This is a genomic window from Pseudomonas sp. RAC1 (genome assembly GCF_030658255.1).
GTDB classification, from domain to species: domain Bacteria; phylum Pseudomonadota; class Gammaproteobacteria; order Pseudomonadales; family Pseudomonadaceae; genus Aquipseudomonas; species Aquipseudomonas boreofloridensis.
In genome coordinates this window covers 114,383-172,053 of the sequence record NZ_JAUTXS020000034.1, presented here as the reverse complement: position 1 = coordinate 172,053, position 57,671 = coordinate 114,383, and the positions used below count along the sequence as shown (strand labels likewise).

The following is a 57,671-nucleotide window of genomic DNA, read 5'->3' as shown; positions in this document are numbered from 1 at the left end:
ACCGTTGCGGGTGAAAAAACCCATCATTTCTCAATGACTTGTCGATTCAAGCAAGGTCCGCGCAGGCGTGCAGCACCCTCATACCGCGATGCCCTGCTCCGCCAGGAAGGCCACGAAGGCGTCCTCGTCCAGCACCTTGACTCCCAGCTCGCTGGCCTTGGCCAGCTTCGAACCGGCGCCGGGGCCGGCGACAACGCAATGGGTCTTGCCGGACACCGACCCGGCCACCTTGGCGCCGAGGCTCTCCAGCTTCTCCTTGGCGATGTCGCGGCTCATGCGCTCCAGCGTGCCGGTGAGTACCCAGGTCTGGCCGGCCAGGGGCAGGCCGTCGGCGGTCTTCTTCTCGCTGTGCCAGTGCATGCCGAAGTCCTTGAGCTGTGCCTCGATGGCGCGGGCGAGCTGCTGGTTGGCCTCGACCTTGAAGAACTCACGCACGGCCTCGGCCTGCTTGGTAGTGAGCGCCTGGCGCAGGTCGATACCGTCGGCGGCGATGATCTTGTCGAGGGTGCCGAGCTTGTCCACCAGCTTCTCGGCGCCGGTCGGGCCGACCGAGGGGATGTCGAGCTTGGCGATCATGCCGGCCAGCGTGGTACTGGCGGCGAACTCGGCCGCCAGCTCGCCCTGGTCCTGCAACTGCATGCCGCTGGCGAGCAACTGCTCGATGACGTCACGGTTGTGCGCGTCCTCGAAGAAGTTGTGGATCTCGTGGGCGACCTCCAGACCGATGTCCGGCAAGTAAGTCAGCACCTGCGGCAACGCCACCTTCACCCGCTCCAGGCTGCCCAGCGAGCGGGCCAGCACCTTGGCGGTTTCCTCGCCCACATCGGGAATGCCCAGCGCGAAGATGAAACGCGCGAGGGTCGGGCGCTTGCTCGCCTCGATGGCCTCGACCAGCTTGCGGCTGGACACTTCGGCGAAGCCTTCGAGCTCGACGACTTGCTCGGGCTTGAGCGCGTACAGGTCAGCCGGCGAGCGAATCAGGCCCTCATCGACCAATTGTTCGACGCTTTTCTCGCCAAGACCGTCGATGTCCATCGCCCGGCGCGACACGTAGTGAATGATCGCCTGCTTGAGCTGGGCGCCACAGGCCAGCCGCCCGACACAGCGGTACACCGCGCCCTCGCTGGTGGTTTCGCGGCCTTTGCTGCGCTTGACCAACTGCGTGCGCTCCACCTGCGAACCGCACACCGGGCAGGCGCTGGGCACCTCCACCGCACGGGCGTCGTCGGGACGGCGGTCGAGCACCACTTGCATGACCTGGGGGATCACGTCGCCGGCGCGGCGGATGATCACGGTGTCGCCGATGCGCAGGCCCAGGCGGGCGATCTCATCCATGTTGTGCAGGGTCGCGTTGGACACGGTAACGCCTGCGACCTTGACGGGTTTAAGACGTGCGACCGGCGTCACCGCGCCGGTACGACCGACCTGGAACTCGACGTCCAGCACCTCGGTGAGCTCTTCCATGGCGGGGAACTTGTGGGCGATGGCCCAACGCGGTTCGCGGGCGCGAAAGCCCAGCTCCTGCTGGGCAGCCAGGCTGTTGACCTTGAACACCACGCCATCGATCTCGTAAGCCAGGCTGTTACGTCGTGCGCCGATGTCCTGGTAATAGGCCAGGCACTGCTCGATGCCTTCGGCATGCTTGAGCTCGGGACTGATGGGCAGCCCCCAGACCTTGAGCTGTTCGAGCGTGGCGATGTGGCTGTCAGCGACGCGGGCCGAGGTCTGTCCCACGCCATAGCAGCAGAATTCCAGCGGCCGACTGGCGGTGATCTTCGAGTCGAGCTGGCGCAGGCTGCCGGCCGCGGCGTTGCGCGGATTGGCGAAGGTCTTGCCACCGACCTCGGCCTGAGCGGCGTTCAGGCGCTCGAAACCGGCCTTGCTCATGTACACCTCACCTCGGACTTCCAGCACCTCAGGCCAGCCCTTGCCGTGCAGTTTGAGCGGCACATTGCGGATGGTGCGCACATTGGTGCTGATGTCTTCACCGGTGGTGCCGTCGCCACGGGTGGCGCCCTGTACCAACTGGCCGTTGCGGTACAAAAGGCTCACCGCCAGGCCATCGAGCTTGGGCTCGCAGCTGTAATCGACAGCCTCACGCTGGTCGAGGCCCTCGACCACACGCCGACCGAACTCGCGCAGGTCGGTTTCCTCGAAGGCGTTACCCAGGCTGAGCATAGGGATCTCGTGGCGGACCTGGCTGAACGCAGCCAACGCCGCGCCGCCGACCCGTTGGGTGGGCGAGTCCGGCGTGACCAGGTGCGGGTGCTCGGCCTCCAGGGCCTTGAGCTCGTTGAACAGCCGGTCGTATTCGGCGTCAGGCACGCTGGGCTCGTCGAGCACGTAATAACGGTAGTTATGCTGGTCGAGCTCGGCGCGCAGTGCGTGGATTCGGTTTTCGGCGTTCATGGGTCAGGTCTCTGGAAAAGCAAAAGAGCAGCCTGGGTCATGTAGGGGTCAGGGAGACGTGGTGTCTCCCGAACCGACCCGCAATCCCCATGGGCTGCTCTTGAGTCTGGGTGTTTCAGCGTTTCTGGGTCAGCGCGCGGCGCTCGAACTCGACGATGCGCTGACGGTAGTGCTCGATGGTCTGCGCCGTCAGCACGCTGCGTTGATCGTCCTTGAGCTCGCCGTCCAGTTCGTGGGCCAGCTTGCGTGCGGCAGCGACCATCACGTCGAACGCCTGCTTCGGATGGCGTGGGCCTGGCAGACCGAGGAAGAAGCTCACCGCACGGGTGCTGAAATGGTCGATGTCGTCCAGATCGAAAATGCCCGGCTTGACCGCGTTGGCCATGGAGAACAGCACTTCGCCGTGACCGGCCATGCTTTCGTGGCGGTGGAAGATGTCCATTTCGCCGAAGCGCAAGCCGCTTTCGAGGATGTTCTGCAGCAACGCAGGGCCTTTGAAACCGCCTTCGTCACGGGAAATGACGCTGATCACCAGAACTTCCTCGACCGGTGGCAGCTCCTTGGCCGCATTGTTGCTGGTGGCGAATCCGCTGTTACGACTGGTATCGGCGCTGTAGTCGTCGCCCTCGTCGGCGAACAGGTCGGGTTCGCGCGGCTCGGCGGAGAGCTTCAGGTCGGCGGCAGGCGCGTCGCTGGCGGCACGCTTGCCACGCTTGGCGGCCTTGGCCGGCTTGGCTTCACGTTCGCGATCACGGGACGGCGCGCTCATCGACGGCAGGTCGGTCTCGTCCAGTTCAGGTTCTTTGTGCGTATCCAGGACGCGCGCAGGGCCCAGCACCTCGGCGCTGCCCTCGTCGTCCGCGACGTTGGAATAGCTGCGATCCAGACGGAACTTCAACTTGCCCTTGCCGCCGCGCATGCGGCGCCAGCCGTCGAAAAGAATACCGGCGATGACAATGATGCCGATGAGGATCAGCCACTCGCGCAGACCGATTTCCATGTAATCCCGTGCCTCTATAGAAATATGCTTGAAAACAAAGGCTTGAAAGCCCTTTAACACGTGGCGCCAACTCTATGTTCTGACAGGCGTTTTACCCACGCGCAAAACGAGTGACGTTAAGCTAGCACGACCACCGGCAACTTTACACCGTCTGTCGCACCTGTAAGGCGCATTTCCCTACGAATACCGGCCAATCTTCGCGCATTACGCGTCAACCATGGCCATTGCCTCCTCCACATCAACTGCAACAAGACGTGAACAACCAGGCTCATGCATGGTGACCCCCATCAGTTGATCGGCCATCTCCATGGCGATCTTGTTATGCGTAATGTAGATGAACTGCACCGTCTCGCTCATTTCCTTGACCAAGCGGGCGTAGCGTCCCACGTTGGCATCGTCCAACGGCGCATCGACTTCGTCGAGCATGCAGAACGGTGCCGGATTGAGCTTGAAGATGGCAAACACCAGCGCCAAGGCGGTCAGTGCTTTCTCGCCGCCGGACAGCAAATGGATGGTGCTGTTCTTCTTGCCCGGGGGACGCGCCATGATCGTCACCCCTGTATCGAGTAAATCTTCGCCCGTCAGTTCCAGATAAGCGCTGCCACCACCGAAAACTTTTGGAAAAAGTGCCTGTAATCCATCGTTTATCTGATCAAAGGTCTCTTTGAAGCGGCTGCGGGTTTCCTTGTCGATCTTGCGAATCACCGTCTCCAGCGTGTCCAGCGCCTCGACCAGGTCGGCGTTCTGCGCGTCGAGGTAACGCTTGCGCTCGGACTGCTGCTCGTATTCTTCGATGGCCGCCAGGTTGATCGCGCCCAGGCGCTGGATACGGGCCTCGGTCTGCTCCAGTTCTTGTTCGGTGCCCTGCTCGCTGGCCTCGGCCTCCAAGGTGGCGAGCACCCCGTTCAGGTCGTAGCCGTCGGCGAGCAACTGTTCCTGCAAGGTCTTGCGGCGCACGTCCAGGCCTTGCGACTCCAGACGCGACTGTTCCAGTTGCCCGCGCAGCAACTGCGCCTGCTGCTCGGCCTGGGTTCGACGCTTCTCGACCTCGCGCAGTTCCCGGTCGGCTTCGTCCATGTGCAGGCGGGCCTGACGCATTTCTTCATCGACGCTCATGCGCCGCTCGAGTAACTCTTCCAGTTTCAGGCGCAGCTCTTCCAGCGGTGCCTCGCCCTCCTCCAGGTTCAGGCTCAATTGCTCCTGACGCTCATGCAGGCGCGCCGCCTGCTGCTCCAGACGCTCAAGGGCCTGGCGGGTGGAGTCGTGCTGGGCGCGCAGCGAGCCCAGGCGCACCGCCAACTGATGGGCATGGTCCTTGTGCTGCCGGGCTTCCTGGCGCACGCGATCGAGACCTTCGCGCAAGGTGTCGCGCCGGGCCAGCAACTGCTCGCGCTGTTCGGTGTCCTGGGCCATGAGGTCCAGTGCGTCCTGCAGCACCAGCCGCGCCTCACCCAACTGTTCGAGCTCCAGCGCACGCTGCTCCTGAAGTTCGGCCAGTTCTTCCTGCAGACGACGGCGGCGCAGCTCCAACTGCTCGGCGCGTGCCCGGCCCGCCGAGAGGCGCGCCTTGGCCTCGCCGAGCGCACGGCTTTCATCCTGGCTGCGACGGCGCAATTGCTCGCGCTGCTCTTCCTGGCTGCGCTGGCGCTCGCGCAGCGCTTGCAGTTGCGCCTCCAACTCAGCGAGCGCGTCCTGCAACGCCTGCTGTTCCTGACCGAGCCGCTCGATTTCCTGACCGCGGGCCAGCACTCCGCCGGCGGCATCGCCGCCTCGACTGACCCGCAGAAAATGCCGACCCACCCAGTAGCCATCGCGGCTGATCAGGCTCTGGCCGTCACCGAGGGTCGCGCGAAGCGCCAGGGCCTGCTCGAGCGTTTCGACCGGGGTGATCTGGCCGAGCCAGGGCGTGAGGTCGCTGCGGCCCTCGACCTTGTCCAGCAAGCTCCCGGGCACAGCCTGCGCACGACCGCCCTGACCCGCAACCAGCAAGCGCAGGTCACCCTGCTCCAAGGCAGCAAAATCCAGCTCGGCCAAATCGTCCACCAACACCGCCTGCAAATCGGCGCCCAGGACGGTTTCCACCGCCAGCTCCCAGCCCGGCTGCACCCGCAGACCTTCGGCCAACCGCGGCCGCTCGCCCAGCCCCTGGCGCTGCAACCACTCGCCCGCCCCAGCGCCTGGCTCCAGCGCCGCTTGCTGCAAGGCCTCCAGCGACGCCAGCCGACCGCCCAGGCGCTGCAACTCGCCCTGGCGTTGCTGCTGATCCTGGCTCAGGTGCTGCAAGGTTTCGCGCTGCGCCTCCAGGCTTTCGACCACCTGCAGCTCCTGCGCTTGCAGCTCCTCGAGCAGTCGCTCGCCGTCAGCCACCTGCTCGGCCACTTCGAGCAACGCGGCATCCTGTGGATCGGCGCCGAGCTGTTCGCCCTCTTCGCTGAGTTTGCGCTGACGTTCGGCCAGCCGCTCAAGGCTGCCTTCCAACTGTTGCAGCTTGGACTGCTGCACCTCGGCCTGGCGCCGAGGCTCGGCGGAACGGGTGTTGAAATCGTCCCACTGGGCCTGCCAGCCGTGCATGCCGAGCTCGGCTTCCTCGAGCGTGGCCGCCGATTCCTCGGCCGCCGCCAGGGTCATCTCCTGCTCGGGTTCGAGCATGGCCAACTCTTCGCCGAGGGTAGCCAGCAAGGTGCGGTCGTGGCCCAGGTGCGACTCGGTTTCCAGGCGCGTACGCTCGGCTTCCTTGAGATCATCCTGCAACTGGCGCAGGCGCTGCTGACCATGCTGAATGCTCTGCTCGACGCGGGCGATATCGCCGGCCACCGAGTAGAAACGCCCCTGCACCTGGTTGAAGCGCTCGGAGAGTTCATGGTGACCGTCGCGCAGGCGCTCGATGCTGGCATCGGCGTTGCGCTGCTCGGCCACCAGCGCCTCGAAAGCCACTTCCTGGTCGCCGATGAGGCTTTCGCGCTGGCGCACGCGTTCATCCAGCGCCCGCCAGCGCAAGGCCGACAGACGCGCCTTGAGCTGGCGTTCCTGGGCTTTGTATTCACGGTACTTCTCGGCCGCCTGGGCCTGGCGGTGCAGGCGTTCGAGCTGCCGTTCGAGCTCTTCGCGCAAGTCGGTCAGGCGCGCCAGGTTTTCCTGGGTACGGCGGATGCGGTTCTCGGTTTCGCGGCGACGCTCCTTGTACTTGGAGATGCCCGCCGCCTCTTCGATGAAGTTGCGCAGTTCCTCGGGCTTGGCCTCGATCAGCTTGGAAATCATGCCCTGCTCGATGATCGAGTAGCTGCGCGGACCCAGACCGGTGCCGAGGAAGATGTCGGTGATGTCGCGGCGTCGGCACTTGGTGCCGTTGAGGTAGTAGGTGTTCTGCGCGTCGCGGGTGACCTTGCGGCGAATGGAAATCTCGGCGTAGGCGGCGTACTCGCCCACCAGGGTGCTGTCGCTGTTGTCGAACACCAACTCGATGCTGGCCTGGCTGACCGGCTTGCGGCCGGAAGATCCATTGAAGATGACGTCGGTCATCGATTCGCCGCGCAGATTCTTCGCCGAGCTCTCGCCCATCACCCAGCGCACCGCATCGATGATGTTGGACTTGCCGCAGCCGTTAGGCCCGACCACCGCCGCCATGTTGCTGGGGAAGTTGACGGTGGTGGGGTCGACGAAGGACTTGAAGCCGGCCAGGCGGATGCACTTCAGGCGCATCGGTCAGGCCCGCGCCAGCGCAGCCAGCACCAGCTCGCAGCTGCGCTGGCAGTAGGCGACCAGTACCTCGCGGATGCGCGGCATGTCACGCAGCAGCACCGCGTCGAGCAGGCGGGCGAACAGTTCGAGGTAGTCGTCCATGTTGGCCTGGCGCTGGTCCAGGGCCAGGTAGTAGGCGCGGCTCATGGCCGGCTGCAGGTTTTCCACGGTTTCCTGCAGGTAGGGGTTGGCGGCGAAGGGGTAGGCCGCGCGCATCACCGCGAAACTGTCGGCGACGAACGACTCGATGTCCTGGGCCACGCGGGCCTGGTGCAGGCGCTGCTGGATCTCCAGGAACGGCAGCAGGTCGCTCTCGCTGCGCCACTGCTGGGCCACGGCGTAGCCGAGCAGGATGTACAGCTCGCCCATCAGCGCGCACAGGCTGCGCACGCTGCGCTCGTCCAGTTCGGTGACGTGGGCGCCGCGTCGCGGCAGGATCGCCACCAGATGGCGACGTTCGAGAATCAGCAGGGCCTCGCGCACCGAGCCGCGGCTGACGTTCAGCGCCTGGGTAACCTTCTGCTCCTGGATGCGCTCACCGGGTGCGAGCTCGCCACGGATGATCCGCTCGGCCAGGTAGTGAGCGATCTGCTCGCAGAGGCTGTCAGGCGCCTTGAACGTCATGATGTTCCTTGGAAGTCGAAAACAGTGCACAAGGGCGCGATTGTAGCGCACTCATTGGGCAACCGCGCAGCGCCACACACGGCTTTGTGCGACCTCGCGGTCACCCGGCCGAGCCGGCGCGATCTATGCTTGTCAGAAGGTCAGCGTTGGGTGGCTGGACACAGGCGCGGGTAAAATCCTGACCTTTGGGTCAGAAAATTATTGACCCCGAGGTCAGCGCTTGCTTAGAGTCCGCCCAACAACAATAAAACGCTACGAGGCATTCCTCCGTGATCCAGTTTCTCGTTAACCAGGCGCTGCACAGCGAGCACGCGCTGGACCCGAACATGACGGTGCTGCAGTACCTGCGCGAGCACCTGGGCAAGACCGGCACCAAGGAAGGCTGCGCCAGTGGCGACTGTGGCGCCTGCACCGTGGTGGTCGGTGAATTGACCCAGGACGCACACGGCGCCGACACCCTGCGCTACCGCAGCCTCAATTCATGCCTGACCTTCGTCTCGGCGCTGCACGGCAAGCAGTTGATCAGCGTCGAAGCGCTCAAGCACCAGGGCCAGTTGCACAGCGTGCAGCGGGCCATGGCCGAGTGTCACGGCTCGCAATGCGGCTTCTGCACCCCTGGTTTCGTCATGTCGCTGTTCGCCTTGCAGAAGAACAGCAGCAGTGCCGACCCGCACCAGGCCCATGAAGCCCTGGCCGGCAACCTGTGCCGCTGCACCGGCTACCGGCCGATTCTCGAGGCCGCCGAGCGCAGTTGCACCCAGCCCTGCCCCGATCAGTTCGACGCTGGGCAGGCGCAGACCATCGCCCTTCTGAAGACTATCGCCCCGCAACAGACCGGTGAGCTCAACAGCGGCGACAAACGTTGCCTGGTGCCACTGACCGTCGCCGACCTGGCCGAGCTCTACGGCTCGCACCCCGAGGCGCGCCTGCTGGCCGGCGGCACCGACTTGGCGCTGGAAGTCACGCAGATGCACAAGACCCTGCCGGTGATGATCCATGTCGGTCACGTGGCCGAGCTCAAGCGCATCGACCTCACCGCCACGCATTTGGAAATCGGCGCCGCCGTCACCCTCACCGACTGCTACGCCGCGCTGGCGAGCGAGTACCCGGACTTCGGCGCCCTGCTGCAGCGCTTCGCCTCGCTGCAGATCCGCAACCAGGGCACCCTGGGCGGCAACATCGGCAACGCCTCGCCCATCGGCGACTCGCCCCCGCTGCTGATCGCCCTGAATGCAGAGATCGTGCTGCGCCAGGGCGAGCGCCAGCGCACTCTGGCGCTGGAAGACTACTTCATCGACTACCGCATCACCGCCCGCCAGGACAGCGAGTTCATCGAGACGATTCGAGTGCCGCGCGCCAGCGCCGACTGGACCTTCCGTGCCTACAAGGTTTCCAAGCGCCTGGACGACGATATCTCGGCGGTGTGCGCGGCCTTCAACCTGAGCCTGGACGACGGCGCCGTGGCCGGCGCCCGTATCGCCTTCGGCGGCATGGCAGCGATCCCCAAGCGCGCCCGCGCCTGCGAGGCCGCCTTGCTGGGCAAGCCGTGGAATTCGGCCACGCTAGAGCGCGCCTGCCAGGCGCTGGCCGAGGACTTCAGCCCACTGAGCGACTTTCGCGCGAGCCAGGCCTATCGCCTGCTGACCGCGCAGAACCTGCTGCGCAAGTACTTCATCGAACAGCAATCGCCGTCCTTCGCGACCCGGGTGACCGACCATGTCTAACCATCACACCGTCAAGAGCCAGGCCGAGATGGCCGAACTGTTCAGCCAGGACTTGAGCACCGGCGTCGGTCGCAGCGTGCGCCACGAAAGCGCCGACAAGCACGTGTCCGGCGAGGCCGTGTACATCGACGACCGCCTGGAGTTCCCCAACCAGTTGCACGTCTATGCACGTACGGCAGACCGCGCCCACGCGCGCATCCTGCGCATCGATACCACGCCGTGCTACCAGTTCGAAGGCGTGCGCATCGTCATCACCCACGAGGACATTCCCGGCCTCAAGGACATCGGCCCGATAATGCCCGGCGACCCCTTGCTGGCCATCGACAAGGTCGAATACTACGGCCAACCGGTGCTGGCCGTGGCCGCCCGCGACCTGGCCACCGCGCGCCGCGCCGCGCAGGCGGCGATCGTCGAATACGAAGACTTGGAGCCAGTGCTGGACGTGGTCCAGGCCCTGCGCCAGAAGCACTTCGTGCTCGACAGCCACACCCATCAGCGCGGCGATTCGAGCGCCGCCCTGGCCAGCGCCCCGCACCGCCTGCAAGGCACCCTGCACATCGGCGGCCAGGAGCATTTCTACCTGGAGACGCAGGTGTCGTCGGTCATGCCCACCGAGGACGGCGGCATGCTGGTGTACTGCTCGACGCAGAACCCCACCGAAGTGCAGAAGCTGGTGGCCGAGGTACTGGACGTGTCGATGAACAAGGTGGTGCTGGACATGCGCCGCATGGGCGGCGGTTTCGGCGGCAAGGAGACCCAGGCCGCGAGCCCCGCGTGCCTGTGCGCGGTGATCGCGCGCCTGACCGGGCAACCGACCAAGATGCGCCTGCCACGGGTCGAGGACATGACCATGACCGGCAAGCGTCATCCGTTCTATGTCGAGTACGACGTCGGCTTCGACGACAGCGGCCGCCTGCACGGCATTGCCATGGACCTGGCCGGCAACTGCGGCTATTCCCCCGACCTGTCCGGCTCGATCGTCGACCGCGCCATGTTCCACGCCGACAACGCCTATTACCTGGGCGATGCCACGGTCAACGGCCACCGCTGCAAGACCCACACCGCCTCCAACACGGCCTACCGCGGCTTCGGCGGCCCCCAGGGCATGGTCGCCATCGAACAGGTGATGGACCACATTGCCCGGCACCTGGGCCTCGATCCGCTGGCGGTGCGCAAGGCCAACTACTACGGCAAGCAGACACGCAACGTCACCCACTACTACCAGACCGTCGAGCACAACCTGCTCGAGGAAATGACTGCCGAGCTGGAAGTCAGCAGCCAGTACGCCGAACGCCGCGAAGCCATCCGCCAGTTCAATGCCGCCAACCCCGTCCTGAAGAAGGGCCTGGCCCTGACGCCGGTGAAGTTCGGCATCTCCTTCACCGCCACCTTCCTCAACCAGGCCGGTGCGCTGATCCACCTCTACACCGACGGCAGCATTCACCTGAACCACGGCGGCACCGAGATGGGCCAGGGCCTGAACACCAAGGTCGCCCAGGTGGTGGCGCAGGTGTTCCAGGTCGACATCGAGCGCATCCAGATCACCGCCACCAACACCGACAAAGTGCCCAACACTTCGCCCACCGCTGCCTCCAGCGGCGCCGACCTGAACGGCAAGGCCGCCCAGAACGCCGCCGAGATTCTCAAGCGGCGCCTGACCGAGTTCGCCGCCCGGCACTATCAGGTCAGCGAAGAAGACGTCGAATTCCGCAACGGCCACGTCCGCGTGCGCGAACAACTGCTGAGCTTCGAACAGCTGGTGCAACAGGCTTACTTCGGCCAGGTCTCGCTGTCGAGCACCGGCTTCTACCGCACGCCGAAGATCTACTACGACCGCAGCCAGGCCCGCGGTCGGCCGTTCTACTACTACGCCTTCGGTGCCGCCTGCGTGGAAGTGCTCATCGACACCCTCACCGGCGAGTACAAGATGCTGCGCGCCGACATCCTGCATGACGTCGGCGACTCGCTGAACCCGGCCATCGACATCGGCCAGGTCGAGGGCGGGTTCATCCAGGGCGTGGGCTGGCTGACCACCGAAGAGCTGGTGTGGAACGCCAAGGGCAAGCTGGTGACCAACGGCCCGGCCAGCTACAAGATCCCGGCGGTGGCCGACATGCCGCCGGACCTGCGGGTGAAGCTGGTGGAGAACCGCAAGAACCCCGAGGACACGGTGTTCCATTCCAAGGCCGTCGGCGAGCCGCCGTTCATGCTCGGCATCGCCGCCTGGTGCGCGCTCAAGGACGCCGTGGCGAGCCTGGCCGACTATCGCGTGCAGCCGCAGATCGACGCGCCCGCCACACCCGAACGCGTACTCTGGGGCTGCGAACAGATGCGCCAGGCGCGCATGCAGCCACTCGCCACCCAGCCCGTGGCGGAAACCGTCGCCCCCTGACGACACCGGCCTCACCGAGGATTCAGCACATGCATGAATGGATCACTGCCCTCGCCGATCATCAGGCCCGTGGCGAACCCTGTGTACTGGTGACCATCATCGAGGAGCGCGGCTCGACGCCGCGCAACGCCGGCTCGAAGATGGTGGTCAGCGCCAGCCAGCTGTTCGACACCATCGGCGGCGGACACCTGGAGTTCAAGGCCCTGCACATTGCCCGGCAGATGCTCGCCGAGCAGCGCAGCACACCGCATCTGGAGCGCTTCAGCCTGGGCGCCAGCCTGGGCCAGTGCTGTGGCGGCGTGACGGTGCTGCTGTTCGAACCCATGGCCCCCGTGCAGGCGCAGATCGCCGTGTTCGGCGCGGGCCATGTCGGACGGGCTCTGGTACCCTTGCTCGCCGCGCTGCCTTGCCGGGTGCGCTGGATCGACTCGCGCCCGGACGAGTTCCCGCCGTCGATACCCCACGGGGTGACCCAGGTGCTCAGCGAAGAGCCGGTCGACGAAGTGGCCGAGCTGCCAGTGGGCAGCTACTGCATCGTCATGACCCACAACCATCAGCTGGACCTGGAACTGACCGCCGCCATTCTCGCGCGCAACGACTTCACCTGGTTCGGCCTGATCGGCTCGAAAACCAAACGGGTCAAGTTCGAACACCGCCTGCGCGAGCGCGGCTACGACGACGCGGTGGTGGCACGCATGCGTTGCCCCATGGGGCTGGCGCAGGTCAAAGGCAAGCTGCCCATCGAGATCGCCGTGTCCATCGCCGGCGAGATCATCGCCACCTACAACGCCTGTTTCGGCCAGCACGACGCTGGTGCCAATGCAGGCCCCATTGCCCAGTTGCTGCCGCCCTCCCGGCGCAGCCACGCCATTTGAAGAGCGTTTCATGACTGCCACTCGCAAAGCCTACCGAGCCGCCATCCTGCACAGCATCGCCGACCCCGCCGAGGTCGGCCTGCAGGCCTCCCACGAGTATTTCGAAGACGGTCTGCTGGTGATCGACCAGGGCCGTATCAGCGCCGTGGGCCACGCCGCCGACCTGCTGCCGACCCTCGATGCCGACATCGACGTGGTGCACCACCAGGACGCGCTGATCACGCCGGGCTTCATCGACACCCACATCCATTTCCCGCAGACCGGCATGATCGGCTCCTACGGCGAACAGCTGCTGGACTGGCTCAACACCTACACCTTCCCCTGCGAACGGCAATTCGCCGACAAGGCCCATGCCGATGAGGTGGCCAAGCGGTTTCTCGCCGAACTGCTGCGCAACGGCACCACCACCGCCCTGGTGTTCGGCAGTGTGCACCCCGAATCGGTCAATGCGCTGTTCGAGCACGCCGAGCGCCTGGACCTGCGCCTGATCGCCGGCAAGGTGATGATGGACCGCAACGCCCCCGACTACCTCACCGACAGCGCCGAATCCAGCTACACCGACAGCAAGGCGCTGATCCAGCGCTGGCACGGCAAGGGCCGCCTGCACTACGCCGTGACCCCACGTTTCGCCCCCACCAGCACCCCCGAGCAACTGGCCATGGCCGGTCGCTTGCTCAAGGAGCATCCCGGCGTCTATCTGCACACTCACCTGTCGGAGAACCTCAAGGAAATCGAGTGGGTCAAGGCGCTGTTCCCCGAGCGCAGCGGCTACCTGGATGTCTACGATCACTTCGAGCTGCTCGGCGAGCGCTCGGTCTTCGCCCACGGCGTGCACCTGTGCGACGAGGAATGCCAGCGCCTGGCCGACACGGGCTCGGCCGTGGCCTTCTGCCCCACCTCGAACCTGTTCCTGGGCAGCGGCCTGTTCAACCTGCCCCAGGCCGAGCGCTTCAAGGTCAACGTGGGCCTGGGCACGGACGTCGGCGCCGGCACCAGCTTCTCGCTGCTCAACACCCTGAACGAGGCTTACAAAGTGATGCAGTTGCAGGACGTGCGCCTGCACCCGTTCAAGTCGCTGTACCTGGCGACCCTGGGCGGCGCCCGCGCGCTGCGCCTGGACGACCGCATCGGCAGCCTGCGCCCCGGCAACGACGCCGACTTCGTGGTACTCGACTACAAGGCCACGCCGCTGCTGGACTACCGCATCCAGCAGTCGCGCAGCATCGAGGAAACCTTGTTCGTGCTGACCACCCTGGGCGACGACCGCACCGTGCGCGAGACCTTCGCCGCCGGGCGTTCGGTCCATCGGCGCGGATGAAAAAAAACCGCTGCCCAGCCCGGCCAGGGGCTGTGCAGCGGTCCTCGATCAGCGCGGCAGACGATCAGCCTTTGGACTTGTTCAGCAAGTGCGAGAACACCGCGTGCAGATCGTCCGAGGCGCTGTCTTCGTCAAGATTGAGCTTGCTGTCGATGTGATCCATGTGGTGCATCATCAGGCTCACCGCCTGACTGGCATCGCGCGCCTCGATGGCATCGATCAGTTGCATGTGCTCGTCGTAGGAGCAGTGGGAACGGTTGCCGCTTTCATATTGGGCGATGATCAGCGAGGTCTGCGACACCAGGCTGCGCTGGAAGCTGACCAGTGGCGCGTTACCTGCTGCCTCGGCCAGCTTGAGGTGAAACTCGCCGGAGAGGCGGATGCCGGCACCGCGGTCGCCGCGCGAGAAACTGTCGCGCTCCTCGCGCACCATCTGGCGCAGTTCGTTGAGCTGTTCGACGCTGGCGTGCTGAACGGCCAGTTCGGTGATGGCGCGCTCGACCATACGCCGTGAGAAGAACACCTGGCGCGCCTCCTCCACCGTCGGGCTGGCGACCACCGCACCGCGGTTGGGCCGCAGCAGCACCACGCTTTCATGGGCCAGGCGCGACAGCGCGCGGCGGATGATGGTGCGGCTGACGCCGAAGATTTCGCCCAGCGCTTCCTCGCTCAACTTGGTACCCGGCGCCAACCGCTGTTCGAGGATGGCCTCGAAGATGTGCGCATAGACGATGTCGTCCTGGGTGCCGCTGCGACCGGCCTTGGGCGCGCGCGCAGGTTTCTTCAGAGGTTGCAGCTGTTCGTTCATGGGCACTCGAGCACAAGGGGTCGGCCAGTGGAGCCTCGACTGTAATACCTGTCGCAGGGTGGCTGGCAAGTCCTGGGGTGAAAAAAGGGGGTCAAGGTATCGGCGCATTGTACACAGGCTGAGGCGTTTCTGCAGATGCCCAGTGCCCTTATAGCCCGCCGAACGACACCGGTGGGCACGAAAGATAAAACATTATTTGCTTTCTTTGTACACAAAAGCATAATCCACCGAGCAAGTTCCTGACCTTCCAGTCAGGAAAATCTGCCATCTGCCCTACCCTCACGGAGCCGCCCAGCGCATGCGCAGGACCAGGGCTCCAGAACAACAAGAACGACTTGAGGAGTACTCGCTGTGGAAAGCCGCAAATCCGAAGCCCCGTCGCTGGACCTCGCCACCTCGCCCAAACCCGACTGGCTGGAGCGCCTCTTCAAGCTCAAGCACCATGGCACCACGGTCAGGACCGAGCTGATCGCCGGGGTGACCACCTTCATCACCATGGCCTACATCATCTTCGTCAACCCCAACATCATGGCCGACGCCGGCATCGACCACGGCGCCGCCTTCGTCGCCACCTGCATCGCCGCCGCCCTCGGGTGCCTGCTGATGGGCCTGTACGCCAACTGGCCGGTGGGCCTGGCTCCCGGCATGGGCCTGAACGCCTTCTTTACCTACACCGTGGTCGGCACCCTGGGCTACAGCTGGCAGACCGCCCTGGGCGCGGTGTTCGTCTCCGGTGTGCTGTTCATGCTGCTGACCCTGTCGCGGGTGCGCGAATGGCTGCTCAACAGCATTCCCCTGAGCCTGCGCCACGCCATGGGCGCCGGGGTCGGCCTGTTCCTGGGACTGATCGGTCTGAAGACCGCCGGCATCATCGTCGACAGCCCGGCGACCCTGATCAGGCTGGGCTCGCTGCATGAACCCGCGCCCCTGCTGGCGGCACTGTGCTTCCTGCTGATCGCGGTGCTGAGCTACCACCGGGTGTTCGGCGCCATTCTCATCAGCATCATCGCCGTGACCCTGGCCGGCTGGGGCCTGGGCCTGGTGCAGTACGGCGGGGTGTTCTCGCTGCCGCCGAGCCTGGCGCCGACCTGGATGGCCATGGACCTGGTCGGTGTGTTCAACGTCAGCATGATCAGCGTGGTGCTGGCCTTTCTCTTCGTGCACATGTTCGACACCGCCGGCACCCTGATGGGCGTCGCCCAGCGGGCCAACCTGGTGGCCGCCAACGGTCGCATCGAGAACCTGTCGCGGGCGCTCAAGGCCGACAGCGCCTCCAGCGTGTTCGGCGCCGCCGTGGGCGTGCCGCCGGTGACCAGCTACGTGGAAAGCGCCGCCGGCGTGGCGGCGGGTGGGCGCACCGGGCTGACCGCCGTGGTGGTCGGCGTGCTGTTCGTCGCCGCGATGTTCTTCGCCCCGCTGGCAGGCATGATCCCCGCCTACGCCACCTCCGGCGCGCTGATCTACGTGGCGATGCTGATGATGGGTAGCATGGCCCACATCGAATGGGACGAGGCCACCGACAGCATCCCGGCGATCGTCACCGCGATCATGATGCCGCTGACGTTCTCGGTCGCCGACGGTATCGCCCTGGGCTTCATCACCTACGTGGTGCTCAAGGCCGGCACCGGCAAATTCAAGGAGATTTCGGCCAGCCTGTGGGTGCTGTGCCTGATCTTCATCGCCAAATTCGTGTTCCTGTAGGCCTCGGCTGGGCACGGCGCAGGTATTTTTCCGGCGGCCATTGGTCGCCACCCCCCTGGATGGATTAAAGTATGTGCCCCTGCCCGGCACCCCGCCTTCAGCCAAGCGCCCGGCCCATGTCCAGGAACCGTCGCCGATGGAACACCGTGAAGCGCTGATCGCGCTGCGCACCTTTCTCTCCTCCCAGATCCTGGGCCAGGAGAAGCTGGTCGATCGCCTGCTGATCGTACTGCTCGCCGACGGCCACATGCTGGTCGAAGGCGCGCCGGGCCTGGCCAAGACCAAAGCCATCAAGGAACTGGCCGAAGGCATCGAGGCGCAGTTCCACCGTATCCAGTTCACCCCCGACCTGCTGCCGGCCGACATCACCGGCACCGAGATCTATCGTCCGGAAACCGGCAGCTTCGTGTTCCAGCAAGGGCCGATTTTCCACAACCTGGTGCTGGCCGACGAAATCAACCGGGCACCGGCCAAGGTCCAGTCGGCGTTGCTCGAAGCCATGGCCGAGCGCCAGGTCAGCGTTGGCCGCAGCACCTACGAGCTGTCGCCGCTGTTCCTGGTGATGGCCACGCAGAACCCCATCGAGCAGGAAGGCACCTACCCGCTGCCCGAAGCCCAGCTCGACCGCTTCCTCATGCACGTCAAGATCGGCTTCCCGGATGCCGCCGTCGAGCGGCGTATTCTCCAGCAGGCCCGCGGCGAAGCGCTGGGCGGCGAGGTCAAGCCCGAACGCCAGGTGAGCCAGCAGGCGATCTTCGCTGCGCGCCGGGAGATCCTCGGCCTGTACATGGCCGATGCGGTGGAGGAATACCTGGTGCAACTGGTGATGGCCACCCGTACACCCGCCAAGTTCGACGCCGAGCTGGCCGACTGGATCGCCTATGGCGCCAGCCCACGCGGCTCCATCGCCCTGGACCGCTGCGCACGCGCTCATGCCTGGCTGGCCGGACGCGACTTCGTCAGCCCCGAGGACATTCAGGCGGTGCTGTTCGACGTGTTGCGCCACCGCGTCATCCTGTCCTTCGAGGCCGAAGCGGCCGGTGTCGACCAGGACCGCGTGGTGCAGCGCATCCTCGACGTCGTCGCCGTCGCCTGACGCGCATGCCCGCCGCCCACCTGAGCGAACCCGGCATCCGCATCGGCCTGGCCGAGCTGATCGACATGCGCCACCGCGTGCGCGAAATCCAGCTGTTTTCCCGACCCGGCCAGCGCAGCCCGCTGGTGGGCCTGCACCACTCCAAGCTGCGCGGACGCGGCGTGGATTTCGACCAGGTTCGCGTCTACCAGGCCGGCGACGATGTGCGCAACATCGACTGGCGCGTCACCGCCCGCACCCAGGAGCCGCACACCAAGCTGTTCCATGAAGAGCGCGAGCGGCCGATCTTCATCCTGGTCGAGCAAAGCCAGCGCCTGTTCTTCGGCTCGGGCCTGATGTTCAAGTCGGTGCTCGCCGCCCAGGCGGCCGCGCTCTTCGGCTGGGCCGCCCTGGGCCACAACGACCGCATCGGCGGCCTGGTGTTCGGCGACCACGAGCACCACGAGATCAAGCCGCGACGCAGCAAACAGAGCCTGTTGCAGTTGCTCAATCGCCTGGCGCGCATCAACCAGGCGCTGCACACCGAAGCCGTGTCGCAAGCGGACAGCCTGGGCCTGGCCTTGCGCCGTGCGCGCGAAGTGCTACGCCCGGGCAGCCTGGCCATCGTCATCTGCGACGAACGCGCGCTCACTCCGGCGGTGGAACAGCACCTGGCGATGCTCTCGCGCCATTGCGACCTGCTGCTGCTGCCGATCAGCGACCCGCTCGACCATGCCCTGCCCGCCGCCGGCCTGCTGCGCTTCGCCCAGCGCGGCGCGCAACTGGAACTCGATACCCTGGACGCCAACCTGCGCCTGCTCTACCGCCAGCAGGCCGAAGCGCGCATCGAGCGCTGGGAGTTGCTGGCGCAGAAACTGCGCGTGGTGCTGATTCCGCTGAGCACCCAGAGCGAAATGATCGAGCAGTTGCGCGAGTCCCTCAACCAGCGCCCTGGAAGCAGCCAATGAACCCGCTGGATCAGTTGCAACCGCTGATCGCGCCAGCGCCGATCGGAGTCTGGCCGCCGGCGCCGGGCTGGTGGCTGTTGCTGGCCGTGCTGCCGCTGTTGGGCTGGGGCCTGTGGCGCCTGCTGCGCTGGCGCCCGGTTCCGCGCAAGGTGGTGCGCGCCGAGCAGCCGCTGGATCCGGTGCGGGTCGAGGCGCTGGCCGAACTGGCCCGCCTGCCGCGCCCCTACGACGGTGCGCCGGCCGGCGCCTGGCTGCAGCAGATCAACGCCCTGCTCAAGCGCCTGTGCCGCAACCACTATCCCGGTGCCCACAGCCATACCCTCAACGGCCGCCAATGGCTGGCCTTTCTCGACAACCGCTGCCCGGCCGCCGGCTTGACGCGCTGGATGGTACTGGTCGAAGGCGCCTACAAGCCCGAGTGCAAGCTCGACGACAAGGCCATCGCCGGGCTTGCCCAGGCGGTCGAGACCTGGATTCGCAAACATGTTTGACCTGGCCTGGCCGTGGATCTTCGCGCTGCTGCCGCTGCCCTGGCTGATGCGCCTGCTGCTGCCCGCCGCCGACAGCGGCGAGCCGGTGCTCAAGGTGGGTTTTCTCGACGAACTGGAAAGCCTGGCCGGGCGCCGCGCGCGCCTGAACCTGCCGACCTGGCGCCAGCAGGCGCCGTTCCTGGTGATCTGGCTGCTGTTGCTGCTGGCCGCCGCGCGCCCGCAATGGCTGGGCGAACCCGTGCCGATCGCCGCCAGCGGCCGCGACCTGCTGGTCGCAGTGGACGTATCGGGCTCGATGGATTTCCCCGACATGCACTGGAAAGGCGACGACATCAGTCGCCTGGACCTGGTCAAGGCACTGCTTGGCGACTTTCTCCAGGACCGCGAAGGCGACCGGGTCGGCCTGATCCTGTTCGGCAGCCAAGCCTACCTGCAAGCGCCGCTGACCTTCGACCGGCGCACCGTGCGCACCTTCCTCGACGAAGCGCAGATCGGCATCGCCGGCAAGAACACCGCCATCGGCGACGCCATCGGCCTGGCAGTCAAGCGCCTGCGCCAGCGACCGGCACAGAGCCGGGTGCTGGTGCTGGTCACCGATGGCGCCAACAACGGCGGGCAGATCCACCCGTTGACCGCCGCGCGCCTGGCCGCTCAGGAAGGCGTGCGCATCTATGCCATCGGCATCGGCGCCGACCCCGACGCCAACGGCACACCGGGCCTGCTCGGCCTGAATCCAAGCCTGGACCTGGACGAAGCCTCGCTCAAGGAAATCGCCAGCCTGACCCAGGGCGCCTACTTCCGCGCCCACGACGGTGCCGAACTGGACGCCATCGGTGATACCCTCGACCGCCTCGAACCGGTGGCCCAGCAACCCACTCAGGCGCGCACCGCCCATGAGCTCTATGCCTGGCCACTGGCCCTGGCGCTGCTGCTCAGCGTGCTGCTGGTGGTCGCCGTGCAGTGGCCCGACCACCTTCTGCAGCGCCTGCTGCGTCGACCGCGTTTCCTGCAGCCCCATCCGCAATGGCGTCAGCGCCTCGAACGCCTGCGCCTGAGGAGGCGGCGATGATCGAACTCTGGCCACACTGGCTACGCCCGCTCTGGCTGCTGAGCGTGCCCGTGCTCGCCTGGCTGTTGTTCAAGCTCTGGCATCGGCGTCAGCGCGCCGGACGCTGGCAGATGATCCTGCCGCCGCAGTTCCACGCCGTGCTGCTCGGTGGCGGCAGCGGCAGCCGCAGCAAACTGCCCTGGATCGCCCTGGGCCTGGCCTGGCTGCTGCTGGTACTGGCCTTGCTCGGACCGAGCTGGCAACGCCTGGAAGAAACCCGTCAGCGCCCCGCCGATCCGCTGGTGATCCTGCTCGAACTCACCCCGCAGATGCTCGCCGAGGACGTCCAGCCCAACCGCCTGGAGCAAGCTCGACGCAAGATCCTCGACCTGCTCGAACACCGCCGCGACAGCCAGACCGCGCTGATCGTCTACGCCGGCAGCGCACACACGCTGGTACCGCTGTCCGACGATCTGGGCACCACCCGCAACCTGCTCGAAGCGGTCGATCCGGCGATCATGCCGCAGCCGGGCCAGCGCGCCGACCTGGCGCTGCACAAGGGTCTGGCGCTGCTGGCCCAGAGCGGCCTGGGCGAAGGCCGGGTGCTGCTGATCGGGTCCTCGCTCAGTGCCCAGGAGCGCCAGGGCATCAGTCAGGCCCTCGGCCGTCAAGGGCCTTCGCTGCTGATGCTCGGCGTCGGCACCGCCGAAGGCGCCCCTGTGCGCCAAGCCAACGGCGAGTACCTCAAGGACGCCCAGGGCGGCATTCTCGTGCCGCACCTGGACAGCCCCGAGCTCAAGCGCTTCGTCACCGGCAGCGGCGGTCGCTACCGCCACGCCCGCGTCGACGACCTGGACTTGCGCGGCCTGGGCCTGTTCGACAATCCGCGCGCCCTGCGCGACGACGGCCAGACCCTGCACCTGGACAGCTGGGCCGACCAGGGTTACTGGCTACTGCTGCCGCTGCTGCTGCTGGCCGCCTGCGCCGGGCGGCGCGGCTGGCTGTTCTGCCTGCCGCTGTTGCTGGCCCTGCCCCAGCCCAGCCAAGCCTTCGAGTTCCAGGACCTGTGGCGACGCCCCGATCAACAGGGCCAGCACCTGCTGCAACGCCACCGCCCCGCCGAAGCCGCCGAACGCTTCGAGGATCCGCAGTGGCGTGGCATGGCGCTGTACCAGGCCGGTGACTACAGCGGCGCGGCCCAGGCCTTCGCCCAGAGCAACAGCGCGGCCGCCCACTACAACCGCGGCAACGCGCTGGCCCAGGCCGGCGAGCTGGAGGCCGCGCTCGACGCCTACGAGCAGGCCCTGGAACGTCAACCCGACCTGCAACCGGCGCTGGACAACCAGGCGCTGGTCGAGCAACTGTTGCAGCAACGCCAGGGCAAGGCCGAGGCGCAAAGCGACAGCGACCAGGCCGAGCAGAGCCCGAGTCGCGACACCGACGGCAACAGCAGTTCGCCCAACAGCAGCGCCCAAGGCACGCCCGGCAACGACGAGCAGAGCCCGGCCCAGGACAGCCGCGACGCCCGCAATGCCCCCAACAACGACAATGCGACCGGCTCCAGCAGCCCCGGCGACGATGACGACAGCGTCACCCAACCGCCGCAACGACCGGCCGCCACCAGCCTGGACGCCGAACAGCGCCAGGCCCTGGAACAGTGGTTGCGGGAAATCCCCGACAACCCGGCGCAGTTGCTGCGGCGCAAGTTCTGGTACGAACAGCAATTGCATCAGGAACCCAAACGATGAGTCGCCTCGGCGTCTTTGTACTCGGCCTGCTCTGGCTCACCCTCACCCAGGCCCAACCCGCGCTGCAGGCCAGCGTCGACCGTACCCGCGTGGAGGCTGGCGAAACCCTGGAACTGACCCTGGAAAGCCAGGACGTCACCCAGTTCGGCAAACCCGACCTGCGCGCCCTGGAGGGCGATTTCGAGGTGCGCGGCACCCGCCAGCTCAACAGCCTGCGCACCCTGGATGGCGAAACCCGGGCCAGCACCCGCTGGATCGTCACCCTGCTGCCCAAGCGCAGCGGCAGTTTGCAGATCCCGGCGCTGCAACTGGGACAGTCCCGCAGCGAGCCGATCGAGTTGCACGTGGTGCAAGCCGATCCCAACCGCCCGGACAGCGCCTCGCAGGTGTTCATCGAGACCAGCCTGGACAGCCCCGAGGTCTACGTTCAGGCCCAGGCCGTGCTGACCGTGCGCATCTATCACTCGGTATCGCTGTACGACGATAGCAGCCTCAGCCCGTTGCGCCTGGACGAGGTCAAGGTCGAGCCACTGGGCGAGTCGCGCACCTACGAGAAGGACATCAACGGCGTGCGCCACGGCGTGATCGAAACCCGCTATGCCCTCTACCCGCAGCGCAGCGGCCCACTGCAACTGCCGCCGCTGACCTTCACCGCCACGGCGGCCGACAGCGGCCAGCAGCCCGGCAACGGCGGGCGCCAAGTGCAAGTCAGCTCGCTGCCGCTGAGCCTGCAGGTCAAACCGATCCCCGCCGCTTGGCCCGCCGGGCTGACCTGGCTCCCGGCGCGTAGCCTGACCCTGGAAGAGCGCTGGAACCCCGACCCCAGCCAACAACCCACACAGATCGGTGACTCCTTGACCCGCAGCATCACCCTGCGTGCGGAGGGCCTGTCCAGCACCCAGTTGCCGCCGCTGCCGGCGACCGAAGCACCCGGCCTGCGCCGCTACCCCGACCAGCCCTTGCTGCGCAACGAGATCAACGAACGCGGCATGACCGCCAACCGCGAAGAGCGCGAAGCCCTGGTCCCCACCCGCAGCGGCCACCTGCAGTTGCCGGCGCTGGAAGTCACCTGGTGGAACACCCTGGAGGACCATCTGGAACACAGCAGCCTGCCGGCCCGTGGTCTGCAGATCGACGACAACCCGGCCCTGAACACCGACACGCCTGCCGCCGACGGCGCAGGCGGTAGCAGCCTGCTGTGGCCCTGGCAACTGGCGACGCTGATCCTGGCGCTGACCACGCTGCTGGGCTTCGGCCTGTGGTGGCGCGCCCGCTCGCAACCGGCAGTGCTGCGCACGGCGCAGAGTGGCCCGAGCCCACGCACGTTGCTCGACGATCTCAAGCGCGCCTGCCAGGCCAACGATCCGCATGCCACCCGCCAGGCGCTCGATGCCTGGGCCCGTCAGCAGCCCGAGACGCTGGCCGAAATGGCCGCGCGCTTCGTACCGTTGTCCGATGCGCTGGATGGACTCAATGGGGCGCTGTACAGCGAGAGCGGCCAGAACTGGCATGGCGACGAATTGTGGCGCGCAATCGGCAGCATCCCGCCTGCCCAGCCTGCCGTCGCGCCCGGTGGCGACAGCGGCAACCTGCCGCCGCTGTACCCGAAATAAGGACCGCATCGCCCCCGCGGTCCTGAGCATCGGCAGAACCGGTCGCGGACGAGTTGAGTTACCATGGCGACCCTCCCGAGCGCCCCTTCAAGCGCGACCCGCGTTCGCTCGACTCGACATCAACAGGTCCCCCATGCGTCTGTTTCACACCTCCGACTGGCACCTGGGCCAGAGTCTCCACGGCCAGGAACGCGACTTCGAACACGCCTGCTTCCTCGACTGGTTGCTGGGCCAGTTGCGCCTGCGCCAGCCCGACGCGCTGCTGATCGCCGGCGATATCTTCGACACCGTCAACCCGCCGGTCAAAGCCCAGGAACGCCTTTACGACTTCATCGTCCAGGCCCACGAGCAGCAGCCGAAGCTGGACATCGTGATGATCGCCGGCAACCACGATTCCGGCTCGCGCATCGAGCTGCCTGCACCGCTGATGCGGCGCCTGCGCACCCATGCCCTGGGCCGCGTGCACTGGATGGACGACGGCCAGCTCGACGCCGAGCGCCTGTTGATTCCGCTGACCAACGCCCGCGGCAAGGTCTGCGCCTGGTGCCTGGCCCTGCCCTTCCTGCGTCCAGCCGAAGTCACTGGCCCGCAACTGGGCGACGACTACCTGCAAGGCATTCATCAGGTGCACCAGCAACTGATCGGCGCTGCGCTGGGCAAACGCCGCAAGGACCAGGCGCTGGTCGCCATCAGCCATGCGCACATGGCCGGCGGCTCGATCAGCGAAGACTCCGAACGCAGCCTGATCATCGGCAACGCCGAAGCGCTGCCGGCGCGGCTGTTCGACCCGGCCATCGCCTATGTCGCCCTGGGCCACCTGCACAAGCCGCAGAAGGTCAACCGCGAGCAACGCATCCGCTACAGCGGCGCGCCTATTCCGTTGTCGTTCGCCGAGATCAACTACCCGCACCAGGTGCTGGAGATCGAGCTGGACGGCGCCGCGCTGGTGAGCGTCGAGCCGCGCCTGGTGCCGCGCGCCGTGGCCTTGCAGCGCATGGGGCCGGCGCCGTTGAGCGAGCTGCTCGAGCAACTGGCTAAATTGCCGGTGATCGATCTGCTGGACGATCCCAACCGTCAGCCCTGGCTGGAAGTGCGCGTGCGCCTGGACGAGCCTCAGCCGGACCTGCGCCAGCGCATCGAGGCCGCTCTGCACGGCAAGGCTGTGCGCCTGGTGCGTATCAGCGCCGAATACGCCGGGCGTGACGCCCATGACGACGACGGCCAGGCGTTCGTCGAACTGTCGCAGCTCACGCCGCAGGATCTGTTCGGCCGCGCCTGGGAGCAGGCCTACGGCAGCCCCGTCGACGAGCAGACCCTGAATGACTTCGCCCTGCTGCTGCAGGACGTGCAACTGGAGGCGTCGCAGCCATGAAGATCCTGGCCATCCGCCTGAAGAACCTGGCCTCCCTGGCCGGCCCCGTGGACATCGACTTCACCGCCGAGCCCCTGGCCAGCGCTGGCCTGTTCGCCATCACCGGGCCGACCGGCGCCGGCAAGAGCACCTTGCTCGATGCCCTGTGCCTGGCGCTGTTCGGCACGGTGCCGCGGCTCGAACCGATCGGTCGCGAAGCCAAGGTGCCCGACGCCGACGGGGAGATTCCCACGTCCGACCCGCGCAACCTGCTGCGGCGTGGCACCGGCAGCGGCTTTGCCGAGGTCGATTTCGTCGGCATCGACGGCCAGCGCTATCGCGCCCGCTGGGAGGCCAACCGCGCCCGCGACAAGGCCACCGGCAAACTGCAGCAGAGCCGCCAGAGCCTCTATGACCTGGACGGCGAGCAACTGCTGGCCAGCGGCAAGCAGGAATACAAGTCGCTGGTCGAGGCGCGCCTGGGGCTGAACTTCGAACAGTTCACCCGCGCGGTGATGCTGGCCCAGAGCGAATTCGGCGCCTTCCTCAAGGCCGACGACCGTGAGCGCAGCGAGCTGCTGGAGAAACTCACCAACACGGCGATCTACACCCGCCTCGGCCAGCGCGCCTTCAGCCGCACCCGCGAAGCGGCCGACGCACTCAAGACCCTGGAAGAGCAGGCCAGCCATCTGCTACCGCTGGCGGCTGACGCACGCGCCGAGCTGGATCGACAACTCGAACAGGCTTTGCTGCAGTTCAAGGCTGAGCAAGCCAACGAACGGCAGTTGGAGCAACAATGCGCCTGGCTGGCCGAGCAGCAGCGCTTACAGGCACAACGCCAGGAAGTGGTCGAAGCACTCCAGGCCGCCGAGCAGGCCAGCGAGCAGTTGGGCGAACAGCGTCTGGACCTGCAGCGCCTGGAACGTCTGGCGCCGCAGCGTCATCAGTTCCAGCGTCAGCACGCCCTGGGCGCCCAGCTCGCGCCGCTGGCGGCCGAGATGGCCGAGCAGACGCGTCAGCAGGCCGACCTGCACGCCCGCCTCCGCGAGCAGGAGCAGGCTCAGCTCGCGGCGCGCGAAGCCCTCGCGCAACAGCAAGCGCAGCAGGCTGAACAGGCCCCGCGCCTGCGTCAGGCGTTCGCCGCCCAGCACGAACTGGCGCGCCTGGACCAGGACCTGGAGAAGCAGCAGTCGCTCTGCCAGGACGCCGAACAGCGTCTGGTCGAGGGCCAGCAACACCTTGAGCAGGTGCAAGAACACCAGCAGCGCAGCCTGGCGCAGTTGGCGCTGATCGACACCACTCTGGCCGAGAGCCAGCATTTGTCCGGGCTGGCCGACGCCTGGCAGGCGTACCTGCCGCAAGTGCGTCAGGTGGTGCAGATCGGCGCCCGCCTGGCCCAGGGCCGCGAAGAGTTGCCCGGTCTTCAGGCCCAGGCCAGCCAGGCCACTGCGCAGGTACAGAGCCAGCGCGACAGCCTCGAACTGCTGTTCCGCGAAGCCAAGGCCGAGCCCGAGGCACTGGCCGAGCAGATCGATCTGCTCGGCGGCATGCTTCAGGACAATCGCAAACAGCAGCGTGCCGTGGAGGAACTGTCGCGCCTGCACGGCCGCGAGCGCGAGTTGAGCCAGCAACGCGATGGGCTGCGCGAACGCCAGCAGCAGGCCATGCAGCAGCGCCAGCAGTTGATCGCCCAGGGCACCGCCGCCAAAGCCGAACTGGACGCCGCCGAGCAGGCCTTGGCGCTGACCCGGCAATTGCTGGAGCGCCAGCGTCAGGCGCGCCACAGCAGTGTCGAAGCGCTGCGCAGTCAGTTGCGCGAGGGCCAAGCCTGTCCGGTCTGCGGCAGCGCCGAACATCCGTTTCACCAGCCCGAGGCGCTGTTGCAGAGCCTTGGACAGCACGACCAGGTCGAAGAAGAAGCGGCGCAGCAACAGGTCGCGACGCTCACCCAGCAACTGGTGGAGTTGCGCACCCAGCTCGGCGTGGTCAACGCCCAGCTCAAGGACCTCCAGCAGCAACACCTGCACCTGGACGACCAGTTGCAACCGCTGGCGGCCCAGTTGCAGGCCCACAGCCTTTGGCCAGCGCTGGCGCCCCAGGACGACCCGGCCCGCAGCGCCTGGCTCGACAGCCAATTGCGCCGGCTGGAGACGGAAATCGGCCGGGACGAGCAGCGCCAGAGCGCCCTGCTCACGCTGCACAAAGACGCCGCGCGCCTGACCCAGCTGATGCAGGCGGCGCAACAGGCCCAGCAGCAAGCCCAGCGCCATCTGGAGCAGCAGCACCAGGCCCTGGATAACGACGAGCAACAACTGCGGCAAGGCCTGACGGACTTGGCCAGCGTGCTGCCCGAAGACGTGCTCAAAGCCCTCAGCGATGACCCCACCCACGCCTTCGTCGCGCTCGACCAGCAGATCAGCCTGCGCCTGCAACAGCAGACCCAGCGCCAGGAAGAACAACAGGAGCAGCAGGCCCGCCAGACGCAACTGGACAAGTTGCACGATCACCACCAAACCCAGGCCCAGGCGCTGGAACAGTTGCAGCAGCAACGCGCAGCGCTCGATGCCCAGCGTCAGCAGGCGCACGCCGAGCTGTCCGAACTGCTTGGCGAGCAGCCCAGCGCCGAAGCCTGGCAGCAGCATGGCGACACGCAGCTCGAACAGGCCCGGGCACTCGACAGCGAGACGGCGCAGCAGCTTCAGGCGCTGCGTACCCAGGACGTACAACTGGCCGGCGAACTCAAGGCCAACACCGCCCGTCAGCAGGCGCTGGAGCAGGAACGGCACGCCTTGGACAGCCAGATCGCCGACTGGCGCGCCGAGCATCCGCAACTCGACGACGCTGGGTTGCAACGCTTGTTGGCCATCGACGACGCCGAGGTCAGCGCGCTGCGTCAGCGCCTGCAGCAGGCCGACAAAGCGGTCGAACAGGCCCGGGTACTGTTGCAGGAGCGCGAACAGCGCCTGCAACAGCACAACGCCGCGGGTGCGGTCCAGGCGTCGATCGAAGACCTGCAACAACGCCTGGTCGCGCTGCGTGAACACCTCAACGCCCAGGAACAGCAGTGCGCCGAACTGCGCGCCCGTCAGGCCGACGACCAACGCCGCCAGCAGGCGCATCAGGCCTTGGCCGACGCCATCGAGCAGGCCCGCCACGAATGGCAACGCTGGGCGCGCCTGAACGCACTGATCGGCTCGGCCTCCGGCGATGTGTTCCGCAAGATCGCCCAGGGCTACAACCTCGACCTGCTGCTGCACCACGCCAACCAGCAGTTGCGCCAACTGGCCCGGCGCTACCGCCTCAAGCGCGGTGGCAGCGCCCTCGGCCTGTTGGTGCTGGACACGGAAATGGGCGACGAACTGCGCTCGGTGCATTCGCTGTCCGGCGGCGAGACCTTCCTGGTGTCGCTGGCCCTGGCCCTGGGCCTGGCGTCCATGGCCTCGAGCACCCTGCGCATCGAGTCGCTGTTCATCGACGAAGGCTTCGGCAGCCTCGACCCGGAATCGCTGCAATTGGCCATGGACGCGCTGGACGGCTTGCAGGCCCAGGGCCGCAAGGTCGCGGTGATCTCCCACGTGCAGGAGATGCACGAGCGGATCCCCGTGCAGATCCAGGTGCGCCGCCAAGGCAACGGCTTGAGCGATGTCGAGGTCTGCGGGTGATCCTCTACTCGTTCCGGCGCTGCCCTTGGGCCATGCGGGCGCGCCTGGCGCTGCGCTATGCCGGCTGCGACGTGGAGATCCGCGAAGTGTCGCTCAAGCACAAGCCCGCCGAACTGCTGGCCTTGTCGCCCAAGGGCACGGTGCCGGTGCTCGATACCGGCACCGGGGTGCTGGAGGAAAGCCTGGACATCATGCGCTGGGCTCTGGACCGGCATGACCCGCAAGACTGGCGCTTGCTCGACGACCCGCCCGCCGCAGCCCGCGCCGAGGTGCTCATTGCCCGCAACGACACGGACTTCAAGGCCCAGGTGAACCGCTACAAGTACGCCGAACGTTACCCCGAGCATTCGCGCGAACACTACCGTCGGCAAGCTGAAACCTGGCTGGCCGAACTGGAAGGGTTGCTGGCGCAGCGGCCCTTCCTGCTGGCCGATCATCCAAGCCTGGCCGACGCCGCGTTGATGCCCTTGCTGCGCCAGTTCGCCGGGGTCGAACCGCAATGGTTCGCCGAGGCCGCTTATCCGCGCCTGCGCCGATGGTTACAAGGATGGCTGGCGTCGGAGCTGTTCACGGCGATCATGGCCAAGCAGCCCTGAGCGCCAATCACTCGAACAGCTTCAGGTCCGAGGGCGCTTCCTGAGCCAGGGTCTGCACCGTGTCGCCGAGCCTGCCGCTGCGCGGGTCTCGGTGCATCACCACGATCTGGTTGCTCTTCTGGTTGGCCACCAGCAGGAACTTGCCACTGGGGTCCAAGGCGAATTCCCGGGGATGATCGCCTTCCACCGAGCGACGCTGCACCAGGGTCAGGTGGCCATCCTCGGGATCGACGGCATAGACCACGATCTGGTTGGCGGTGCCACGGTTGCTGACGTAGAGAAACCGCCCATCGTCCGACAGGTGCAGCCCTGCAGCGGCCTTCGCCGCCGGGTCGGCGCTGTCGGTGAGGGGCAGGCGCTGGCGTTCGATCAACTCGACCTGACGGACATCGAACATCACCACTTCGGCGCTCATTTCCAGGGTGAGGTAGGCATGCCGGCCTTTGGCATCGAACAGCAGGTGACGCGGCCCGCTGCCCGGCGGCAGCGTGACCGATGCCGGAGTGGCCGGGGTCAATGGCTGATCGCTGCTGGCGCCGTCGTAGCGATAGATGAACACCTTGTCGGCGCCCAGGTCACTGGCATACAGGTGGCTGCCATCGGGCGAACGCACCACCGAATGCACATGGCCACCGCGCTGGCGCTCGGCATTGACCTGGCTCGGCGCATGCCGCAATTGCTGTTGCACCTTGCCCAGTTTGCCGTCGCGGTCCACCGCAATCACCACCAGGCTGCCACCGGGGTCGGGGGCCACGGCGTAGTTGGCCACGAACAGGTAGCGTTCATCCTGGCTCAGGCTGGCGTGGGTCGGCTCATCGCCGTGGCTGGGCACCTGTCCGAGCGGTTCGAGCTCGCCGTCGCTGCCCACCGCATAGCTGCTGACATGACCTGCACGCGTCTCGTTGACGGTGAACAGCTGCTTGTGGTCTTCGGACAGCACCAGCCAGGACGGGCTGTCGGCCTCGATCACTTGCAGCGGCTGCTGTTCGATGCGCCCGGTGTCGGTGTCGAAGGCATAGCGATACAGGCCCTTGCTGGCGCCGTCGGTGTAGCTGCCCACCAGCAACGTGGCAGCCTGCGCGTTGACGCCCAGACCCATGAGACTAACGATCAGCAGGCGCTTCCAGTTCCGGTTCATCTTCGTCCTCATCGGGGGCGCGAAAGGCACTCATCAACACCAGGCGGTGTTCAGCTTCGGCATCGGCCAGCAACCAATCGTTCCCCTCGGCGCGGGCGGCGGCGACCTGCTCGGCACTGAAAGTCCAGCGGCGCAGTTGGCGACCGTCCATGCACTCGGCCACCAGGCCGGTGTCGTCGCAGGTGAAGTCAAAGGCATGCAAGCCGTCGATCAGCAGCATGTCGCAGGATTCGAGGGCGGTAGCGAGAGCGGGCATGGGAAACACCTAGGGCGAAAAAAGGCGGCCAGTATATCGCCCCGGCCGCCTGCCCGCCCCTGGCTCAGTGGGCGAAGATCGAGCCGCCCGGCTTGCCCGCCATCTTCTGCGGCTTGATCAGGAAACGCGCCAGTGCCGGCAGCAGCCACAGCGCCCCGAACATGTTCCACAGCAGCATGAAGGTGAGCATCAGGCCCATGTCGGCCTGGAACTTGATCGCCGAGAAGATCCAGGTGCACACGCCGATGGCCAGGCACAGACCGGTGAACAGCACGGCCTTGCCGGTGGAGCGCAGGGTTTCGTAGTAGGCCTCCTGCAACGGCAACCCCGCGCGCAGGAAGCTTTCCAGGCGGCTGTAGATGTAGATGCCGTAGTCCACCCCGATGCCCACGCCCAAGGCCACCACCGGCAGCGTCGCCACTTTCACGCCGATGCCCATGAAGGCCATCAGGGCGTTGCCCAGCACCGAGGTCAGCACCAGCGGCAGGACGATGCACAGGGTCGCGGCGAAGGAGCGGAAGGTGATCAGGCACATCACCGCCACACACAGGTACACCAGGATCAGGATGGTCAGCTCGGCCGACTTGATCACCTCGTTGGTGGCCGCCTCGATGCCGGCGTTGCCGGCCGCGAGCAGGAACTGCAAGCCGTCACGATCATGCGCCTCGGCAAAGGCCTTGGCGGCGGCGGTGACCCGTTCGAGGGTCTCGGCCTTGTGGTCGTTGAGGAACACCAGCACCGGGGCCAGCGAGCAGTTGGCGTTGTACAGCCCGTCGGCACGGGCGATGGAGTTGTTGAGGATGTCCGGGTTGCGCGACAGCGTCTCCCACTTCAGGCTGCCTTCGTTCATGCCCTTGATCACCTGCTTGGACACGGTCACCAGGGAGATGGTCGACTGCACGCCGGGCGTGTTGTCCATCGTCCACATCAACTCGTCGATGGGCGCCATCGTGTCGTGCACCGAACAGCGCTCGGCGGCGGTCTTGACCATGATCACCAGCACATCGGAACTGGTGGAGTAGTTGCCGATCATGAAGCGGTTGTCCAGGTTGTAGCGTGAGTCGGGACGCAACTCCGGCGCGCCCTGGTCGAGGTCGCCGATCTTCAGGTTCTGGCTGTACCAGAGACCACCCGCGAAGGACAACAGCGCCAACCCGATGGACACTGGCGCCACCTTGGGGCTGGCGAAGTTCGACAGCAGGCGCCAGAACGGGTGCTCGCAGACCGCATCCTGCTTGCTGCGGGCGATGGCCTTCTGGCTGATACCGACGTAGCTGATGGCCACCGGCAGCAGGATCAGGTTGGTGAAGACGATCACCGCCACGCCGATCGAGGCGCCAATGGCCAATTCGCGGATCACGCCGATGTCGATGATCAGCAGGGTGATGAAGCCCACGGCGTCGGCGAGGATGGCGATCATCCCCGGCAGGAACAGTTGGCGGAAGGTGCGTCGGGCGGCGGTCAGGGCGTTATCGGCGTCGCTGGACTGCAGGGCGATGCCATTGATCTTCTGCACCCCGTGGGAAATGCCGATGGCGAAGATCAGGAATGGCACCAGCATCGAATACGGATCCAGGCCGAAGCCTACCGCATGCATCAGCCCCAGTTGCCAGACCACCGCCACCAAGGTGGTGATGAGCACGGCGATGGTGCTGCGGATGCACCAGGTAAACCAGTACAGCAGTGCCCAGGTGATCAGCAAGGCGATGCCGAAGAACATCGCCACCATCACCAGGCCGTCGATCAGATCGCCGACCTTCTTGGCGAAGCCGACGATATGGATCTTCACGTTGGGGTTCTGTGCCTGGAACTTGTCGCGGATCTTCTCTTCCAGTTGATGCGAGAACTTCTGGTAGTCCAGCCGGGTGAGCGTGCCGGGGTCCTGCGGGTCGGGGAAAGTCTCCAGCAGCGGGATGTCGATGATGCTCGACTTGAAATTGTTGGCCACCAACCGGCCGACCTGCCCGGACTTGAGCACGTTGTCGCGCAGGGTGTCGAGGCTGTCCGGCGAGCCATCGTAGGTGTTGGGGATCACCTCTCCGCCAGAGAAGCCTTCCTCGGTCACTTCGCTCCAGCGCACGCTGGGGCTCCACAGCGACTTGAGCCCGGCGCGGTCAACGCCAGGCAGGTAGAACACCTCGTCGTTGATCTGACGCAGGGTCTCCATGTAGTCCTTGTCGAAGATGTCACCGTTGACGGCCTCCACCGAGATGCGCACGGTGTTGCCGAGATTGGCCAGGTCGTCGCGGTGCTCCAGCATCTGTTCGATGAAGGGGTGCTGCAGCGGAATCATCTTCTCGAAGCTGGTGGACGGGCGGATCTGCGTGGCCTGCCAGAACAGGAACATGCTGACCACCACGCACAATGCGATGACCACCGGACGATTGTTGAAGATCAGCCGCTCGAGCAGGGTGGCCTTGTCGTTATGGTGCATGTCGAGCTTCTCCGGACGGTTCATGGCTGCACCTCATCGGCACCTTCGGCACTGGCCAGATGTACCCCGCCCTGCCCCACCAGCAGCAGGCGGTCGTTGCTCAGGCCACTGACACCGGCCAGGGCCAGACGGTCGGCGCGGTTGTAGAGGCTGAAGGTCTGGCCGTCGTCGCGGCTGCGCAAGACGCTGCCGCCGTTGCCCACCACCACCAGGCTGCCGTCGCCCAGCAACGTGGCGTTGGCCAGGCCGAATTCCAGCGGCCCGCGTGGGGTCTGCACGTCGATGGCGTGCCAACTGTCGCCGAAGTCGGTGGAGCGCAGCAGGTTGCCCCGCAGCCCGAAGGCCAGCAGGGTACGCGGCTGGGCGGTGCCGATCACACCGAACAGCGAACCTTCATAGGGGCTTTGCACCGGCGTCCAGGTCAGGCCGTCGTCACTTGAGCGGAACATGCTGCCTTGCTCGCCGACGATGAACAGGCCAGCGTCCTTGACCTGGGTGATGGCATTGAGGTGCATCTGCTCGGGGTTGTCCAAGCGCTCGCCCACATCCTGCCAGTGCTGGCCACCGTCGGTGGTTTCCAGCAGCGCACCGTAGGCGCCGACGGCGAAGCCATGCAGGGCGTCGATGAAACGCACATCCAGCAGCGGCGCTTCGCGGGCGAGGTCCTCGAACTGCTTGTTCCAGGTCGCGCCGCCATCGGTGGTGGCAAGGATCTGCGCATCATGCCCCACCGCCCAGCCGCGCTTGTCATCGAGGAAGAACACGGCGGTGAGCAGTTGCCGGGTGGGCACCCGGGCCTGGCTCCAGGTCTTGCCCTGGTCATCGGAAAACAGGATATGACCGCGATCGCCAACCACCACCAGACGCGGCCCGGCATGGGCAGCGTCGATCAGCAGACTGCGGCTGGCCTTGGCCGACTCCACCGAGTATTCGGTGGCGGCGGCCGCCTGCGCGGTGTCTGTCCATGTGCCCAGCGCCACTAGTGCGCTGGCCGTCAACGCCAAGGCTGCGCGCCTGACATCCACCCTCAGCCATTCCCTCATCACCGCCCCCTGTTGTGTTCTTGTAGTGGGTCAATGCCTTGCAGGTCCTGCGAAAACCCTTGATCCAGAGCCCTGCGATAGCGTGGGGCGATCCTATCGGGGAACTTCGCGCGGACACAACGGGCGGGACGTTATGTTTTGTTATGCCCGCAACGTGGCACCTAGACGCGACAAGGCCGCCTCCCAATGGTTGCGGAGACGGCCTTGTCGTCACGCATCAGGCCAGGCTCTTGCTCACCACCTCATACACATCGCTGGACAGCTCACCGGAAGCGAGAATCCGCTCCAGCTCGCCCTTCATCAGCGCCTGACGCGCGGCATCGTACTTGCGCCAGCGGGTCAGCGGCGAGAGTTGACGCGAGGCGATCTGCGGGTTGAGGGCGTTGAGCTCGATCACCAGGTCCGCCAGGAAGCGGTAGCCCGAACCGTCGGCGGCGTGGAAGTTGACCAGGTTCTGCCCGGCGAAGGCGCCGACCACTGCACGCACCTTGTTCGGGTTCTTCATGGTGAAGGCTGGGTGCTGCATCAACGCCTTGACCCGCGCCAACGCGCCCGGAAGGCTGCTTGCCGCCTGCACGCTGAACCACTGGTCCATGACCAGCGGGTTGTCCTTGAAGTGCTCGGCGAAGGCCTCCAGCGCCTTGGCGCGCTCGGCTTCGAACGGCGAGTTGACCAGTACCGCCAGGGCGGTCAGGCGTTCGGTCATGTTGTCGGCGTGCTCGAACTGCTCGAGGGTCGCTTCCAGCACCTGCGCCTTGCCAGTGAGCATCAGGTACGACAGCGCGATGTTCTGCAGGCTGCGGCGGGCGAAGTGCTCGGCCTCGGCCACATAGGCGGTGTTGCGCGACACCTCGCGGTGCGCCTGGTAGCGCGTCCAGAGCGCATCGAACAGTTGCTCGGCGATCTGCCTGCGGGCGAATTCGCGGGCCGCATGAATCGCGTCGACATCCGCCACCTGGCTGATTTCGGTCAGGTACGCCTCGCCCGGCAGCGACAGCATCTCGGCGACCATGGCCGGATCCAGCGACGCGTTGCCCAGTACCGTACCCAGGGCGGTCATCAGCCGAGGGTCGAGTTTCAGCGCTTCGCCGCGCTGATGCTGACCGATCAGCTCCTGCAACACCTGCACGGCCAGTTGTTGCCCCGCCTCCCAGCGGTTGAAACCGTCGCTGTCGTGCTGCATGAGGAACATCAGCTGGTCGCGGTCGTAGGGGAAGCTCAGCTTGACCGGCGCGCTGAAACCGCGCAGCAGCGAAGGCAGCGGCTTGGCAGCGATGCCCTGGAAGGTGAAGGTCTGCTCGGCTTCGGTCACCGCCAGCACGCGGTGAGTGCCAGTGGGCTGCGCCTCGCCGAGCACTTGCAGCGGCAGGTCGTTGCCTTGCGCATCGAGCAGACCGAGCGCCACGGGGATCACGAACGGTTGTTTCTCGGCCTTGTCCGGGGTCGCCGGGCAGCTCTGGCGGAAGGTCAGGCTGTAGGTCTGGGCGCCAGCGTCATAGGCCTCGCTGACCTCCAGGCGCGGCGTTCCCGCCTGGCTGTACCAGCGTTTGAACTGGGTCAGGTCGACGCCGTTGGCATCTTCCATGGCCTTGATGAAATCGTCGGTGGTCACGGCCTGGCCGTCATGACGGTCGAAATACAGGTCGCTGCCTTTGCGGAAACCCTCGGCGCCCAGCAGGGTGCGGACCATGCCGACCACCTCGGCCCCCTTCTCGTAGACGGTCAGGGTGTAGAAGTTGGAGATTTCGATGAAGCTGTCCGGACGCACCGGGTGGGCCATGGGGCCGGCGTCTTCAGCGAACTGGTGGGTGCGCAGGTAGGCGACGTCTTCGATGCGCTTGACCGTGCGCGAATTCATGTCGGCACTGAACTCGGCATCGCGGAACACCGTGAAGCCTTCCTTGAGCGACAGTTGGAACCAGTCGCGGCAGGTCACGCGGTTGCCCGACCAGTTGTGGAAGTACTCGTGGGCCACCACCCCTTCCACACGCTGGTGAGCGGCGTCGGTCGCCGTCTCGGCGCGCGCCAGCACGCAGCTGGAGTTGAAGATGTTCAGGCCCTTGTTTTCCATGGCGCCCATGTTGAAGTCGTTGACTGCGACGATCATGAAGATGTCCAGGTCGTACTCGCGGCCATACACCTCTTCGTCCCAGCGCATGGACTTCTTCAGGCTGACCATGGCGTGCTGGCACTTATCGATGTTCTCGGGTTCGACGTAGATGCGCAGCGTCACGTCGCGACCGGACTGACGGGTGAAGCTGTCCTCGACGCACCACAAGTCGCCCGCTACCAGGGCGAACAGGTAGGCGGGCTTTCTGAACGGATCTTCCCAGGTGGCCCAGTGGCGCCCGTCTTCGGCCGGACCGCTGTCGACCGGGTTGCCGTTGGACAGCAGCACCGGGTAGCGATGCTGTTCGGCGATCACCGTGGTGGTGAAGGTGCTCATCACATCCGGGCGGTCGAGGTAATAGGTGATCTTGCGAAAGCCCTCGGCTTCGCACTGGGTGCAGAACATGCTGCCGGACTTGTACAGCCCCTCCAGCGCAGTGTTGCTTTCCGGGTGGATCTTGACGCTGGTGTCGAGGGTGAAGCGCTCGGCTTTGGGCTGCAGGGTCAGGCTGTCGTCATCGAGTTGATACTCGCCGGCGTGCAGTTCCTGATCGTCCAGCGCGGCGCGCAGCAACTCCAGGTGCTGGCCGTCGAGCACCAGCGGCGGCAGGCCGGCGCCGCGCTCAGGGTTGCGTCGCATGACCAGTTGCGCGTGCACCAGGCTGTGGTCTTCGAACAGCTCGAAGGTCAGGTGCGTCTCGTCGATCAGGTACTCGGGGGCCTGATAGTCCTTGAGGTAGATCACTTGCGGTTGTTCGGTGCGCATGCGGACGATCCTTTTACTGGAGCACGGCCAGCTGATAAGCCGTGTACTTGCGAATGTTGATCACGCCGGTGTCGAAGATCAGGTATTGACCCTTGATGCCCAGCAACGTGCCCTCGACCACCGGGTCCTTGTCCAGGTTGAAGCTGACGATCTTCTTCGGGTAGGCCTGGACCGGATAGCGCATCTGCACCACCTCGGCATCGGCCAGCGGTTGGATCGCCTGCAGGCCGAACCGTGCCTGCAGCCCGCGCAGGCCCTCGGCGCAGGCATCGAAGATCTGCTCGCGCACGGCCGGCAAATCGAGTACCTCGGCATCGCCCTTGAGCAGGGTGCGCCAGTTGGTGCGGTCCGGCACCTGGCTGCGCAGCAGGTCTTCGACCAGCCCGGACTGCTGGCGGGTGGCAACGCGCAGGATCGGCAACGCCTGGCTGGCGCCCTGGTCGAGCCAGCGGGTGGGCAGTTGGGTGGCGCGGGTGATGCCAACCTTGATGCCCGACGAGTTGGCCAGGTAGACGATGTGGTCGGTCATGCAGAACTGCTCGCCCCACGACGGTTCGCGGCAGGTGCCGGCGTCGTAGTGGCAGCGCTCCGGCGCCATGATGCAGAGGTCGCACTGCGCCAGCTTGGTCATGCAGGGGTAGCAATAGCCCTGGCTGAAGCTGGTCTTGGTGCGTTTACCGCAATGACTGCAATGAATCGCGCCCAGGTACTCCAGGCGCAGGGTCTGGCCGATCAGCGGATTGACCGGCACCTGCTGTTCGCCAAGGCGAAAACTGTACTGCACCACCGGTGCGTCCAGGCGCACCGCCATCTTGCTCAGAGAGCCACGAGCGAGTTCGATCAATGTACCGAGTCCGACTTGAACAGAATGTTGGGGATCGGCGCAGACTTGGACGCGCATTCCTGGGCGCCCATGTAGCCGGTGCGCTGCTCCTCGGGCAGGTTGCTGGCCTCCCAGGCGATCATGGCCTGCAACGACAACTCTTTCTGCTCGGCGGTGAGCTTGCGGCCATCGGACCATTTGCCGATCTCCACGGCCGTCTTCAGGCTCTGGTAGATCTCGGGTGTGATGTTTTCGATCATTTGCGCGAAAGTGGACATGAACGTCTCCTGAATCAAGCCGACAGTTTACGCCGGGCCAGCAGTCCACCCAAGAGGCCGCTCAGGCAACCGATGAGCAGGCCGCCGACATGGGCGGCATTGGCGATCTGGCCGAAACCGAGCTGACCGACGACGCCGCTCAGGCAGACCACCAGCCAGATCAGCATCATTGCCAGGACGCCGCGAGGCAGTTCGAACAGCGGGTGCGGCGCCAGGCGCTGGTACAGCCAGAGGTAGCCGAGCAGGCCGTAGAGCACACCGGAAAGCCCGCCGAACAGGTTCGGGCCGCCGATGACATGCTGGGCCAGGTTCGACACCACGCCGAACACCAGCGTCAGGGCCAGCAGCGTCCATGGGCCTTGGCGCAGCTCGATGCGCCGCCCCAGTTCCCAGTACCACATGCCGTTCATCAGCAGGTGCAGCACGCCGAAGTGCACGAAGATGGGTGAAATCAGCCGCCACCACTGACCCTCGCCGAGGCTCTGGGCCAGGGGCACGAAGTACAGGTAATCGCCCTGCACCTGGTAGTCCTGGAAGGTGAACCCGCTCAAGGTGGCGAGGTTGTCGCCAAGGCCGGTCAGGCCCGCCACCACCAAGCACAGCAGCAGCACGGCGACGGTGACCTTGCAGGCGCGGGCCTGAGCCTTGAGCGAGGGCGCTGCGTTGTCCTGGGCCGGACGTTCGGGCGTGGCCAGTGCATGCAGGTCGGCGTCGCCTTCGCGATAGCGGCGGTACAAGTCCAGCACCTGCTCAGCCAGTTCCGGTGGTGTCCACAGCACTTGATCGCTGCCCTCTTCCACCACCCGGTGCGGCACCTGCAACTGCTGGAGCAAGGTCACGAAGCCGCCCAGGTCGACCGACAAGGGCAGGCGCAGCACTTCGACCACGTTCATTGGCCGGCCTGCGGACGGTCGACATCGACCCAGACGAACTTGTGCGGGTCGATGCGGGTTTCCGCATCCAGCCGGTAGGCCACCAATTTGCCGTACAGCACTGCGCTGTAGTCCAGGCAGGCCAGGTTGGGGCGGATCGGCGCGGGATGACCGCTGCGCCAGTAGTGGCCAACGAACAGCAAGGGCTCGTCTTCGGCGTACCTCAGCAGGGCATTCTTCTGGCTGTGACTGAGCGGCGCGCGGGCCACTTCTTCGGGCAGAGCGTCAGGCTGGAACACGATGTCACCATAGGTCTGCGGGTCTTCCTCCCAGAACTTGGTGCGGAAGAACGCGCGGGTCAGGCCGTCGCCACCGGTCAGGGTCAGACCGCCGGGCAGGCGCATGTCGGTGCCGCGCAGCAAGCGGTTGCAGGCGGTCGCGGCGAAGCTGCCGGACACTGCCGAGGCCTGCACGAAGTGCGGATCGATACGTCCGTCCGGATGCTGGGCGCGCAATTGCGCGATCAGTGAGTGGTCCCAGCAGGCATGCACCAGCCGAAAGCGCTCGGCATCGATGAACAACGGCAGGGTGTAGAACCAGTGCAGGAAGTCGTGCCAGTCGCCCGGATGCTGGGCGAACTGCTCCAGGGTTTCGTCGATCAGGCGCGCGTGGCGCGGCGTGTGCTCGCGTACGAAGGTCTTGCCGCTGCCCGGCAGTGCCGGGGTTTCCCAGGCCAGGGCGTTGTACTCATGGTTGCCCATGATGCAGTGCGCCTGCCCCGCTTCGACCATGTCGTGGACGATGTGCAACGCCTCGCGAATGCGCGGGCCGCGGTCGACGATGTCGCCGAGGAACAGCGCCTGGCGCCGTGGGTGACGCCACACGCCACCCACGCGGTGGTAGCCGAGGGCGTCGAGCAGGCGTTCGAGGGTCTGCGCGCAACCGTGGACGTCACCGATGATGTCGAAACTGCGAGCCGGATCGAGCATCAGTCGTCCCTGCCGCCCAGACGGCTGCCCCAGCCGAGCTTGGTCCGGCAGACCTCGTAGTAGTTGTGCCCCAGCGGATGGATCAGGCGTAGCTTCTGCGATTTCTTGCTCACGGTGATGGTGTCGCCCGGTGCGCAGGTGAAATGGTTCTGGCCGTCACAGGACACCTGCGGGTAGATCTGCAGGTCCTTGGCCACCACGATCTTCAGCTCGCTGTTGCCGTCGACCACGATCGGCCGCCCGGACAAGGTATGCGGGTACATCGGCACGATGACGATGGCGTCGAGCTTGGGGTGCATGATCGGCCCGCCCGCCGACAGCGCGTAGGCGGTGGAGCCGGTGGGCGTGGCCACGATCAGGCCGTCGGCCTTCTGGCTGCAGACGAACTGGCCGTCGATGTAGATCTCGAACTCGATCATCCGCGTCGACTTGCCTGGGTGCAGCACCACATCGTTGAGCGCATCGCCCTGGCCGATGGCCTCGTGGTGACGGCGCACCTCGGCCTGCAGCAGGAAACGGTTCTCGACCAGGTAGTGACCGTCGAGCACCTCGGCGACCTTGGTCTCCAGCTCGTCGGGGCGAATGTCGGTGAGAAAGCCCAGGTTGCCGCGGTTGATGCCCAGCACCGGAATGTTATGGCGGGCCAGTGCGCGCGCAGCACCGAGCAGGCTGCCATCGCCGCCGACCACGATGACCAGGTCGCAGACCTCGCCCAGCAGCTTGCGCGACGAGGTCTGCAGGCCATGACCGGGCAGCACTTCGGCGATGGTGTCCTCGAGAATCACGTGCAGGTGGCGCTCGAGCAGGAATTTCTTCAGTCGGCGAATGGTGTCGAGCACCTGCGAGCTACCGAGGCGACCGATGATACCGATATTGCGAAATTGCTCCATGGGGCTCCTGCAAGGCTCTGCGGCGGGTGACGATGGCGCGATTATGGGCGAAACCCCTGGCCAGCAGCAAACGGCCATCGCCCCGGTATACAGGGCGTGGGTCAGCATGAGTGGCGCCGATCGAAGAAACTCACCGCTAGGATCAACGAAAAACTATCATCCGACGCGCTACAGTCCACAGCAGGCGCCAGCAAGAGCGCCTCACTGACCTGATGACGAGGATCGACCATGCTTTCATCCACCCCGACGCCGCACTACGCGCGCCTGTCCATCATCCTGCACTGGCTGATGCTGGTGCTGCTCGCCGCGGTGTACGCCTGTATCGAGTTTCGCGGTCTGTTCCCCCGCGACAGCGCCGAACGCGACCTGATCAAGAGCCTGCACTTCATGCTCGGCCTGACCGTGTTCGTGCTGGTGTGGCTGCGCCTGGCCATGCGCGTGATGCGTCCGACGCCGCCGATCCTGCCCCGGCCACCGGCCTGGCAGACCGGCCTGGCGCACCTGATGCACGCATTGCTGTATCTGCTGATGATCGGCATGCCGGTCGCCGGCTGGCTGATCCTCAGCGCAGCGGGCAAGCCTATCCCCTTCTATGGACTGGAGTTGCCCGCGCTGATCGGCAAGGACCCGGACCTGGCCAAGTTCATCAAAGGCTGGCACGAGCAGATCGGCACTTGGGGCTACTGGCTGATCGGCCTGCATGCGCTGGCCGGCCTCTACCACCACTACGTGCGCCGCGACAACACGCTGCTGCGCATGCTGCCCTACAAGTAACCGCGGCGCCCCTGCAAGCCGCCGGTGTGAACGAAGATCAGGCGAGTGCCACGGGCAAAGCGCCCAGCCTCGACCTGCTCGCGCAGCGCCAGCAGCGCCTTACCGGTATACAGCGCCTCCAGGGGCACCTCGCTGTGGCGCTCGCTGGCGGCGATGAAGTCCAGCAATGCTTCGTCGATCCGGGCGAAGCCCCCGCGGCAAGCGGCGTGCAGGTGATAGCCCGAAACGCCGACCAGCGCCGCGACGTTCTGCGCCACGCCGTGGTCTTCGGGGACCGCCAGCGCACCGTGCACGGGATGCGCGCCCTGCTCGGCCTGCACCAGGCCAGCCAAAGTGGTGCCGGTGCCCACCGCCAGCCACCAGGCGTGATAGTCCGCCCAACCGAGTGCACTGAGCCCCGCGCGGGCCTGCTCGACGATCTGCGCACACCCCACCAACCCGTCCTCGCCGGCGCCGCCTTCGGCGATGCAGTGCCAGCCTGGGTAGCGGGCCTGCCAGGGCCGCCAGAAGTCTTGATGGTGCCGCGCCCGATAACCGGCATAACCCAGCCAATGCAGCTGCATGCCGAACGCCTCCAAATCGCGAACCGTGGGCGTGTCCTGGCGATGACCACGCAGCAGCCCGGCGGTAGCGAAGCCGAAGCGGCGACCCGCGGCCGCGAGGGCGTGCAGGTGATTGGAGTGGTTGCCGCCCAGGCTGATCAGGCCAGGCGCACCGGCCTGACGTGCGCGTTGCAACGGCCGCTGCAGCTTGAACCATTTGTTGCCGCTGATCAGCGGGTCGATCAGGTCCAGGCGCAGGATCGCGCACTCGACGCCCGCCTGCGCCAGCCAGGGCAGGCGCAGCGGGTGCAGCGGCGCGGAGGGAAGGTCTGCGAACATCGGGCGTCTCGTCGAACAGCGGCAAGGCGCCCAAGATTAACAGCTCAACGCCGGGTGGTTCGCCAGCTGTGCGCATTGCCCACATCGATGAAGCGCTCCAGCGTCGGGTGCAGCACCTCGGCGGTTTCGATCCACTGCATCACCTCGCGCTCGGCCAACACGCCTTGCCCGATCAGATCGAAAACATAGCCTTTGGCTGCGTCCACGGCAGCGATCTCGACATCGGCCAGATGGCGCATGTCGTTGAACAACCGTGGACCGCTGATCGCGCAAATCTCCCGCATGTACGCGGTGAAGCCGGGCTGATCGTGCAGTGGACGCTGTTCGGGCAACCGTGCCTGGTCGAAACGCCGAACGATTTCGGCCTGCATCGCGTCGAGCAACGGATTCCCTGCCAGGCTGGCGAAGTGGCTGTTGTTCGGCCCTTTGAGCATGAGCAGATAGTTTTCCACCACCGCGCCAACAGCCAGCTGTCCCGGCCGCAGGCTGATCGTTTCGAGCGGCTTGAGCAGGCGGTCGTCCATGTCCAGGTACACCCCGCCCAGTTCGAACAGCAAGCGGTAGCGCAACACGTCGCTGGCTGCAGCGTGATTACGCCACTGTGGTTGCAGAAAAGCGTCGAACACTCGCCCCTGAGCGCTGGCTTTGAACGAGGTATAGAACGCTTCGCCGGCCAGGCTGACGAATGTCGCGCCGGGGTAACGCAGACGCAGGCGGGTCAATTGCGTCAAGGTCCGCAGCCGCCCCCCCTCACCCAGAAAATGCACCTGCAAGCTGTAGCCGCTTTGTCGGGCCAACGCCACATTGGATTTGAGCGTGGCATCGTGGGCAGCGATCAGCGCAGCGGCGCTACCGATCCATATCTGGTGAATGGCCTTGGGCACTGCCTCGCCCAGCGCCGCCGACTTGAGCATCGGCAACACCGGGCGATCGACGCACTCCAACTCGTAACGTGCCTGCTGGCGTTCGAGTTCACTGGGCAAGCGCGTGGGCCTGGTAACGCTGCGATGACGGGCGGTCAACGCATCGTATTCATAGAACAATCGGTTGTCGGCCGAATACCAGCGACAGGTATCCAGGTCGAAATACACCAATTGACTGCGCTGACCATCGTGCAGACGATGCTCGACACCATCGCGCACCTGACTGCTGTTGATCCCACGTAGATGCAGCAGTGCCGGTGGCCGCCCTACCGGCACCATCGGCATGCCGGCGCGCAGTTGCAGCTTTGGCATGACGTGCCAACGCGGCGAGCCAGCAATGCGCTCGACACGCGTATCAGGATTGGAAAACAGCGAACGGGCCAGCGGACCCTGACCGTCGCCCAGGTAGAAACGCGAGATGCCCTCCAGGCTGTCGTGTACCTCATAGACCCGGTAGTAGCGGCCGTCCAGCCGGACGTGGAGCTTGCCGTCGGCGGCAAACAGGCCTTCGCGTACTCCTGTTTCGATCCGCACCAGCCCGGCCATGGGCGCAGAGCTTGGCACCGGCGTCAAGCTCAGACGCGCGCCCACCGACTGCAGACGTACCGGAGCCTGAGCGCGCGCTGCCGGGATCAGCGTGGGAAAACGGGCATTGGCCAGCCCGGAGATGCTGGTCAGGGCCTGTATCACGTATTCGCCTGCCTCTTGACGCTGGCCTTGAGCGTAGGCGGCATAGCCGTTGAACAGGTAGTAGCCTAACTCGGCCAGGTCCAATACCGTCATCACGCGCGCCGGAAATACCACGCTGAGCAAACGAAAAATCGCCACGGCGATTTCCAAGCCACGCTCAAGTGCCAGTTCTGCCTCGGATAAGGCCAAGCTGTCGGCTTCGGCAGCCAGGAAGGCGAGCCGATAATCGAAGACCTGCTGCGCGAGTGGCTTGTCGATCACGACCGTGGCGATCTGCGCTCCACCCCTGCCTTCGGCGATTTGCCGCAACAGGGGATAGACGGCAGCCTGCTGATGCTTGCCGAAACGCGACAGCCAGTACCGCAGCGTTGCCTGCCAGGCTGATGGCATGCCGATTCCCGCCAGTTCCTGGCGCAGTATCGCGACCAGCGCGCTGCGCGACTGGCAGCGTCTGAATGGCTGCCCAGACGGGTGATCCGGAAGATAGCAGAGGATGGAAGACTCACCACGAATGGAGAAGATCAGCACGTCCCGCAGCGAGTTACCAGCGATCGCCAGGCCCTCCACCCGTGCGCCACTGCGTGGCGACTCGGAGGGCGCAAGCACCTCGAGCACCAGCCTATGCCCCGAGTCGTCGAGCACGCCACAGGCGTTGGCCAACAACGCATCCAGGCGCAACCGCGTTTCGAACTGCGACAGCGCAGCGGTGCGGCTCGCCTCGAACCCCGCTTGCGTGGTCGGCCGCATCGCATCGGTGAGCAACTGCACATAGCGTCCAGGCAAATCGAGTTGCTGCCCCAGCGTCTCCAGATAGGACGCGTTCAGGCGTGTGGCCTGGACGAGCGTAAGGCCCTCGAACTGAACCTGCCAGGTGGCATCGGCACGTGCATGCATGCGCATCGCCAGGTATTCCACCAGCGTGCACTCCACCACGCTGGGTTGGACATGCCCCCGCTCGGGCTCGACGCCGGGCGCAAGCTCCGAACCGACCCTCTCTGCTGAGAACTGTGTGATGGTGATCATCACCTTGACCTGCACCGGATCGATGGCCAAGCCGCGTGCGGCCAAGGCATCAGCAATGCGTTGGCGGGCGAAGGTCTCGAAAGACGGCAGTGCCAGCCAAAAGCGCTCGGCCTGGGCCTGCTGTTCCAGTAGCGACAGGATCAACGCGTCCAACTGCGCCTGACGCGTGGCAGTGAGCTCGCGCAGGCCCATCGGCAACTGGGCACGCAAGGCCTGTCGATGTGCAACGAAGGCCTGCAGGTCGTGCAGTGCACGCGGGGGTGATGCATCCAGCCCCAGTTTCGGGTTCCACAGCGACAATCCGTTCGCCAGTGCATTGCTGCGCCAGGCGGCGATCTGCTGCTCGGCCAGGGCTTCGAAGGGGTTGTCGTCGATGGGCCGAGCGAACAGCTCGAAGCCACCGCCCAAGCGGGCGCGCTCGCCAAGGATCCGCGCTTGATCGACAGCGCCCAATCGACGCAGCAGCGCCTGCAACCAAGGGCCCTGCCCCGCCAATGCCATCGCCACCCCATGCAACGCCTCCTGCAAGTGCGCATGGGCTCGCACGAAACCGAAATAGCCGGTGCAATAGAGCACTGTGGTACCGGTCAGGGTCTGCCGTTCGGTCACTCGACCGAGCGCTGGCTGATAGCCCGCAGGCTCGGTGCACACCGCCATCACACCTGGCAAAAGCACTTCTTGGCCATCACCCCAGGTCCGCGCGACCAGTGCATAGACACCGCGTCGGGTGCTGCGATCAACCAGACGCGGGTGCGCGACGATGTCCTCGACCAACGTCACAGCCTCAGGCGCGATCCATCCAGCCGCTGCGAACAATTCCACGCTCTCGCGCAGGCTTTGGCGCACCTGAATCTGCAAGGCCAAGCGTCGACTGTCCTCGGACACGCGTTGCGGTACGTCCCAATAGGTCGACGCGTCAGCCGCCCAGCGCGCCGCGACACGCTGCACATCGATCGGCTGCAACGCCTCACGCAGTTGCTCCAGGGTCAGGCCAGGCAACGTCTCGGGCAACTGCACGGCATCGGCACGCAACGACAGCGCCGCGTCAGCCGGCTCGAAGTCGCCTGGCGCCGCCGGCTGCCCCTGCCGAGCCTGTTGCAACAACTCGAACAACGAACGGGCCGCGAGCACTGCACGTTGCCCCGATTCATCGGCAGGGCCTAGCTGCAGCAGGTAGAGATCGAGGTCGAGCACGCCGGGCAGGCGGGCTTCGAACAAGGCGCGGGCCGCCGTGTCGAGCGACGGGAGACCGTGGACGTCGGGCAGCCCCTCTGGCAGTTGCGCCAGCAGCGCGGCGGACGGATCGAGCGAGGACATGAGGCACTCTCCAAGCGAAAAGCCTGGAGCTTGCCGAGGGCCCAACCGCCGCCGGTGCTAACTATGTAGAGCCCTCACAAGGCGGCGGCCAGCCGCGAACCCTGGTCGATGGCGCGCTTGGCGTCGAGTTCGGCGGCCACATCGGCGCCGCCGATCAGGTGTACCGATTGGCCCCTGGCCAGCAACCCGTCATGAAGTTCGCGCAAGGGCTCCTGGCCGGCGCAGACGACCACATTGTCCACCGCCAGCACCTGCGGCTCGCCGTCAGCAATGCGTACGTGCAGGCCTTCGTCGTCTATCTTCAGGTAGTCCACGGCGTTGAGCATCTGCACCTGCTTGTTCTTCAGGCCGGTGCGATGAATCCAGCCAGTGGTCTTGCCCAGGCCGTCGCCGACCTTGCTCTTCTTGCGTTGCAGCAAGTAGACCTGCCGTGCCGGCGCCTGCGGCTCGGGGTGGATCCCCGCTACACCACCACGGGCGCGCAGATCGGTGTCGATCCCCCATTCGCGCCAGAACGCCTCTCGGTCGAGGCTGGTGGCGGTGCCAGCGTGCACCAGGTACTCGGACACATCGAAGCCGATGCCGCCTGCGCCAATCACCGCCACGCGCTCACCCACCGGCTTGCGCTCAAGCAGCACGTCCAGGTAGCTCAGCACCTTGGCATGCTCGATACCGGGGATGGACGGGGTACGCGGAGTAATACCGGTGGCCAGGATCACCTCGTCGAAACCGCCCGCCACCAGGTCGTCGACACCCACCCGCGTGTTCAAGCGCAGATGTACACCGGTCTGAGTCAGTTGGTGGGCGAAATAGCGCAGGGTTTCGTTGAACTCCTCTTTGCCCGGCACACGCTTGGCGACGTTGAACTGGCCACCGATCTCACCTGCCGCGTCGAACAGGGTCACCTGATGACCGCGTTCGGCCGCCACGCTGGCCGCTGCCATCCCAGCGGGACCGGCGCCCACCACGGCGATGCGCTTGGCCACGGCCGCCGGCAGGTAGTTCAGCTCGGTCTCGTGGCAGGCGCGTGGGTTGACCAGGCAACTGGTGAGCTTGCCACCGAAGGTGTGATCCAGGCAGGCCTGGTTGCAGCCGATGCAGGTGTTGATCGCTGCCGCGCGCCCCTGCGCGGCCTTGTTGACGAATTCGGGATCGGCGAGGAAAGGCCTGGCCATGGACACCATGTCGGCGTCGCCCTCGGCCAGTACCTGCTCGGCCACCTCCGGGGTGTTGATGCGATTGGTGGTGATCAACGGGATGCCCACCGCGCCGCGCAGCTTGGCAGTGACCTTGCTGAACGCCGCCCGCGGCACCTTGGTGGCGATGGTCGGGATCCGTGCCTCGTGCCAGCCGATACCGGTGTTGATCAGCGTTGCGCCCGCCTGCTCGATGGCCTTGGCCAGCTGCTCGATTTCCGCCCAGTCGCTGCCACCTTCGACCAGGTCGAGCATCGACAGGCGGAAGATGATGATGAATTCGCGGCCCACCGCTTCGCGCACCCGGCGCACGATCTCCACCGCCAGGCGCATGCGGTTCTCATAGCTGCCACCCCAGCGGTCGGTACGCTGGTTGGTGTGGGCGGCGAGGAACTGATTGATGAAGTAGCCTTCCGAGCCCATCACCTCGACCCCGTCGTAACCTGCGGACTGGGCCAGGCGCGCGCAGTTGACGAAATCGCCTATCTGCTTCTCGATGCCCTCTTCGTCCAGCGCCTTGGGCTTGAACGGGTTGATCGGTGCCTGGATCGCACTCGGGGCGACCTGACGGGGACTGTAGGCGTAGCGTCCGGCGTGCAGGATCTGCAAGCAGATCTTGCCGCCTGCGGCATGCACCGCGTCAGTGACCAGGCGATGCTGTTCGGCCTCCTGTTCGGTGCTGAGCTTGGCGGCACCGGCGTACACGCCGCCTTCGTCATTCGGTGCGATGCCGCCGGTCACCATCAGGCCGACGCCGCCGCGCGCACGCTCGGCAAAATAGGCGGCCATGCGCTCGAAGCCGCCGGGACGTTCTTCCAGACCGGTGTGCATGGAGCCCATCAGGGTGCGGTTGCGCAGTACAGTGAAGCCCAGGTCGAGAGGGGCCAGCAGGTGGGGATAGTGTTGAGCGGCCATGGAGGTCTCCACAGAGGGCATGATCACGGAATGCGGGCGCCTCGTCCGGGCCCCGTCGGTTGTCTGGCAGTGACATTAAACAGGCGTTTGAACGGGCTCAATGATCGAAACTGACAATTCGTTGATCCTGACGTGCAGCACGACTACCCTAGGACACCGTCCTTTCAAGGTGCCGTATCGCTTCATGCGCAAACTTCTGGCAAGCGCCCTGGCGCTGGTGATGATCGCCGCCCTGTGCGGCTACGCCTTCTGGACCCAGCAGCGCCCGGAAGGCCACTACCTCTCCGACCTGCGCATCGAGCGGGTGCTCGACCAAGGCGTGCCTGGCGATCGTGGCAATCTGCTGGGGATCGAGCCGCTGCTCTACCCTAGCGACTACCAAAACCTCGAACGGATGCACCGCAAGCTCTCGGCTTACCTGAGTCAAGCCCGTGATCAGGGCCTGGTCAGCTCGCGCACGGTGGTGGTGCTGCCCGAGCACATCGGCACCTGGCTGTGGGCGCGCGGCGAGAAGAACGAGCTGTACCAGGTCACTCGCTTGCGCGACGCCTGGCAGTGGCTGGAATTGAGCAACCCCTTGCACTACGGCCTGGCCATGCTGGCCGCGACCGGCGACGACCGTCGCTCAGACGCGCATCTGCGCATGAAGGCGCGGCAGATGGCGGCCGACTATCAACAGCTCTTTGGCGGTCTGGCCCGCGAGTTCGGCGTCACCCTGGTGGCCGGTTCCATCGTGCTGCCAGCGCCCTACGTCGAAGAGGGCCGACTCAAGGTCGGCAGCGGCCCGCTGTACAACAGCAGCCTGGTGTTCGCCAGTGACGGCTCGCCGCTTGGGCAACCGCAGTTGCAGCAGTATGTCGACAGTGAAGCACGGCGTTACGTCGACGATGGCCAGTCACGCCCATTGCGCGTGCTGCAGACCCCGGCCGGACGCCTGGGGGTGCTGGTCGGCAGCGACAGTTGGTACCCGCGCAACCACGAACAACTGGTGCGCCAATCGGCACAATTGATCGCCAACCCCGTATTTCTCAGCGGCAAGGGCAGTTGGCAACAACCGTGGCGGGGCAATCGCCATCAAGCTGCAGCGGCCGAGTTGCCGTTGGCCAAGGGCCAGACCAGCGAAGAGAGGGCGTGGCACCAGTTGACCCGAGCGGCCAACCCTGGCCTGCCCAGCCTCAGCGTGTTCATGCGTGGACAGTTCTGGGAGCTGGGCAGCGACGGCCAGGGTTTCGCCAACCAGGCAGGCGAGCAGTTGATGGGCCGACCGAGCCCGGGCGCGCGCCTGCTGAACCTGTGGCTGTAGATTGATGCGCGAGCGCGTGCGCCTGGGTGATCTGTCAGTCGGATTCGTCCAGCCTTTGACCCAAGCCATGCGTGAACTGGGCCATGATCCGGCACCCTTGCTACAGCGCTACGGCCTGGATGCACCGCGCCTGGATGAGGCCGGGGCACGCCTGTCGATCCCGCGCTACATGCACCTGGGTCATGCGGCCATCGAGCTGTGTGGCGAGCCGGCGCTGGGTCTGCACATGGGCCGCCTCAGCCGGCTGGCGCAGGCAGGCCTGGCCGGAGTGACCGCCGCGCAGGCACCGACCGTGCGCGAAGCGGCGCACACACTGCTGCGTTTCGAGCCACTGTATGCCGCCAACTACCGGGGCAGCTCTGCGTTCATCGAAGACCCACAGGGCGCCTGGCTGCGGTTCTACTCGATCAGCCCCTACAACGCCTATAACCGCTTCGTCGTCGACTCGGTGCTTTCCGGGTGGCTGGCGCAACTGTCAGCCGTAACGGGCACACCCGCCATCGCTGACCGTTTGGACATCGAGTTCGAAGCGCCTGCGTACTGCGCCCAGTATCAAAGCCTGTGCAGTGCGCCCGTGCAGTTCGATGCCGGCTGCAATCAACTGCACCTTGCCCACGAGGTGCTCGATGCGCGCAATCCGCAGCACTGCCCCAGCACCTGGCGACATTTGCTGCAACTGTGCGAGGCCGAGTGGGTACAGCGCACCCGTGTGCGCAGCCTGAGCGAGCGCATCATTCATCTGCTGGGCCCCTTGCTCAGCGGTGGACGCGAGCCTGACTTGGAGCAGGTGTCGCAACAGTTGCACATGCCCAGTTGGACCTTGCGGCGCAAGCTCTCTGAAGAGGGGGCGAGTTTCCGCAGCCTGCTCAACGACACACGACGCGACCTCGCGCAGACCTACATCCGCGATACCGCGCTGGCCTTCGGGGAGATCGCCTATCTGTTGGGGTTCGCTTCGGCAGAGGCCTTCCAGCGCGCATTCAAGCGCTGGACGGGCCTGACGCCGGGGGAGTTTCGCCGCCAGCAGCGGCGAATGGGTTAAAGCTCGGTGGCGTCTTCTGCCTGCTCGGGGATGTCCAGTTCGTACGCCTGGAACTCGAGCAACTCTTCCTGATAATCGTCCATGGGCCTGCCTCCTCTCGCTCATCTTCTCGTCTGTGGCCGTCACGCTAAGCGGGCCAGGTTAAAACATCATGACAAACCTATGAGCGAGGACATCGGCGAGAGGTTCACTCGCTCTGTTGCAGCGGTGCGGTCTGCTCGTCGCTGGCGGGCGCTGGAGACTGCACCTGGAGGGGCGCGGGATCGGCCGGCGGCGCCACGGGCTGGGATCCTTGACTGTCGTCGAGGGCTGGGGCTGCCGAGGTCTGGTTCGCCGTAGGCACAGCTACAGGCGCGACTGGACTTTGCGGGACCGCCTGGACGGAGCTGACCGGTGCCGCCGCGGCTGCCGGAGGATTGGCCGGTGTCAGCCCCGCGGGCTCCGGCAGTCCCAGCGCCTGCGCAGGTTGTTGCGCCTTTGGTGCTTCGGCCTGCGGCTCGAGCCTGCTCGATGTGCGCGGCTTGGGCAGGTAGTTCTCCACCAACGCGAAATAGCGGTCGTAGAACTGCGGCGAGGACACGGTTTCGCTGGCGACCTTGACCATGGAATCGTCGGTGGAGCCGATAGGCATCGACAACGAGCCCAGCACGCCCACACCGACACTGGCCGAGGTGTTGGATTTCTTCAGGGCGTAGCGGTCCTGCAAGGCGTTGGCGAAGATGGTCGAGCGCTGCTCGTCGTTGCTGTCCGGCACGCAGGTGATGTTGAAGCTGATCTGCAGATGGTTCTCGGCGTTCTGCTGGAAACTCTTGTTGCCTGCCACCTGATTGGCATCGCTGCTGGTGATGATGTAGCCCTGGCTCAGCAAGGCTCGGCGCGCTGCCTCGCATGAACCGGCCTCCCCCACCGCGAAGGTGCGCGAGAAGGTGCCTGAGTCGGCGAAGTTTTCATGCTCGTAGACCGCTGCCTTCTTCGTGGCGCAGCCGGCGAGGCCCGCCAGCGTCAGGGCCAGCCCGAGCGCTACGCAGACGTTAGATCTGGACATTGTCGATTCCGGGTAAACGAATGGGGCGTATTGTGCAACACATCCCTCGATGGCAGGAACCGCCGGTCGATGAAGATGCGTTCAGCATCGCACCTGCAAGGCTTTGGCCAGGCCTCTAATGGCAGGCACAAAAAAAGCGACCCTCAGGTCGCTTGATTTGAGCTTCGAGACGTTCAGTGACCTCGAGGCGAGTATGGCGCAGCGGACGGGACTCGAACCCGCGACCCCCGGCGTGACAGGCCGGTATTCTAACCGACTGAACTACCGCTGCGTATCGCACAGGCCATGGCCTGTTTGAAACTGGGATCTGCTCGCCGGCGCAAGACGCTGGCGTTGCAGGCACAAAAAAGGCGACTCGTTTCATCGCCTTGATTGCCGCCTCGAAGAGTTCTAGGGCTTCGAAGCATAAGATGGCGCAGCGGACGGGACTCGAACCCGCGACCCCCGGCGTGACAGGCCGGTATTCTAACCGACTGAACTACCGCTGCGTATCTCACAGGCCGAGGCCTGCTTGAAACTAGGATCTGGCCTTAAGGATTTGCCTTATGACCACGGACCGGTGAATCTCACCCATCCGTTGAAGAAGTGGCGCAGCGGACGGGACTCGAACCCGCGACCCCCGGCGTGACAGGCCGGTATTCTAACCGACTGAACTACCGCTGCGCATAGTGGACTTGCGTCCTGTTCCTCTCTGCTGGAAAGCTTCGTTGGAAGCGTTCCGGTCCAGGAACTCTCAGGAAGTGGTGGGTGATGACGGGATCGAACCGCCGACCCTCTGCTTGTAAGGCAGATGCTCTCCCGGCTGAGCTAATCACCCCCGCGATGTTGCTTGTTGCGTTTGCTTCGCTGAGGCCGCGAAATTTACGCAGGTGCCGAAGCTAAGTCAATAGCCCTGTTGAGTTTTTTTCAAAAACAGCGGAAAGCTTCAAGCCGCAAGTGGCGAGAAAAAGCCTGATCGCATGTGAACGCGCCGGCAGGCTCGACAGCGCTCCTACTTGTAGCTTGCCGCTTAAAACTTGCCGCTCAGTTGTAGATCATCTTGCGGGTCATGCCGCCGTCGACCACGAACTCCTGGCCGGTGACGAAGCTGGCCTGACGCGACAGCAACCAGGCCACCAGCGCAGCCACATCCTCCACAGTCCCTACCCGACCTGCCGGGTGCTGGGCGTGGTCGGCGTCGCTCAAAGGCTCGGCGCGGCGCTGCGACGGGTCGCGTGCGTCGATCCAGCCGGGGCTCACCGCGTTGACGCGAATCTCCGGCGCCAAGCTGATGGCCAAGGCATGGGTCAGGGCAACCAGGCCACCCTTGCTCGCGGCATAGGCCTCGGTATCCGGTTCAGACTGACGGGCGCGGGTCGACGCCAGGTTGACGATCGAACCGCCGTGGGCACGCAGGTACGGTGCACAATGCTTGGCCAGCAGCATCGCACCGCTGAGGTTGACCGCCAGCACCCTGTTCCACTGCGCCAGGCTGAGGCTTTCCAAGGTGTGGTTGTGGGGATTGGCGATGGCCGCGTTGCACACCAGCGCATCCAGACGACCGAACTGGCCGAGCACCTCGGCGACGCCCGCGATGACCTGGGCCTCGTCGGCCACATCCATGGCGATGAACCAGGCATTGCTGCCCAGTGCCTTGGCCACCTTGGCGCCGCGTGGGCGATCCAGGTCGGTGAGCACCACTTGCCAGCCTTCGCAGATCAGCCAGGCGGCGATGCCCAGACCAATGCCGCGCGCGGCACCGGTCACCAAGGCGACCCGACCGTTGTGGTCGGGCGCCTCACCTGGCCAGTCGATCACAGCGCGGCCAGGCCGCGGGCGAGATCGGCCTGCAGATCGGCCACGTCTTCCAGCCCCACGGCCACGCGAATGAGGCTGTCACGAATACCGGCAGCTTCGCGCTCCTGTGGCGTCAGGCGACCATGGGAAGTGGTTGCCGGATGGGCAATGGTGGTCTTGCTGTCACCCAGGTTGGTGGTGATGGAGATCACCCGAGTGGCGTCGATGAAGCGCCAGGCGCCCTCTTTGCCACCCTTGACCTCGAAGCTGACGACCGCGCCGAAGCCACTCATCTGCCGTTTGGCCAACTCATGCTGGGGATGGCTGGGCAGACCCGCGTAATGCACTTTCTCGATACCGTCCTGGCGCTCCAGCCATTCGGCCAAGGCCTGAGCGCTCTCGCAGTGCGCACGCATGCGCAGCTTGAGCGTCTCCAGGCCCTTGGTGAAGATCCACGCATTGAAGGGGCTGAGCGTCGGGCCTGCGGTGCGCAGGAAACCCACCACTTCCTTCATCTGCTCGGCACGCCCGGCTACCGCACCGCCCATGCAACGGCCCTGGCCGTCGATGAACTTGGTCGCGGAATGGAAGACGATATCGGCGCCCAGCTTCAGGGGCTGCTGCAGCGCTGGCGTGCTGAAGCAGTTGTCCACCACCAGCATCGCATCACCGGCGTGGGCGATATCGGCCAGCGCGCGGATATCCACCAGCTCGGCCAGTGGATTGGACGGCGACTCGACGATCAACAGTTTGGTGTTGGTCTTCAGCGCACTCTTCCAGGCACCCAGGTCGACCAGCGGCACGTAGTCCACCTGCAGGCCGAAACGCTTGAAGTACTTCTCGAACAAGCTGATGGTCGAGCCAAAGACACTCTGCGACACCAGCACATGATCGCCAGCGCTGCACAGCGACATGACCACGGCCAGAATCGACGCCATGCCCGTGGAGGTGGCCACGGCCTGCTCGGCCCCCTCCATCGCCGCCAGGCGCTCCTCGAAGGCGCGAACCGTCGGGTTGGTGTAACGCGAATAGACGTTACCTGGCGTTTCACCAGCAAACCGCGCAGCCGCATCGGCCGCGGTGCGGAACACATAGCTGGAGGTCAGGAACAGCGCTTCGCTGTGCTCGGCCTCAGGCGTCCGGTGCTGGCCGGCGCGCACTGCCAGGGTGTCGAAACCGACACCCTCCAAGTCGCTGTCCAGCCGTCCGGCCTCCCATTGATCCGTCATGCCGTACTCCTCACAAAGTGCAGATCAGTTGTTGTACAGGTCGATGATCGCGCTGACGGCCTGGGTCTTGACCTTGGCAGCGTCATTGCGCGCCTGTTCGATCCGTTCCAGGTAGACGTCGTCGATGTCGCCGGTGACGTACTCACCGTTGAACACCGCGCAATCGAAATGCTCGATCTTGATCTTGCCGCCACCGACCGAGTCGATCAGGTCCGGGAGGTCCTGATAGATCAGCCAGTCGGCGCCGATCAACTCGGCCACCTGTTCAGTGGTACGGTTGTGGGCGATCAGCTCGTGAGCGCTCGGCATGTCGATGCCGTAGACGTTGGGGTAGCGTACAGCGGGCGCTGCGGAGCAGAAGTAGACATTCTTCGCCCCGGCCTCGCGGGCCATCTGGATGATCTGTTTGCAGGTGGTGCCGCGCACGATCGAGTCGTCCACCAGCATCACGTTCTTGCCACGGAATTCCAATTCGATGGCATTGAGCTTCTGCCGTACCGACTTCTTGCGTGCCGCCTGGCCAGGCATGATGAAGGTGCGGCCGATGTAGCGATTCTTGACGAAGCCTTCACGGAATTTCACGCCCAGGTGGTTGGCCAGTTCCAGGGCTGCGGTGCGGCTGGTGTCCGGAATCGGGATGACGACGTCGATGTCGTGCTCGGGGCGCTCGCGACGGATCTTGTCGGCCAGCTTCTCACCCATGCGCAGACGCGCCTTGTACACCGAAACGCCATCCATGATGGAGTCGGGGCGGGCCAGGTAGACGTGCTCGAAGATGCACGGTTGCAACAGGGGGGCATCTGCGCACTGCTTGGTGTGCATCTGTCCGTCTTCGGTGATGTACACCGCTTCGCCCGGCGCCAGGTCGCGGATCAGGGTAAAGCCCAGCACGTCCAGGGCCACGCTTTCGGAGGCAATCATGTACTCGACGCCTTCGTCGGTGTGGCGCTGGCCGAAGACCACCGGACGAATGCCGTTGGGATCACGGAAACCGACGATACCGTAGCCGGTGATCATCGCCACCACGGCGTAGCCACCGACACAGCGGCTGTGCACATGGGACACCGCCGCGAACACATCGTCCTCGGTCGGCTGCAGCTTGCCGCGCACGGCCAGCTCGTGGGCAAACACGTTGAGCAGCACTTCCGAGTCGGAGTTGGTGTTGACGTGGCGCAGGTCGGACTCGTAGATCTCCTTGGCCAACTGCTCGACGTTGGTCAAGTTGCCGTTGTGCGCCAAGGTGATGCCGTACGGCGAGTTGACATAGAACGGCTGGGCCTCGGCCGAAGTCGAGCTGCCCGCCGTGGGGTAGCGCACGTGGCCGATGCCCATGTGACCGACCAGGCGCTGCATGTGGCGCTGCTGGAATACATCGCGCACCAGGCCATTATCCTTGCGCAGGAACAACCGGCCATCATGGCTGGTCACGATACCGGCAGCGTCCTGGCCGCGGTGCTGGAGGACGGTTAGCGCGTCATACAGCGCCTGATTGACGTTCGACTTACCGACGATACCGACGATGCCACACATGCGACGCAACCCCTACTTTGATGAAACGGAGTGAAAAGCGCTCAGGGCCGGGAAGGTCCGAGCAACTGTTCCTTGAACGGAAGATCAACCGGTGAGCTGACCCCATTGGACATCCACTGACCCGCGAAGCCCAGGATCAGGTTCTTCGACCAGTCAGCGACCAATAGAAACTGTGGTATCAGGCGTGATTCCTGCCACCACGAATCCTGTTGTACCGGCCCCAGGCTGAGCAGCCCGACGGCCACCACCACCAGCAAGCCTCCGCGCGCGGCGCCGAAGGCCATGCCGAGAAAGCGATCGGTGCCGGACAGCCCGGTCACGCGGATCAGCTCGCCGATGAGGAAATTGATCATCGCCCCCACCAGCAGCGTGGCGATGAAGAGAATGGTGCAGCCTGCGATGACCCGTGCCGAAGGCGTCTGGATATAGCTTTCCAGGTACTGCGACAGGGACCCGCCGAACATCCACGCCACCGCGCCGGCAACGATCCAGATGAGCAGGGACAAGGCTTCCTTGACGAAACCGCGCTTGAGACTGATCAGTGAGGAAATGGCGATGATCGCGATGATCGCCCAATCAACCCAGGTAAATGCCACGGTACGGCCTGCAGACGTTTGAGGCGGCGCATTTTAGCAGAGCATAGGGCGTGGGGTAAGCGGAAAGTCACGCCGTTGCAGGCTTGCAGCTTGACTCCGAGGACAACTCGACAGGCCTTGGCACCCCACCCGCGCGCACAAAAAGGCCCTGGTCGGCCGACGCTTGAGCGCAGGCTGAACAGGGCCGCATGGACTCAACCGCGCTCAGGCTGGAAACGCACCACGATGCCCTTGAGGCTCTGCTGGCGGTTGATCGTATCGCGTAGACGCTCGGCTTCGGCACGGTCGATGATCGGGCCGACGAATACCCGATTCAGTCCACCGGTGGAGCGGATGTAGGCGTTGTAGCCTTGGCTGCGCAGGGTTTTCTGCAGAGTGTCGGCGCCTGCACGATTGGACAGGCTGGCCAATTGGATCGACCAACTCACCGGCAAACCATTGGCATCGACCTTGGAAGCCGCCGCCGGTTTGCTGGCCGTTGCACTGACCGCAGGGGGCTGGCCAGCCGGTTGTGCAGCACGACTTTCGACCTTGGCCTCGGCAACGGGCGCCTGAGGCTTGGCGGCGGGCTGGGTGTTCTGCGACGGCGACGGTGTGATCGGCTGGCTGGGAGCGCTGGGAGGCGCTGTGGACTCATCGACCACCACCGGCGCCTGCTCGGAAAGATCGGGCAGCGGCTGAGGCTCAGGCAC

General features: G+C 65.6%; 41 protein-coding genes and 4 tRNA genes (1 of these 45 cut by a window edge). 17 read left to right on the top strand and 28 right to left on the bottom strand.

Features of this window, described 5'->3' with window-relative positions; genetic code table 11:
- Nucleotides 1-78 precede the first annotated feature (78 nt).
- The 4 genes from ligA to Q7C30_RS14370 all read right to left on the bottom strand — a co-directional run bounded on the left by ligA (nucleotide 79) and on the right by Q7C30_RS14370 (nucleotide 7,771).
- Nucleotides 79-2,409 (bottom strand): NAD-dependent DNA ligase LigA, encoded by a 2,331-nt coding sequence (ligA, locus tag Q7C30_RS14385; RefSeq protein WP_317871871.1) that lies wholly within the window; start codon nucleotides 2,407-2,409, stop codon nucleotides 79-81.
- A gap of 115 nt (nucleotides 2,410-2,524) precedes the next feature.
- The gene (zipA, locus tag Q7C30_RS14380) at nucleotides 2,525-3,409 is read right to left on the bottom strand and encodes a cell division protein ZipA (RefSeq protein ID WP_295483674.1); all 885 of its coding nucleotides are present in this window, start codon (nucleotides 3,407-3,409) and stop codon (nucleotides 2,525-2,527) included.
- Nucleotides 3,410-3,613: 204 nt separating this feature from the next.
- A complete protein-coding gene (gene smc / locus Q7C30_RS14375; RefSeq protein ID WP_317871870.1) occupies nucleotides 3,614-7,108 on the bottom strand; it encodes a chromosome segregation protein SMC in 3,495 nt (1,164 codons plus the stop codon).
- 3 nt (nucleotides 7,109-7,111) lie between these two features.
- Entirely contained in the window at nucleotides 7,112-7,771 is a 660-nt protein-coding gene (locus Q7C30_RS14370) for a GntR family transcriptional regulator (protein WP_295483668.1), read from the bottom strand.
- A 269-nt stretch (nucleotides 7,772-8,040) separates the two neighbouring features.
- Between Q7C30_RS14370 and xdhA the strand changes: the two genes are divergently transcribed.
- From xdhA to guaD, 4 genes are read left to right on the top strand one after another with little or no spacing between them, the layout of a single operon-like run.
- Nucleotides 8,041-9,495: a xanthine dehydrogenase small subunit gene (gene xdhA / locus Q7C30_RS14365; RefSeq protein WP_317871869.1), complete on the top strand. Its 1,455-nt coding sequence runs from the start codon at nucleotides 8,041-8,043 to the stop codon at nucleotides 9,493-9,495.
- Nucleotides 9,488-11,887, top strand: a complete 2,400-nt coding sequence (gene xdhB, locus Q7C30_RS14360; RefSeq protein ID WP_317871868.1) for a xanthine dehydrogenase molybdopterin binding subunit — start codon at nucleotides 9,488-9,490, stop codon at nucleotides 11,885-11,887. Before xdhA ends, xdhB begins: the two co-directional genes overlap by 8 nt.
- A 29-nt stretch (nucleotides 11,888-11,916) precedes the next feature.
- Entirely contained in the window at nucleotides 11,917-12,762 is an 846-nt protein-coding gene (gene xdhC, locus Q7C30_RS14355) for a xanthine dehydrogenase accessory protein XdhC (protein ID WP_029614943.1), read from the top strand.
- 10 nt (nucleotides 12,763-12,772) lie between these two features.
- Complete coding sequence (gene guaD / locus Q7C30_RS14350) at nucleotides 12,773-14,080, top strand: guanine deaminase (protein WP_317871867.1); 1,308 nt, start codon at nucleotides 12,773-12,775, stop codon at nucleotides 14,078-14,080.
- Nucleotides 14,081-14,144: 64 nt separating this feature from the next.
- On the opposite strand, the gene Q7C30_RS14345 is transcribed toward guaD, so the two are convergent.
- Entirely contained in the window at nucleotides 14,145-14,888 is a 744-nt protein-coding gene (locus Q7C30_RS14345) for a GntR family transcriptional regulator (RefSeq protein WP_317871866.1), read from the bottom strand.
- Nucleotides 14,889-15,269: 381 nt separating this feature from the next.
- Here Q7C30_RS14345 and Q7C30_RS14340 point away from each other — a divergent pair, with 381 nt between their 5' ends.
- From Q7C30_RS14340 to Q7C30_RS14295, 10 genes are all read left to right on the top strand, one after another.
- A complete protein-coding gene (locus tag Q7C30_RS14340) occupies nucleotides 15,270-16,589 on the top strand; it encodes an NCS2 family permease (RefSeq protein ID WP_317871894.1) in 1,320 nt (439 codons plus the stop codon).
- A gap of 136 nt (nucleotides 16,590-16,725) precedes the next feature.
- A complete protein-coding gene (locus Q7C30_RS14335) occupies nucleotides 16,726-17,685 on the top strand; it encodes a MoxR family ATPase (protein ID WP_039576402.1) in 960 nt (319 codons plus the stop codon).
- A 5-nt stretch (nucleotides 17,686-17,690) separates the two neighbouring features.
- The gene (locus Q7C30_RS14330) at nucleotides 17,691-18,632 is read left to right on the top strand and encodes a DUF58 domain-containing protein (RefSeq protein ID WP_039576400.1); all 942 of its coding nucleotides are present in this window, start codon (nucleotides 17,691-17,693) and stop codon (nucleotides 18,630-18,632) included.
- On the top strand, nucleotides 18,629-19,123 hold the full coding sequence (locus Q7C30_RS14325) for a DUF4381 domain-containing protein (RefSeq protein ID WP_029614944.1): 495 nt from the start codon (nucleotides 18,629-18,631) through the stop codon (nucleotides 19,121-19,123). The genes Q7C30_RS14330 and Q7C30_RS14325 overlap by 4 nt, the downstream gene beginning before the upstream one ends.
- Nucleotides 19,116-20,192 (top strand): VWA domain-containing protein, encoded by a 1,077-nt coding sequence (locus Q7C30_RS14320; RefSeq protein ID WP_304484509.1) that lies wholly within the window; start codon nucleotides 19,116-19,118, stop codon nucleotides 20,190-20,192. The genes Q7C30_RS14325 and Q7C30_RS14320 overlap by 8 nt, the downstream gene beginning before the upstream one ends.
- On the top strand, nucleotides 20,189-21,919 hold the full coding sequence (locus tag Q7C30_RS14315; protein WP_317871865.1) for a tetratricopeptide repeat protein: 1,731 nt from the start codon (nucleotides 20,189-20,191) through the stop codon (nucleotides 21,917-21,919). Before Q7C30_RS14320 ends, Q7C30_RS14315 begins: the two co-directional genes overlap by 4 nt.
- Complete coding sequence (locus Q7C30_RS14310; protein WP_317871864.1) at nucleotides 21,916-23,532, top strand: BatD family protein; 1,617 nt, start codon at nucleotides 21,916-21,918, stop codon at nucleotides 23,530-23,532. The genes Q7C30_RS14315 and Q7C30_RS14310 overlap by 4 nt, the downstream gene beginning before the upstream one ends.
- A gap of 133 nt (nucleotides 23,533-23,665) precedes the next feature.
- Complete coding sequence (locus Q7C30_RS14305) at nucleotides 23,666-24,904, top strand: exonuclease SbcCD subunit D C-terminal domain-containing protein (protein WP_317871863.1); 1,239 nt, start codon at nucleotides 23,666-23,668, stop codon at nucleotides 24,902-24,904.
- A complete protein-coding gene (locus Q7C30_RS14300; RefSeq protein ID WP_317871862.1) occupies nucleotides 24,901-28,545 on the top strand; it encodes an AAA family ATPase in 3,645 nt (1,214 codons plus the stop codon). Before Q7C30_RS14305 ends, Q7C30_RS14300 begins: the two co-directional genes overlap by 4 nt.
- Nucleotides 28,542-29,141 (top strand): glutathione S-transferase, encoded by a 600-nt coding sequence (locus Q7C30_RS14295; RefSeq protein WP_116887850.1) that lies wholly within the window; start codon nucleotides 28,542-28,544, stop codon nucleotides 29,139-29,141. The genes Q7C30_RS14300 and Q7C30_RS14295 overlap by 4 nt, the downstream gene beginning before the upstream one ends.
- 7 nt (nucleotides 29,142-29,148) lie before the next feature.
- Here Q7C30_RS14295 and Q7C30_RS14290 read toward each other — a convergent pair whose 3' ends face one another.
- The 10 genes from Q7C30_RS14290 to Q7C30_RS14245 form a co-directional block, all read right to left on the bottom strand.
- Nucleotides 29,149-30,279, bottom strand: a complete 1,131-nt coding sequence (locus Q7C30_RS14290) for a lactonase family protein (protein ID WP_317871861.1) — start codon at nucleotides 30,277-30,279, stop codon at nucleotides 29,149-29,151.
- Nucleotides 30,245-30,535: a DUF5629 family protein gene (locus tag Q7C30_RS14285; protein WP_317871860.1), complete on the bottom strand. Its 291-nt coding sequence runs from the start codon at nucleotides 30,533-30,535 to the stop codon at nucleotides 30,245-30,247. The genes Q7C30_RS14290 and Q7C30_RS14285 overlap by 35 nt, the downstream gene beginning before the upstream one ends.
- A gap of 64 nt (nucleotides 30,536-30,599) precedes the next feature.
- Nucleotides 30,600-32,969: an RND family transporter gene (locus tag Q7C30_RS14280; RefSeq protein ID WP_317871893.1), complete on the bottom strand. Its 2,370-nt coding sequence runs from the start codon at nucleotides 32,967-32,969 to the stop codon at nucleotides 30,600-30,602.
- A 20-nt stretch (nucleotides 32,970-32,989) separates the two neighbouring features.
- Complete coding sequence (locus tag Q7C30_RS14275) at nucleotides 32,990-34,012, bottom strand: YCF48-related protein (protein ID WP_317871859.1); 1,023 nt, start codon at nucleotides 34,010-34,012, stop codon at nucleotides 32,990-32,992.
- 217 nt (nucleotides 34,013-34,229) lie between these two features.
- Nucleotides 34,230-36,887: an aminopeptidase N gene (gene pepN / locus Q7C30_RS14270; RefSeq protein ID WP_317871858.1), complete on the bottom strand. Its 2,658-nt coding sequence runs from the start codon at nucleotides 36,885-36,887 to the stop codon at nucleotides 34,230-34,232.
- A gap of 13 nt (nucleotides 36,888-36,900) precedes the next feature.
- Nucleotides 36,901-37,731, bottom strand: a complete 831-nt coding sequence (locus Q7C30_RS14265; RefSeq protein WP_039576375.1) for a DUF2797 domain-containing protein — start codon at nucleotides 37,729-37,731, stop codon at nucleotides 36,901-36,903.
- On the bottom strand, nucleotides 37,728-37,988 hold the full coding sequence (locus tag Q7C30_RS14260) for a DUF1315 family protein (RefSeq protein WP_029614797.1): 261 nt from the start codon (nucleotides 37,986-37,988) through the stop codon (nucleotides 37,728-37,730). The genes Q7C30_RS14265 and Q7C30_RS14260 overlap by 4 nt, the downstream gene beginning before the upstream one ends.
- A gap of 14 nt (nucleotides 37,989-38,002) precedes the next feature.
- The gene (locus tag Q7C30_RS14255; RefSeq protein WP_317871857.1) at nucleotides 38,003-38,881 is read right to left on the bottom strand and encodes a rhomboid family intramembrane serine protease; all 879 of its coding nucleotides are present in this window, start codon (nucleotides 38,879-38,881) and stop codon (nucleotides 38,003-38,005) included.
- Nucleotides 38,878-39,852: a metallophosphoesterase gene (locus Q7C30_RS14250; RefSeq protein ID WP_317871892.1), complete on the bottom strand. Its 975-nt coding sequence runs from the start codon at nucleotides 39,850-39,852 to the stop codon at nucleotides 38,878-38,880. The genes Q7C30_RS14255 and Q7C30_RS14250 overlap by 4 nt, the downstream gene beginning before the upstream one ends.
- Complete coding sequence (locus Q7C30_RS14245) at nucleotides 39,849-40,739, bottom strand: NAD(+) kinase (RefSeq protein WP_039576369.1); 891 nt, start codon at nucleotides 40,737-40,739, stop codon at nucleotides 39,849-39,851. The genes Q7C30_RS14250 and Q7C30_RS14245 overlap by 4 nt, the downstream gene beginning before the upstream one ends.
- A 228-nt stretch (nucleotides 40,740-40,967) precedes the next feature.
- Between Q7C30_RS14245 and Q7C30_RS14240 the strand changes: the two genes are divergently transcribed.
- Nucleotides 40,968-41,513 (top strand): cytochrome b, encoded by a 546-nt coding sequence (locus Q7C30_RS14240; RefSeq protein ID WP_317871856.1) that lies wholly within the window; start codon nucleotides 40,968-40,970, stop codon nucleotides 41,511-41,513.
- Here the strand turns inward: Q7C30_RS14240 and Q7C30_RS14235 are convergent.
- The 3 genes from Q7C30_RS14235 to Q7C30_RS14225 all read right to left on the bottom strand — a co-directional run bounded on the left by Q7C30_RS14235 (nucleotide 41,504) and on the right by Q7C30_RS14225 (nucleotide 48,458).
- Entirely contained in the window at nucleotides 41,504-42,394 is an 891-nt protein-coding gene (locus tag Q7C30_RS14235) for a pyridoxal-phosphate dependent enzyme (protein WP_317871855.1), read from the bottom strand. The genes Q7C30_RS14240 and Q7C30_RS14235 overlap by 10 nt on opposite strands.
- A 44-nt stretch (nucleotides 42,395-42,438) precedes the next feature.
- A complete protein-coding gene (locus tag Q7C30_RS14230; RefSeq protein ID WP_317871854.1) occupies nucleotides 42,439-46,347 on the bottom strand; it encodes a glycosyltransferase in 3,909 nt (1,302 codons plus the stop codon).
- A gap of 74 nt (nucleotides 46,348-46,421) precedes the next feature.
- Nucleotides 46,422-48,458 carry an NADPH-dependent 2,4-dienoyl-CoA reductase gene (locus Q7C30_RS14225; protein ID WP_317871853.1) on the bottom strand — a complete coding sequence of 679 codons (2,037 nt, stop codon included), beginning with the start codon at nucleotides 48,456-48,458 and terminating at the stop codon, nucleotides 46,422-46,424.
- Nucleotides 48,459-48,642: 184 nt separating this feature from the next.
- Here Q7C30_RS14225 and Q7C30_RS14220 point away from each other — a divergent pair, with 184 nt between their 5' ends.
- Nucleotides 48,643-49,761 carry a nitrilase-related carbon-nitrogen hydrolase gene (locus Q7C30_RS14220; RefSeq protein ID WP_317871852.1) on the top strand — a complete coding sequence of 373 codons (1,119 nt, stop codon included), beginning with the start codon at nucleotides 48,643-48,645 and terminating at the stop codon, nucleotides 49,759-49,761.
- Between the two features lies 1 nt (nucleotide 49,762).
- Nucleotides 49,763-50,803 (top strand): AraC family transcriptional regulator, encoded by a 1,041-nt coding sequence (locus Q7C30_RS14215; protein ID WP_317871851.1) that lies wholly within the window; start codon nucleotides 49,763-49,765, stop codon nucleotides 50,801-50,803.
- A 187-nt stretch (nucleotides 50,804-50,990) separates the two neighbouring features.
- Here Q7C30_RS14215 and Q7C30_RS14210 read toward each other — a convergent pair whose 3' ends face one another.
- The 10 genes from Q7C30_RS14210 to Q7C30_RS14165 all read right to left on the bottom strand — a co-directional run.
- Nucleotides 50,991-51,848: a DUF2242 domain-containing protein gene (locus tag Q7C30_RS14210; protein WP_317871850.1), complete on the bottom strand. Its 858-nt coding sequence runs from the start codon at nucleotides 51,846-51,848 to the stop codon at nucleotides 50,991-50,993.
- A gap of 194 nt (nucleotides 51,849-52,042) precedes the next feature.
- Nucleotides 52,043-52,119: transfer RNA gene (locus tag Q7C30_RS14205), tRNA-Asp, on the bottom strand.
- Nucleotides 52,120-52,259: 140 nt separating this feature from the next.
- Nucleotides 52,260-52,336, bottom strand: a tRNA-Asp gene (locus tag Q7C30_RS14200).
- Nucleotides 52,337-52,434: 98 nt separating this feature from the next.
- Nucleotides 52,435-52,511 (bottom strand) — tRNA-Asp (locus Q7C30_RS14195).
- 78 nt (nucleotides 52,512-52,589) lie between these two features.
- Nucleotides 52,590-52,665 (bottom strand) — tRNA-Val (locus tag Q7C30_RS14190).
- Between the two features lie 206 nt (nucleotides 52,666-52,871).
- The gene (locus Q7C30_RS14185; protein WP_029614187.1) at nucleotides 52,872-53,645 is read right to left on the bottom strand and encodes an SDR family oxidoreductase; all 774 of its coding nucleotides are present in this window, start codon (nucleotides 53,643-53,645) and stop codon (nucleotides 52,872-52,874) included.
- On the bottom strand, nucleotides 53,642-54,853 hold the full coding sequence (locus tag Q7C30_RS14180; protein WP_029614186.1) for an O-succinylhomoserine sulfhydrylase: 1,212 nt from the start codon (nucleotides 54,851-54,853) through the stop codon (nucleotides 53,642-53,644). The genes Q7C30_RS14185 and Q7C30_RS14180 overlap by 4 nt, the downstream gene beginning before the upstream one ends.
- Before the next feature lie 24 nt (nucleotides 54,854-54,877).
- Nucleotides 54,878-56,383: an amidophosphoribosyltransferase gene (gene purF, locus Q7C30_RS14175; protein WP_295483573.1), complete on the bottom strand. Its 1,506-nt coding sequence runs from the start codon at nucleotides 56,381-56,383 to the stop codon at nucleotides 54,878-54,880.
- A 41-nt stretch (nucleotides 56,384-56,424) separates the two neighbouring features.
- Nucleotides 56,425-56,979, bottom strand: a complete 555-nt coding sequence (locus tag Q7C30_RS14170) for a CvpA family protein (RefSeq protein ID WP_317871849.1) — start codon at nucleotides 56,977-56,979, stop codon at nucleotides 56,425-56,427.
- Nucleotides 56,980-57,173: 194 nt separating this feature from the next.
- Nucleotides 57,174-57,671: the 3' portion of an SPOR domain-containing protein gene (locus Q7C30_RS14165; protein ID WP_317871848.1), read on the bottom strand. 183 nt of this gene lie beyond the right edge of the window; only the last 498 of its 681 coding nucleotides appear in the window; its start codon lies off the right edge, out of view; its stop codon occupies nucleotides 57,174-57,176.

Bases quoted from the DNA above. Each gene is read 5' to 3' on its own strand.
- ligA (WP_317871871.1), bottom strand. From the start codon at position 2,409: ATGAACGCCGAAAACCGAATCCACGCACTGCGCGCCGAGCTCGACCAG.
- zipA (WP_295483674.1), bottom strand. From the start codon at position 3,409: ATGGAAATCGGTCTGCGCGAGTGGCTGATCCTCATCGGCATCATTGTC.
- smc (WP_317871870.1), bottom strand. From the start codon at position 7,108: ATGCGCCTGAAGTGCATCCGCCTGGCCGGCTTCAAGTCCTTCGTCGAC.
- Q7C30_RS14370 (WP_295483668.1), bottom strand. From the start codon at position 7,771: ATGACGTTCAAGGCGCCTGACAGCCTCTGCGAGCAGATCGCTCACTAC.
- xdhB (WP_317871868.1), top strand. From the start codon at position 9,488: ATGTCTAACCATCACACCGTCAAGAGCCAGGCCGAGATGGCCGAACTG.
- xdhC (WP_029614943.1), top strand. From the start codon at position 11,917: ATGCATGAATGGATCACTGCCCTCGCCGATCATCAGGCCCGTGGCGAA.
- guaD (WP_317871867.1), top strand. From the start codon at position 12,773: ATGACTGCCACTCGCAAAGCCTACCGAGCCGCCATCCTGCACAGCATC.
- Q7C30_RS14345 (WP_317871866.1), bottom strand. From the start codon at position 14,888: ATGAACGAACAGCTGCAACCTCTGAAGAAACCTGCGCGCGCGCCCAAG.
- Q7C30_RS14335 (WP_039576402.1), top strand. From the start codon at position 16,726: ATGGAACACCGTGAAGCGCTGATCGCGCTGCGCACCTTTCTCTCCTCC.
- Q7C30_RS14330 (WP_039576400.1), top strand. From the start codon at position 17,691: ATGCCCGCCGCCCACCTGAGCGAACCCGGCATCCGCATCGGCCTGGCC.
- Q7C30_RS14325 (WP_029614944.1), top strand. From the start codon at position 18,629: ATGAACCCGCTGGATCAGTTGCAACCGCTGATCGCGCCAGCGCCGATC.
- Q7C30_RS14320 (WP_304484509.1), top strand. From the start codon at position 19,116: ATGTTTGACCTGGCCTGGCCGTGGATCTTCGCGCTGCTGCCGCTGCCC.
- Q7C30_RS14315 (WP_317871865.1), top strand. From the start codon at position 20,189: ATGATCGAACTCTGGCCACACTGGCTACGCCCGCTCTGGCTGCTGAGC.
- Q7C30_RS14310 (WP_317871864.1), top strand. From the start codon at position 21,916: ATGAGTCGCCTCGGCGTCTTTGTACTCGGCCTGCTCTGGCTCACCCTC.
- Q7C30_RS14305 (WP_317871863.1), top strand. From the start codon at position 23,666: ATGCGTCTGTTTCACACCTCCGACTGGCACCTGGGCCAGAGTCTCCAC.
- Q7C30_RS14300 (WP_317871862.1), top strand. From the start codon at position 24,901: ATGAAGATCCTGGCCATCCGCCTGAAGAACCTGGCCTCCCTGGCCGGC.
- Q7C30_RS14290 (WP_317871861.1), bottom strand. From the start codon at position 30,279: ATGAACCGGAACTGGAAGCGCCTGCTGATCGTTAGTCTCATGGGTCTG.
- Q7C30_RS14285 (WP_317871860.1), bottom strand. From the start codon at position 30,535: ATGCCCGCTCTCGCTACCGCCCTCGAATCCTGCGACATGCTGCTGATC.
- Q7C30_RS14280 (WP_317871893.1), bottom strand. From the start codon at position 32,969: ATGCACCATAACGACAAGGCCACCCTGCTCGAGCGGCTGATCTTCAAC.
- Q7C30_RS14275 (WP_317871859.1), bottom strand. From the start codon at position 34,012: ATGAGGGAATGGCTGAGGGTGGATGTCAGGCGCGCAGCCTTGGCGTTG.
- pepN (WP_317871858.1), bottom strand. From the start codon at position 36,887: ATGCGCACCGAACAACCGCAAGTGATCTACCTCAAGGACTATCAGGCC.
- Q7C30_RS14260 (WP_029614797.1), bottom strand. From the start codon at position 37,988: ATGTCCACTTTCGCGCAAATGATCGAAAACATCACACCCGAGATCTAC.
- Q7C30_RS14255 (WP_317871857.1), bottom strand. From the start codon at position 38,881: ATGAACGTGGTCGAAGTGCTGCGCCTGCCCTTGTCGGTCGACCTGGGC.
- Q7C30_RS14245 (WP_039576369.1), bottom strand. From the start codon at position 40,739: ATGGAGCAATTTCGCAATATCGGTATCATCGGTCGCCTCGGTAGCTCG.
- Q7C30_RS14240 (WP_317871856.1), top strand. From the start codon at position 40,968: ATGCTTTCATCCACCCCGACGCCGCACTACGCGCGCCTGTCCATCATC.
- Q7C30_RS14235 (WP_317871855.1), bottom strand. From the start codon at position 42,394: ATGTTCGCAGACCTTCCCTCCGCGCCGCTGCACCCGCTGCGCCTGCCC.
- Q7C30_RS14230 (WP_317871854.1), bottom strand. From the start codon at position 46,347: ATGTCCTCGCTCGATCCGTCCGCCGCGCTGCTGGCGCAACTGCCAGAG.
- Q7C30_RS14225 (WP_317871853.1), bottom strand. From the start codon at position 48,458: ATGGCCGCTCAACACTATCCCCACCTGCTGGCCCCTCTCGACCTGGGC.
- Q7C30_RS14220 (WP_317871852.1), top strand. From the start codon at position 48,643: ATGCGCAAACTTCTGGCAAGCGCCCTGGCGCTGGTGATGATCGCCGCC.
- Q7C30_RS14210 (WP_317871850.1), bottom strand. From the start codon at position 51,848: ATGTCCAGATCTAACGTCTGCGTAGCGCTCGGGCTGGCCCTGACGCTG.
- Q7C30_RS14180 (WP_029614186.1), bottom strand. From the start codon at position 54,853: ATGACGGATCAATGGGAGGCCGGACGGCTGGACAGCGACTTGGAGGGT.
- purF (WP_295483573.1), bottom strand. From the start codon at position 56,383: ATGTGTGGCATCGTCGGTATCGTCGGTAAGTCGAACGTCAATCAGGCG.